Here is a 56,012-nt window from a genome sequence, read left to right as displayed (position 1 = left end):
CACGTAGCTGGGAACCCAGTTGCTCTGTGGGGTCGCAGGCAGTGGAAGCGGCTGCGTGAGGTCTTTATTGATGAAGGCGACCAGGAGGTTGCCGTCGGGACGCTTGGCCGCGTAGGCTGTGGCGTTGACGGCGCCGGGGTTGAAGTCGACAGGGACGATGGTTGAGCCTGCGAAGAGGCCGGCGAACTTCATGCCGTAGGCGACGGGCTCCAGAAGATACTCATCTCCGATATGCGCAATCGGCGTGTAGTACGGATGAGGGTGCGTCGTGGGGTCACCATGCTCGGCGAGGACGAGTTCATCGCCGGGAAGTTTGCCGCCGAGAGAGTTTGCGACCATCTGGCCGTCGCCTCCGTGGAGATTGACGCCAGCGTAGCCGAGCGAGGCGAGCGTGAGCATGTAGTCGGCAGACCAGAGCGCAGCGGCGAAGACATCGGAGACGCCGGGCTTGCCGCCGCGGAAGCAGGTATTACCTTCGGTCATGCGGTATTGCGTATGGAGCTTGTCGGCAGACGCCATGACGAGAGCTGCGTCCTTGCGAACGCGCGGATCGGTGGTGAGGATCTTCTGGATCGTCATCGCGGGGTTCGAAGGCGGTCCACCGATGTAGTAGTGATGCGAGATGCCCGCAACATGCGAACGGATGGGATTGTCCTTGAGGCGATCGCCGACGGCGGTAATCCATTCCGCGTTGCTGGCGACATCCGGCAGACCGAACTTCGCGTTGGGCACGCGAGCGATGATGGCGTTGGCAAAGGTAAGCCACTCGGCGAGAAAGGCATCGGCGTTCCACGGATGGCCGGTGAGCTTTGGGTCGCGGATGGTCGTGGCGAAGCGGTCAGCCTCGTTGCCGACCTGCAGATACTCGAGCTTGCCTCCTTCAGACGTGCCTCCGAGAGTCTTGTAAACGAAGGCGGCTTCGTCGGCAGCGAGTGCAGGTGTGTTGGTACCGAGGTTGATGCCGTAGAGGCATGTCCAGCCGGTGGCATCGAGAAAGGCGCGCAGGTTTTTCACGGCTTCGGGCGTGACGCCGTAGTAGAGATCGGGTGGTGGGTCGCCGATCTTATAGTCGCGCTTGGGACGCGGCGGCGGGGTCGAGGTCGGGGTGGGTTTCCAGTAGCCATAATCGGAGGTGTTGCCACCGAGACGAAGAACGCCATGCGGAGCGAGTGCTTTGAATTGCGCCACGAGGCCGGTGTTCGCGGCGGAAAAGTATTCAGGCTCGGATAGCTGCTGCGTCTCGTAGGAGAGGCCGACGAAGTTGTTCGGCACGATGGCACCGGGTTTGTCGGTATGCAGAATAAGACCGGATGCCGAAGCCTGCGCGAAGGTGAAGCGCGGGAGGGTAGCGGCAGCTGCGGCAGTGAGCACGAATTGACGGCGATTCATCATGCGCTGAAGGGTACGTGGTTTGCGCTGTATGTTGCAACCGCCAACTAATGGTGAACGCTGTCGTAGAGCCAAGCGCAAACGAGTGCCGTTCATGCGCTGGTGCACCGCGCACGAACGGACACTTCGAGAATCAGCGAATCTGGGCTCGTCTACTGTTGCCAGGAGTCGAGGCCGAGAAGCTTGCGTCCCAGTGGGGTAAGTTCAGCCGACGGATACCTGGTGCGCTCCCATTCGCGAGGATCACCGGGAAAGGCAAATCCTTCCGGGGCGCGGCGTTCACGCCAGGAGCCGACGCGCAGGTCACGAAGCGATTGATTCGCCTCGGCAGCCGGCATCATGGAGATGTACTGCGCCATGCGCACCTTGTTTTCTGAGGTGTTGGGGCGGATGCCATGGGCGAGCAGGCTGTTGAAGAGCATCAGGTCGCCTGCCTTCATCGGGACAGGATAGACGTCATAGCCGGTAATGTCCGGCTTGAAGCCATCGCGATCCACAGGCTGGGCAGCCTTCCACTCCTCGAAGTGATGGAAGAGCTCTGGCACGCATTGGAAGCCGCCGGTTTCTCCGTCGACATCAACGAGCGAGAGGACTCCCTGCACGTTGATGGGTGGCGGCTCTAGCGTGGTGTCGACGTCGGTATGGATGAAACCGGCGAACGCTCGGCCACTGCGATTGGGCGTGTTGAGGTTGGCGCGGTCGATGGTGACCCACAGATCTTCGCGGTCCCAGATATCGACGAAGGCGTCGTAGACGCGCTGCGATTGACGATTGTCCCAGAGCGTCTGGTGGTTGTAGACCTCGACCATGCCGGAGTTGTTGAGTTCACGCATGGCATGGTCGCGCAGCTGCGGCTTGTACCAGCTTTCAACGTCGTTCGGATCCATCTCCTGGAACTCCCAGAGAAAGCTCTTGAGGCGCTCCACGTTTTCGGCAGGGACAGCCTGCTTCACAACGACGAACCCGTATGTCTGCCAGTGTTCAAAATCGGCAGCAGAAAGCACTCTGAGCGGAAGATGCTTTTTGATCTTACTGAGTTGGGTTCCGACGGCATTCGCGGTGAGACTGTTCTCGCCTGGCTTGGTGGATAACGGTTTGGTGACTTCAGCGGTGACGTTCATGATGGACCTCGAGGTGAGTTGCGCGACCCACCCACTTTAGAAGTCGCATACGACAAGATGTTGGCTTTGCATGGCAAAAACTGGTACTGGAATCCCATTCAGGCCGGCTTGACGGGTATGATTTGGTCGCTGGGAAGCAAGGATGAAACCCTATCTCGAACATATCGCTGCGCCGAAGGATTCCTCCTGGGTGCTCTTCGACCGGCAACTCGATTCGATCCCGTTCGAGTGGCACTACAACAGCGAGTATGAACTGACGCTTACCTTGAACAGCCGCGGCCAAAGGTTTGTGGGCGATAACCTTTCGTTCTATGACCACGGCGACCTGGTGCTGATCGGACCAAAGATCCCGCATACCTGGTGCTCGAGCGAAGATGTGCAGGAGGGTGCCCGGCATCAGGCCTTGGTGCTGTGGTTCAGCGATGAATTCGTCAAAGGGATGATTGAGCCGCACATTGAACTGAGGCCGGTCCTGAGATTGCTGGAGCGGTCCTCGCGCGCTTTGACGTTTGCTGAAACGACGAGGGCGCGTGTGCAAACGATAATCCGCGCCATGCCCACACAGCCGGCTGCGGAGCGGCTGGTAGCTCTGTTGCAGGTCTTGCTGGCTCTTGCGGCAGATGAGGAAAGCGCCTACCTGACCTCTGCTGCGAATCAAACGCAGAGCTTTCCGGGTGGAACCGAGGAACGGATCGGACGCGTGATTGGTCACCTCCACACGCATTACCGGGATGAGACCCCTATCGAGACACTGAGCAAGTTGGCAGCGTTGAGCCGCAGTTCCCTGCACCGCTTGTTCAAGCTACAGACGGGCATGACCATCAGCGCATATGTGACGCAGCTGCGAGTGGGACACGCTTGTGCGCTATTGCTGAATTCGGCGAAGCCCATAGCGCTGATTGCGGAGGAGACCGGATACAACAATCTTGCCAACTTCAACCGGCAGTTCAAGGCTTTGAAGAGACAGACGCCGCGTTCGTTTCGAAACGCGTTTCAAGCGTGAGGTCTAGACACGTTGCATGACCTGTTTGGCGAAGCGGGCCATCTCGGTGTGCTGCGGCGAGGATTGCAGCAGGACGAGGGAGCAACCTGCGCCTTCGAAGTCCGCGAGGCGCTGCTTCACCTGCTCGGGTGTGCCGACGAGGCCGGAGTGTAGACCTCGGTTGGAGACAGAGTAGTCGCGCAGGCTGAGCTTCTTTTCAAGCTGCGAGCCGGTCGTCCACTGCTGAAAGTTAGCGTAACCGGCGGGGGATTGCGAGGGTTCGGGCTGCTGGCAGATGCGGTCGACTTCCTTGTTCGCTTCCGACTCGCTATCGCGCACGATGCAATAGCCGGTGACGCCGAAGAGCAGAGGAGCGAGATGTGGATGCGTCGCGCGGCGGGCCTGCATGTCAGCAATTTTGGCGGCGATGGTGTTGGGGTCATCGCCGTGCATGAGATAGGCATCGCATTTGGCGGCGATGAGGTTCTTCGCGGTCTCGGATTCACCACCGGCGTAGAGGGTGGGGAGGCCTGAGAAAGTCTGCGAACCCACCTCAGCCTGCGATGAAGCTGCAGGCAAAGATGGGGCACCCAGCGTTTCGTAGCCGGAGTAGGTGCGGTGTGGCAGAGGTTTGGGGCTAAGGATGTTGTCATCTACGTTGTAGAAGCGACCGCTATGCGAGGTGTGCTGCTGACGCCAGCAGCTCTGCAGCACATCGAGCCATTCTTCGGTGCGGGCGTAGCGGTCGTCGTGCTCATCGAAGGGGATGCCGTACTTGGTAGCCTCGTCCCGCCACCAGCTACTGACGACGTTAAGCGTGAGTCGGCCTCCGCTGATGCGGTCGAGGCAGGCAGCCTGCTTAGCGAGCAGCGCAGGATTATGGAAAGTGGGACGCACCGCGATCATCAGCTCGAGCTTTCTGGTGACAGCAGCGAGCGCGGCGGTGGTCGTCCAGGCATCGAGTGAGTCGGCTTCGACTCCCTTGATGTCGTTGAGATTCAGCTCAGCGATGAGAGTGAGGTCATAGCCGAGGTCTTCGGCCTGGAGCGTGAGCTCCCGCACATAGTCCCAGGTGGCGGGCATCTGTTCGTCGTCGATGTTGCGAAGCCAGCCGCCGAAGACGGGTAGCCAGAAACCGTAGCGCATAGCTCTAAGGGTACAAGGCTCCTCCACTATTTGGCATCCAGATCAACATTGTTCTGATACGATTTTGACCATAATGACACCGAGATTATTACTTGCCCTCGCGCTTGGAATTGCGCCAGTTTTACTTATAGCCCGGCGTGCCGACTGCATTCCGATTCGTTCTGCACCGCTGCAGAGTATGGATCTGCATGGCAGCACTTTTGCAGACCTCGATGAAGCGACAGCACGCAGCTTGGCAAAGGGATGCAAGATACCTCACGAACTAAAAGGAGTAGGGGCGCCGGGGAACCAGACTATCTTGCAATTTACGGTTTCCGAGAAAGGCAAGCTGCTCGGGGTTCACAGGGTGCAGGGTGTGCTCAATCACCAACTTTCCGCGGAGTTCGCGAATTGCTACCTCAAGCCGTATAAGGTCAATGGTGTACCAACGGCTTTCAGCGTCAACATGACAATGGACGAAAAGTAAGATGGCTGATGCGATCCTCGTGGGTTGAGGACTATAACGCTAGCTCTGTGGCGAGGATCTCTTGATCGTCGGGAGATCTGCCGGTGGAAGAAGATGTCTAGAGATCAGCTTCGGCTTCTAGCCAGTCGGCTAGTTTGACGAACGGGTCGAAGCCAATAACATTCGGCCCGTCGGCGACGAAGTTCGAGAGAGCATTGGTGTCGTAGTAGTAGCGCTGGCCGTCGCGGGAGTCGGTGATGTATTCGACGCCGCCGATGTCGATGCCGGAGTGCTGCATGATCGTTTCGACATCACGGATGGCTTCGGGTGGGGGCTGGTAGCCTTCGACGGTGATGCCGGTCTTGGGGGCGTCGATGGCGCAGGCCCCGCGAGCGAGGTCGGTGCCGGTGGTGGTGCGGCAGATGTCCGCTGGGCAGAGGTCAAAGGTTTCGCCGGTGATGTGCACCTTGATGGCGTAGAGGAACTTGCCGTTGAGGACTTCAACGCGGACGATGTGGGCGTCCTGTGCGGGGATGAACTCCTGCACCAGCGCCGTTGAATCAAGGCCGAACTGCAGCGCGTCGGCTGAGCCAGGGTCCTGTGCGATGGCCATCTGGAGTTGCGAGAGGCCGTCGAAGCGCTTGACGCCTGCGCCGGAGCCGCCGATGTTCGGCTTGACCACGACAGGCCAGCGGAGGCCGACGACGGCTTCTTCCGCCTGCGCGGGGCGATGGATGACGCGGGCCTTGGGGTAGGCGATGCCGAGTTTGTCCATCAGCACGAGCTGGCCTGCCTTGGAGAGTTCCGAGGAGAAAGCCTTGAAACCGTTGAGGACTTTGACGCCGCGCGATTCGAGATGCTCGAGGAAGCCGAGCGTGTAGAAGATCTGATCGCCGTGATTGCGATTCCAGGCGCTGGGGCTCATGCGGTTGAAGACGAGCGAATACTTCTCCTCCGGGTGATCCTCGGGCGAGTAGAAGTGGTCAGGCGCGTAGAGCTTGACGTAGGGGGTGCCGCGACGATCGAGCTCGGCGAAGAGGGGCTTGAACCAGTTCGGCTGCTCGTAATAGATGGCAATAGGGAGCGGGCTGTTCATCATCTTGAGGATACGACGAACAGAATGCTACTGAGGACTCAGGATTTTGCGAAGGAAACGGAGCCGAGAACCGGAGTCTAGTTCTGGCGGAGGCGGCGGAGCAGCTCGGTGGGGTGAATAGGCTTGGGTAGAAGCTCGAACTCGTGGCCGAGAGAGCGGATACGGTCGAGGATCTCCAGGGTGGCGGACTGACCGCTGAAGAGGACGATGCGGGCTGCAGGGCAAAACTCTCGGATCGCTACAGCGGCGGCGATACCGTCGATCTGCGGCATGGCGATGTCGGAAAGTACCACGGACGGCTGCAGGCGGCGGGCGGTATCGATAGCCTCGCGGCCGCCATAGCAGGCGTGGGCGCGGAAGCCGTTGCGGTTGAGGATCTGCGTGAGGGTGTCAGCGATGATCGTCTCGTCGTCGACGACAAGGATCGAAGGTAGGTCTTTACGCGGCTGCTCGCTGTTGAACCCTGCCGCGAGGCGCGGCGGGAGTTGGGGCGAAGAATCGGAAACGAACTGGCGAACGAACATGGCGTACCTCTCCTGAAATGTCCAAACGGCTGACCAAAGCTGTGGGGTGAGATAGGCGTTATGGGCCTTACCTAGGTATAGACCCCGATACAGCCAATAAGTTGTGTGTCCGGATGCTTTTTGGGAGGGTTGCAGTGAATGCGGCAATGAGTCGTGAAGACACGCAAAGAAGTCTTGACGGCCCGTATGTGTTGCAAACGAAAGACCAGGGATCAGCGATCGTCCGAAATCCTTGACCCACATTTCTGTTATAGAGCCAGTGTAGCCCCGGGCAAGGTAAGCACACATCGTTTTTGCGATTTTGAGTTTTGGCCGCTAGGCTGGGTTCATTTTGGGATCGGCGGGGCGTACCGGTAGAAAGACGCGAAAGATCGTTCCGGTAGGTTTCTCGGTGCAGGTGCGCAGGCGCACAGAGCCACCCTGTTTTTCTACGATACCGCGCGTGACCCAGAGACCAAGCCCGGTTCCGAGCGATTGCTTGGTCGTGACGAAGGGAGTGAAGAGCTGGCTACGGACGTGCTCGGGAACGCCTGCACCGTGGTCGGAGACGAGTACGGAAATCCCATCAACTCCACTATGACGGTGGCGGCGTGCGCGTATGTGGATGTTAGAGTTCGCCGAGGCATCGATCGCATTGACTATCAAGTTCGAGAACACCTGACGAATCTCACCTTGCAGACCTGTGATGATGAGGTCCGGACCAAGATCGAGGGTGCAGGTCACGGCCTTGCTACTCATCTTGCGCTGGAAAAGGTCGACAGTGCTAGCGAGCTGCTTGCCCAGATCGATGCTGACAGGCCGCGTGGTGTCGCGATAAAAGCCCAGGGTCTGCTGTGCGATCTGTGACACTCGGGCAAGCTCGGTATCGGCAGTGTCGAGTAGATGCTGCACGCTGGGGGAGACATCGGAGTCTGTACGCGCGAGATAGATGAGGTTGGTAATGGCCTCGAGCGGGTTATTGATCTCATGCGCGATGGTAGCGGCGAGGCGGCCGGTGGCGGCAAGCTTTTCACTGTCGCGCAGGGCCTGCTCCTGCATCTTGCGAGCCGTAATGTCTTGCACGTTGCCGACCATGCCCGTAACGACGGCCTGCGGTCCGGAGTTGAAGATAGGCACCGCGCTCGCAGCGACCCAGGTACGACGACCGTCGGCTAGGTCGATGCGATACTCTGCGAAGTAATTTTCGCCCAGATCGAGCGATCTCTCCAGGCTATCGAAGGTAGCCGCAAGATCTTCAGGCACCACGATGCGTTCGCGCAAGGCCGTTCGAGTAATGACGGTGCCTGCGGGAACCCCGAAAAGACGCGCTGCATGTTCGTCCAGATCGAGCAGGTCTGTGGCACGGTCCCAACTCCAGGTTCCCAGGTGTGCGGCTTCGAGCGCCTGATGAAGTCGACTCGCCGTTTCGCGCTGCAGCGAACGGGCCTGATCGGCTATTTCTATCTCCCGGGTAAGAGTGGCTCCAAGGCGAAAATTTTCAATGGCCCCACCGGCCTGCGAGGCAATTGTCGCGACGAGCTCTTCGCAATCCATGGCAAAGATGCCCGGTTCCGCGTGGCCATAGGCGAGCGCCCCAAATAATTCGCCAGTGCGGGAACGAACAGGCACAGCTAGATAGCTACGCAGAGCTGGAAGAGATCGAAAGGGTGTGACGAGCGCTGCTGAGGATCCATCAGAAGGCGGAGCTTGCATATCAACCACGCGGACAATGCCACGCGTGCGCATGGGAATATCGTCTGCCGAGGGATGTTCGCTTACGAGTTGGTCGAGTTGCAAAAACGGAAGCGTGGAGCGCATCTGCGCATTATCCAAGCCAGAGAACTTGCAGAGCTGATGAGTTTCGCCATCGGCGGTTGTTTCGAGGTACACAAAGAGGCCGAACTGTGCGCCACAGAGCTTCATACCGGCTTCGAGAGTACAGTGCGTGATGGCCTCAAGCGAACGCTCCGAGGCGAGCATGAGCCCAGTTTCAATGAGCAGCCGAAGCGCGCGCTCTCGATCCGGCATCCCGAGGGGAGGGTTGCTGGTGAAAGAGGCTGCGGATTGGGAGTCTGTCATCATCGCTTCTCTACCGTGTGATGCAGGCTGGCCGTCAACGGGTGTGTGTTCGACGGATTCACTAGTGACACCATGCAAAAAGCCGTCGCCCTGCTTTGAAAGGCAGTTGGCGACGGCTATGGACTGAGAAAAAGCGATGAACGGCAGACCGAGAAAGCAACCCTTATTTGAAAAGGTTGGCCGCGCGCAACGCAGTGAGGTAAATGCCCCATACGGCGGGGATGATGACGACGAGCCAGGAAAGAGCGATCGAGAGCGGAGTGCTGGTACTTGAGGTTGAGGACATGACGGGGCTCCGTGAAACAAGGATTGGAACAGCGGTTACGCAGCGTGAGAAAACGAACGCAGTGTTCGGCGAGTTGCCCACAAGGTGAACAAAGGTCTAGTGGGCTGCCGTTTGAACGGGAGTGGCAGGCACATCTTTCAACCAGAAGCGTTCGGCGACCGGGCGGACGAGCAGGTTAGCGACGAAGCCGACGGCTAGCAGCGCTGCCATAATGTGCAGGATGCCCGGATAAGCCTGGGCCAGGGGGAGGCCCTGCGCCTTGTAGTGATCGAGGATGGCATTGTCGATGAGAGGACCGACGATGCCGGCAGTAGACCAGGCGGTGAGGAGACGGCCATGGATCGCGCTGACGTTATAGCCGCCGAAGAGGTCCTTGAGGTAGGCGGGAATGGTCGCGAATCCACCGCCATACATGCTTATGAGCACGCCGAAGACAAGAACAAAAATGGGCAGCGAGTGCATGGAAGGGACGGAGAAGTACAGCACCGCACCCAGGGCAAAGAAGACCATGTACGTCTGCTTGCGGCCGATGAGGTCTGACGTTGAGGCCCAGAAGAAGCGGCCTGCCATGTTGAAGAGCGACAGCAGACCGACGAATCCTCCTGCAGCCACGGCGGTGACGTGACCGGCGAAGACATTCTGGATCATGGGCGAGGCGGATTCTAGGATGCCGATGCCGGCGGTGACGTTGAGGCAAAGGACAATCCACAGCAGCCAGAACTGCGGCGTCTTCATCGCGGTGCTGACGTCGACGTTGTGGTGGCTAATCATGGCCGACTGCTTCTCCGAGGGTACGTAGCCCTCAGGCTTCCAGTCAGGAGCAGGCACGCGGATCATGAAGACACCGAACATCATAAAGGCGAAGTAAAGTACACCCATGCAGAGGAAGGTGAGGGCGATGGGCTGATGGCCTGCTCCCTTGAAGTGTGCCAATAGATTATTGGCGAGCGGGGCGCCGATCATAGCGCCGCCGCCAAAGCCCATAATGGCCAGGCCAGTGGAGAGACCCGGGCGGTCGGGAAACCACTTGATGAGCGTGGAAACGGGCGAGATATAGCCCAGGCCGAGACCCACGCCGCCGATGAGGCCATATCCCAGATAGATGATAGGCAGCGAGTGCATCTCCACGCCCAGCGCCGAGACGATGAAACCGAAGCCGAAGCAGCAGGCGGCGACGAACATCGCCTTCCGTGGGCCGGCAGTCTCAAGCCATTTACCGAAGAGCGCCGCGGAGATGCCGAGGATGGCGATGGCGAAGGAGAAGATATAACCGATCTCCTTCTGGCTCCACGGGGTGCCGATACCCGTGCTGAAGTCAGAGAGCGGCTTGACGAAGACACTGAAGGCATAAGCCTGCCCGATGGAAAGATGGATGGCTAGCGCTGCGGGCGGCACGAGCCAGCGGCTGTAGCCAGGCTTTGCAACGGAACGCGTACGGTCAAGGAAGGAAAATAGGCCCATGGTGAAGTCTCCTGTGTGTGCGCGATCGTTGCGGAGTGACAAACCGACTCGATGCTGCAACACTGCGGTCTTAGGTTGTAACACTTTTGCGATACAACTCGCATGTAGCGCGGGCGGTGATGGCAAAATCTTTGGTCCGAACTCCCGCACTCTTCATTGGATGCGGCTACCGCAAGCGCGAATATCGACGTGTACTCTGCTGAAGAGAGTAACGGAGCGAGGAAGAGGATGAAGATGAGATGGAGACAGCTTCGGAAGGGACTGTGCATGGGAGCGATGGCCGCGGGTGTTTTAGGAACGACTCTGCCAATAGCGGCGCAGGAACGCGAGAACGCCGCGGCGATGGATAGCTTTCAAATCCCAAGCCACGGCTCGCCGATGAACGCGTTCGTCTACATAGCCGCCGGCGCGGGACCGCATCCGGTGGTCGTGCTGCTGCACGGCTTTCCTGGCAACGAAAAAAACCTCGACCTGGCGCAGGACATCCGCCGCGCAGGTTGGGATGTACTCTATTTCAACTATCGCGGCTCGTGGGGTACGCCGGGAGACTTTTCCTTTGGCCACAGCATTGAGGATGTAGCTTCTGCGCTGACCTACCTGCGGCAGCCGGAAAATGCGAAGCGCCTGCGGCTCGACCCAAATCACATCGTGCTGATCGGGCACAGCATGGGCGGATTTATGGCAGTCCAGGGCGCTGCAGCCGATCCCGCCATTGAGGCTGTCGGTCTGATCTCTGCCGCAGACATGGTGGGACGGATACCGCCGGGGCTGCCGAAGTCCGAACAACCGAAGGTGTTGCCGCATATCGCAAAGTCGCTGGCAGCCGAGGGGATGGCTCCGCTGGCAGGCTGCACCCCGGAGAGCCTGGCGCAGGAGACGCTCGACCACGCGAACGACTGGCGCTTTCCGACGAAGGCAGCAGCGTTGAAGTCGCGGTCGGTGCTCATTGTGACCTCCGACGACGGTCTGGCACCGAGCAACGAGGCATTCGCTGCTCTCTTGAAGAAGGATGGAGACACGCACGTGACGGCGCAGCACTATGCGACCGACCACTCATACTCGGACAAGCGGATTGAGCTGTCGAAGACCGTGCTGGCGTGGCTGGAGACAGTGCAGACGAAGGCTCCCTAGCTAGCACACCGGTTTCGTGCGGGAAGGGCGACGCGGATGCTATGCTTCGGGCAAACACATCATCAGAGGACTGAGCGAAGGAGAGCGAGATGGCCCAGGATTGGTATTCGACGCAGGCGGTTGCAGCGGTGTCTCCGCCGTCGGCACCGGCCATGCACACTCTGCGTCCGCTCTCGCTCGGTGAGATCCTGGATCGTACGTTTGCAATCTACCGCTCACGCTTCTGGCTTTTCTCGGGCATTGCCGCTATCTACGCTGTTTCCGCGTTAGTGCTGCAGTTGCTAAACCTGCTGGTGAAGCACGAGGTCATCAAGCACGTCGGCTTTCGAAGCGGTTCTGCGTCGGAACTGGCAGGCAGCGGTCTTCTGGGGTTTCTGCTGTTGATGCCCTACGCCGTAACGCAGGCGGCCACGGTATTTGCGCTGGGCGAAGTATATCTGGGCAAAGGAACGACAGCCGCTGACTCCGTGCGCGCGGTGGCGGGACATTGGTATCGCTATGTCGGGATCGCGGTATGGATCTCGTTCAGCGCCTTGTGGCTGCCGCTGTTGTTGTGGTTGCCTGCAGCAGTGCTGATCTTCGCGCTGAAAGGAAGTGGACTGCAATGGCTGGCAGGCCTTCTCTTCTTCCTTGGTTTCTGCGCGCTGCCGTTTAGTGTCTGGGCGGTTCTGCGTAACCTGCTGGGAGTGCAGGTGTCGGTGATCGAGATGGCTACAGTGCGCACAGCGATGAAGCGCAGCAAACTTCTGACCGTCGGTGCCAAATGGCGAATGGTCGTGGTGTTGCTGATTATGACGGCACTCGCTATGACGCTTGGCGTGATGCAGATACCGCTGGCCATGGTGGTGATGCGTGCTCCGCTACAGGAGCATACGGTCGCGCAAGCGATCAGTCTCGTTTTGAATGCATTGGGGCAGACTGTCGTGACGCCTGTGGGACTGATCGGCATGTCGCTGGTGTACTTCGATCAGCGCGTGCGACAAGAAGGATTTGATCTACTGCTGATGCTCGGACCCGAGATACCGTTGGCAACCGCGATGGAGACCGTAAGGACACCGATAGAGCAGGTGAGCGTAGAGCCTTTACCGATCGAAACAGAGGTTCGCGACGAGGGTGGCAGTGTCTAGACGGCTGCACAAGATACTGCGCAGCTTCTCCCTGATGGTGGTGCTGTCGGCAGGTATTGCCGCGCTTGCGCAGACGAACGCGCCTGCGGTGAAGAGCAGTGCCGACGCAACGACTCTGTCGAACGAGAGTGCTAACTTTGAACACGCGCGTCAAGTGGCTGATGCAGTCCTCAAGGGTCCGGAGTTTCGACACCAGCAGGAGGACACCTGGTGGGAAAAGAAGAAGCAGCAGCTGAGTAATGTGCTGACTCGCGCGATTGCGCGTGTGGCGAAGGCGGGCCGTACCGTTCCCTGGATGGCAAAGGCGCTGGAATGGGCGCTGTTCCTAGGAGCAGCGCTGGGGTTGCTGTTGTTTCTGCTGCGTGAGTTGCGTAGGCAACGGGCGCACGTTTCCCTTTCCGATGGAGCTGTAAAGGCAGAGGCCTGGACGCGCGAGGCAGACGACTGGTCGCAGCGCGCTGAAAGATATGCAGAGCAGGCTGAATGGCGCGAAGCTGTGCACTGTCTCTACTGGGCTGCCATCGTGCTGCTGGAATCGCGGAAGGCGTGGCGCCATAATCCCACGCGGACGCCGCGCGAGTACGTCCGGCTGCTGAAGGCAGGCTCCGCGCAGCAGGAGGGACTGCGCGGCTTGACGCAAGTCTTGGAACGCAGCTGGTATGGCCTGCGCGAGGTGGATAGCGAGCAGTATGCAAAGGCCCGCGTACTCTACGAAAGTCTGAAGACGGCGAGTGCCTCTGCGCAACAAACCACTGCGGAGGTGCGATGATGCGCGTCCGTGTGAATAGGGACCAGAAGTTGATTCTAGGGCTGATGGCCGTGATGGCACTGCTGATCGTCGGGGTGATGGTTCTATCTCCGCAACAGGAGGCGCAGGACGCGACGCCAAGCGCCACGAACACCGGGCCACTGGGCGTGAAGGCTGCATACCTCACGCTGCAGGGGTTGGGTCATAAAACCTCTCGCTGGGAGAAGCCGCTCGAAGAATTGAACGGCGCGCTAAGCGATGCGCAAGTGGCGAACGCAACGCTGGTGCTGGTAGAGCCGGTCTTCGATGCCACTCAAAAAGAAGCCCTGAAGACCGCGACGATGAAGTTTATGGAGCGCGGTGGGCAGGTGCTGACTACGGGCCACAACGGAGCTCTGCTGCTGGGTGGAAAGACGGATAGCCCGCAGCTGATGCAGATGGTCTGTGAGACGCAGCCTGCCAGGGAGAGCGGCCTTGCTCGGGCAGGCAAGGTGCAGATGTCCAACGAGGGTGGCTGGGACCTGCAAGGCGAGAACGCCACGGGTCCACACGCGAATGCGGAGTTGACCTGCGGGAAGAATGCCGTTGTTGTGAGCCTCCGCGTAGGCAATGGCGCAGCTGTCTGGTGGAGCACGACGACCCCAATGACCAACGCCGAGCTGAAGAAAGACCCCGCTCTAAAGCTGCTGCTGGCAAGCGTGGACGGAGCGCAGTATTCGCACAACAACGCGCCGCGCGACGTGATCTTTGTTGAATCGATGCACAAGGGCGGTCGCGACAAGTGGGCCACGACGAAAGGCCTGCCGATACTCTGGCTCAGCGCACAGACGGCGCTGCTGTTCGTGCTGTTGGTCTTGAGCTTCAGCCGCAGAAATGGGCCGGTGCGCATGCCCGTGGGCCTGCCTCGAAGCTCTCCGGTGGAGTTTGCGATCTCCATGGGGGATCTATACGAGAAGGGTGAGGCCTCGACTGCGGTCACGGAGGCAGCGAGGCGCAGGGTGCTCCGTTTGTTGACGCGCGAGGTTGGGCTCTCACCGGAGATCGTAAAGGAAGGTCCCGAAGCGATTGCGAAGGCGCTGGAGCTACGACTCGGTGCTGGGGCGAGGGATCTGGCGGTTGAAGTGGCAGAACATCTGCGCGAGGCAGCCGATGTGAGCCAGGTAAAGATCTCAGCGAAGAGTACGCTGAAGCTGGCACAGGCGCTTAGCATCGATGCGGAGAGACTACAGGCAGCTCTTGTGCCTGCTGGCAAAGAGTTTGATGGAATAGCTACGACCACTACGAAGGAGCAGCGATGAGCGAAGAGTTTGAGCAGCGAGGCCCGCAGGGAGTGGCCGCAGCCAGCGAGTTGTTTGTGCGAGGACAGCAGCAGATCGGACGCGTAATCGCAGGCCAGCAGGAGGCCGTTGCGCAGGCTCTGCTGACGATGCTATGCGGTGGACACGCGCTGATTGAGGGCGTTCCCGGTGTAGCGAAGACGCTTGCCGTGAAGACCCTCGCACGCTTCCTTGGGCTGGAGTTTCGGCGCGTGCAGGGTACCCCGGACATGATGCCTGCAGACATCCTCGGCACGAATGTGTTCTCGCCGAAGACTGGGGATTTCACCTTCCACAAGGGGCCGGTCTTCACGCAGTTTCTGCTGACGGATGAGATCAACCGCATGCCTCCGCGCACGCAGGCCGCGCTGCTGGAGTCGATGGAAGAGCGGCAGGTGACCTCGGATGGTGAGCGCCATGCGCTTGATGAATTGTTCACTGTGTTCGCGACACAAAACCCTGTGGAGTTCGAAGGGACGTACCCGTTGCCAGAGGCGCAGCTGGACCGCTTTCTGCTGAAGATCAAAGTGCCTTATCCCGATGTCGCGGACGAACGCACAGTGCTGGAGCGGCACCATGTCACGCATGGCGGCGTGGGACTGAACGAGACACCCATTGAGTCGATCCCGTTTGAGCTGCTGACCGCGGCACGGCGGGAGATTCGTGCCGTACGCATGGAACCCGCAATGTTCGATTACATCCTGGCTGTCGTGCGACGCACGCGCGACTGGCCTTCGATCGCGCTGGGTGCAAGTCCTCGCGCCAGCACCAGCCTGCTGCTTGTAGCGAAGGGACTCGCCGCACGCGAAGGTCGCGACTTCGTAATTCCTGATGATGTGAAGGAAGCAGCGCAGCCCGTGCTGCGGCACCGCATCGTGCTGAGACCCGAAGCAGAGCTGGAAGGTGTCGATGCTGACCGCGTGGTACGCGATGTTCTAGCCGCAACCCAGGTGCCAAAGTAGCACAACCATGCAGACGCTGATGCCACAGTCCTCGAGCGCCACAGCAACGCCACAGGGAAGGTTTGGGCGATGGCTTGGCTATGGTTTGACGCCGCTGGCGATGGCGCTGTTCTGCGTCGGCTTGCTGATGGCCATCCCCGCGTTCTTCCATCTTCGCGAGATCTATTTCATGTACGGGTGGGATCTGCTGCTGGCTGTCGTGATTGTGGCAGATATCGCACTTCTGCCTCAACCGGAGAAGTTCACCGTGACGCGCAGCTTTCTCGATTCTCCGCAGCTGGGTGAAGCCACTCGTATCGAGCTTGCGGTGCGAATGGATGCGAATACTGTGCTTGATATGCGGTTAGTGGACGACCTGCACGAGGCGCTGGCAGGAGCACCGGAGACGCAGCGGTTGCAGGTGTTTCCTCGGGAAGAAGCCGTGAGCGCGACGACAGTCTATCCGCGACGGCGCGGGGACTTTGCGATGGGCAAGGTGTACCTGCGCTATCGAGGCATCTTCAAGCTTGTAGAGCGATGGGCAGAGGCTTCTCCGCAGGTAGCCAAGGAAGAGTGGGCGACAGAAACAGACTCCTCCTCCGCGCCGCCGAACAGCAAACAGAGGGTCCGCGTTTATCCCGCACACGAAGATAGCCGCGATAAGACGGCGTTTTATCTGCTGCGCGCGCGCCAGATCGAGATGCAGCGGCGCAAGCTGCAGATGCGTGGCGTAGGGCGTGACTTCGAGAGCCTGCGCGACTATCAGCAGGGCGATGAGCTGCGCAACGTCAGCTGGACCGCGACGGCTCGCCGCGGCAGGCTTGTGACGCGTCAATTTACGGTGGAGCGCTCGCAACAGGTCTGGATCGTACTTGATGCCGGCCGACTCTCGCGCACAGCATTTGAGTTGCGGCTCAAGACCGGCGCCGACGGCATACAAAGCTATGCGGAAACTGCCTCCGAGCGCGAGAGCAGGCATCTGATGAACGTAACGCAATTGGACCAGGCCACCACGGCAGCGACGATGCTCGCGCAAGTCATCAATGGCTCTGGCGATAAGTTCGGCATGATGGCGTATGGCAGTGGGATTCAGCAGCTGCTGCCTCCAGGAAGTGGGGCGTCTCATCTCCGGCTGCTGATCGACATGCTAAGCCAGACGAAGAGCGAGGCGGCCGAGGCGAATGCACTTGGAGCGGTGGCGAGGCTGAAGAACCTGCAGCAGCGGCGTGGCCTCATCGTCTGGATCACGGAGCTCGTCGACAGCGCAGGGCGGCCAGAGATTGCAGTCGCCGCGGCGGAGCTGGTGCGTCGACACCTGGTGGTGCTCGTGGTGTTAAAGCATCCCGAGTTGGAATTGCTGGCCTCGCGAGTGGCCAGAAGCCGTGACGAAATGTACCACTCAGCAGCAGCTCAGGAGATGTTGGAGCGCCGCCGCGAGACCATAGCGCAGATGGAGCGGCAGGGCGTGCTGGTGGTGGAGACGACGGCCGAAGAAGTGGGCATGCGCGCGGTGAGCAAATATCTCGAGGTAAAGGCTGAAGGGCTGCTGTAAGCCGAGCAGCGATTCCTGCCTACTCGGTAACCACTGTTCTTCGCCCACCTTCGGTAAACCAGAACATCAGCGCGATGAACAGAAACGCCCCCACCGAAAACTTGAGTGCTGCGGGTTCATGCGTGGGTGAGAGGAACGCCTCCAGGGTTCCTGCAATGATGAGCAGCGGTATAGTACCCGCTACGAGCTGCACGGCCTCAGCACCCGCTACAGCGATCGACTCGCGACGGCGGAGCAGGCCGGGAAAGAGAATGCCTGCGCCAAGTCGCAGACCTGCAGCCCCCGCAAGCATGATGCTGGGGAGCTCGAGCGCTCCGTGCGAGGCGATGAAGCTCCATAGGCTCAGCGACATGTGGTGCTGTGCGCAGAGGGTGGCGATGACGCCAAGCATCATACCGTTGTTATAGAGCTCGAAGAGCGTGAACAGCCCTGCGGTGATGCCGCCAGCGAAGGTGAGGAAGCACACCATGATGTTGTTCGTCATGATGCCGGAGGCCGCAGCTGGCTTGACCGAAAGGATCGTGTCGGTCCACATCTTGTGCTGGTTGATCGTGTCCATCATGTCAGCACCTACGTAGAGCGCGCCAAAGTCGGGACGGATCAGTGTGATAAGCGCGCCGAGAATAGCGGTGACAAGCGTGATCGCCGTCGCAAGATAGATGTAGCCCGAAAGTCGACGCAAAAGGCGCGGATAGCCATGCGCCAGAAAGCTCCAGAGCGTGAGGGCTGAGATGCGTTTGCCAGAGTAGACAAAGTTGTGCGCACGGCCGACAAGGCGATTGAGATACTGCTCCAGCGTGCGCGAGGTGCGATCAGCCCGGACAGTGGACAGATCAGCGGCGGTCTGGCGATAGAGCAAGCCGAGTTCCCGCAGTTCGGCGGGCGAAAGCGTCCGGACGCCGGAAGCTTCGGATTGACGCAGCAGCGCGTCGAGCCGATTCCAGTTATCCTTGCGGTAATCCATCCACGAGTTAGTGATCATGTCGACCTTCGAGACACCGGGTTCTACCGAACAGCTTAGCAGCGACTTTGACGAACGGCACAGAGCCTCCCTTCAGGGCGATGTCGGCGAGCTGCTGGCAATCGACACGCCGGAGCAGATTGACCTCCACTTCAGCATCGCTGGCATCGGCAGCCGGTTCGTGGCGCTGCTGCTGGACTGGTTACTGATCGGGGTCGCAGCCACGGTGGTTGGCCTGCTGGCACTCTTCATCTTCGGCGTGCTGGGAGCATCGAACAAATTGCACAGCCTCGGACCCTGGTTCGCGGGCATCCTGCTGCTGATTGGATTCCTGTTCGTATGGGGTTACTTCGCGCTCTTCGAGGCCTATTGGACGGGACAGACCCCTGGCAAGCGAGCCATGAAGCTCCGCGTGATCAAGGACACGGGGCGGCAAATCACCTTGTTCGAGGCGCTGGCCCGCAACCTTCTTCGTTATGTGGATTACCTGCCATCGCTCTACCTGGCAGGCGTCATTACGATGCTGTGCAACAAGCGCCATAAGCGGCTCGGCGACTATGTGGCGGGCACGCTTGTAGTGCATGAGCGCACCGAAGAGCAGCCCTTGCTATTTCAGAGCAGTATGAACTTCAATCAGCCAGCCGAAGCATGGCGCGAGCAGACGCCCGTGATGTTTCCCGCCGATGCTATCGCAAAGCTGAGCGGGCAGGATCTGCTGGTGATCGAGACCTTCTTCAGTCGCATGCTCGACCTGCAGCTGGATACACGTGCAGCGATCGCATATCGCATCGCAGGACAGATGGGCGCGAAGATGGGCGTGGCGATGCCCGAGGGCAATCCGGAGCGGGCACTGGAGTCCATTGCTTACCAGATGCGAAGCAGCGGCAGAAACTAGCGCGACAGGAGCCATGTTTCGCCTTCGGCCAGCGGATGCATTTGGCCGCTGACACCTGCGCGCTCAGCTGCAGCAAGCAAGCGAGGTAACGGTTCGTCCATTGGTTCGCGCCCCAGCCTGAAGGTGTTGTAGTGCATGGGCACCATGGCGGTCGCACCGAGGTCGAGGAACGCCCGCAGAGCCTCTTCAGGCGAGGTGTGGACCGCGCGATAGGTGTCAGGAAAGTACGCCCCGATGGGAAGTAGCGCGATCTGCGGATGCAAGCGGTCCCGAATCTCAGTGAATCCCGGGAAGTAGGCCGTGTCTCCCGAATGATAGATGCTCGTCTTTCCATCGGAGAGCCCGTAGCCGCCGAAGCCACGATGCGTGTCCTTGAACATGCGGGCACCCCAGTGCTTCGCAGGCGTCAGAGTAATCTGCAGAGGAGCAAGAGCTTCGTTCCTCTGCCAGGTCTCAAGCGTGTCGACGCGTGCAAAGCCGAGATCGGCGACGAGGTCTTCGACACCCTTAGGAACGATGGCAATGGGCGCTGGGTGGCCGTTGCGACGCATCTGCTTCGTGATGGCTCGCAATGAAGGGCGGTTGAGGTGGTCCATGTGCGCGTGCGTCAGTAGAACGGCGTCGATGCGCGGCAGGTCCTTCACCCGAAGTCCCGGGTGGCGTTGACGACGCAGCAGGATGAGCCGCGTGGCGAAGACGGGGTCGATCAGCAGCATGCGACCACCCAGCTGAATCAGAAAAGACGAGTGGCCGATGAACGTGATGGCCATTTCGCCTACAGCTGCGAGCAGAGGCGTGCGGATGTCTCCGCGTATCGGTTCCGCGTGGCTCTCGCGCACGAGGCGGTAGAGCTGGCCGAGCTTCGTCATCCAGAAAGGAATGGGCATCTTGTAGGGCATTGCAACGACATACTCGCGATGTTCGCGAGATTGAATCCATCGTTCTCTTTCAGATGCTTAGATTCGACGCGCGATGCGGAAGCTGCATCTGACCGGAATGACGACATGATTACAGGGGCTTGAGAGATGCCAGGGCGCAAAGATTACACAGCGACGGACCCGATTGGTCAGCGCGTATGGGACACCGTTTCAGGGTCGCCGCTCGGCAACCTGTGGGACTTCCAGAAGGTCTCACCGTTGCTCGTGTTTAAGAAGACTCTCAATTCACTGATGGACGATAACCTCGTCTCGCGTGCAGCGGAACTGGGGTTCTATTTTCTCTTCGCGCTGTTCCCCACACTGGTGAGCGCAAGTGCCATTCTAGGTCTCGCAGCAAAGAAAGCTCCGCAGATTTACGAGCGGCTGCTCGCGTACTTGACACTGGTGGTGCCCGCAAGCGCCTACGATCTGGTCATCAAAACCTTCCAACAGACGACAGCAGCGAGTAGCGGAGGCAAACTGACGCTCGGCCTGGTAGCTGCATTGTGGTCCGCTTCGGTTGGGTTTTCCGCCATGCAGGACGGCATGAATGCCGTGTACAAGACACGAGAGACGCGGCCCTACTGGAAGGCTCGCGGGTCGGCAATTCTGGTTACCGTTCTATTGAGTGTGCTTGTCTCCCTAAACCTCGGAGTATTGCTTGGGGGAGACATACTCGCGCGCAAGGTATGGGACCATATGCAGCGGCACGATCTTGCGATGGCGATTGTTGTGTTGTTGCATATCGTTCAATGGATCGTCGCGAGCGCGCTGCTCCTCGTTCAGTTCAGTACCATCTACTATTACGCACCTGATTTGAAAGCTAAGTGCTGGCAGTGGCTTACGCCAGGTGCGATGCTCGGTCTGCTGGGATGGGTAGGCGCTTCGCTTGGACTCAAAGCGTATCTACATTTCTTCAATAGCTACTCTGTTACCTATGGCTCTCTCGGAGCTGTGATTGTGTTGCTGACCTGGTTCTACATCTCGGGCCTGATGTTGCTGGTAGGAGCAGAGATCAACAGCGAAATTCAGGCAGCTGTGGTGGAGCGGCAACTTCGCTTGAACGGCGAGCTTCTGCGTGGGGCAGAGACAACAGTGCCCGACCTGTAAGCAGGCCGGGCACTTCTTTCGATAAGCAGGAATTACTTCGTCATCGGCTGAAGGATGTCGTCGAGGCGCGCGGGCGTTCCTTCAACGCGCTCGAGTTGCGGATACTTCTCGCCACCGTGGTAGTCGAGTTTGATGATCTTGTAATAGCCGGTGTTGGCAACGATCAGCTCGATCGCCGGTCCACTGACTGCATCCTTGATCGCCTGGCGCAGAAGCCCTGGCGTAAAGGCACGGCCGTTCACCGCAACAATAGTGAAGCCTGGAGCCATACCAGCCTCATAGGCGACGCTGTCCATGATGACATCACCAATCTCGCCATTCGTGCCAGCAGAAAGACCTAACGACCAGCGAGCGTTGATGCCACCGTTCGATTCCTCCAGTTGCGACCAGTAGTTCGGCTTGTCGGTATAGGTCAGCTTGTAGCCGGAGAGCGCGTTGATGCCATCCATCTCAGGCGCATGCAGCTCGTTCGAATCGAGACGCTTATGCAGGAACGCTGCCCAGTCGTTCGGCACGACCTTGCTCAGACCGGCGACGACATCGTCGAAGGTGTACGGCACCACCTTGGGCTGCGTGTTACCGCCGAGCCCATGGAAGGCCGCAACGAAGTCGTTGAGGGTCTTCTTGCCATTCGTCTTCTGGCGGATCGTAGAGTCCACCTCAAGCCACAGTAGCTCGCCCTCGTCGTAGTAATCGACGTTGCGGCGCCAATTGTCATAAGGTCCGCCCGCCGCATAGAGCAGCTGCGCAGCAGAAGCCGTGTCCTGCAAGTCCCGCCAGGTGCGGCCCGGGCGCGCATCGTTCAGGTACGCAGCAATGGTGGCGAGGCGGTCGCGATACACAGGCGCGGACCAGATGCCGCAGCGGGCAGCCAGTACATCGCCGAGATACTCCGTGAGCCCCTCGTAGACCCACAGCAGGTCACCCTTCATCGGCTCCTGATAGTTGGGCGTAGCAAGTCCAGCAGGACGCCGATACTTACCGTTCCAGCTATGCGTGAACTCATGCGGCAACAGCAGACCTTCTTCGATGAACGCATTGTCGTCGACGAAGGTCTTCTCCGGCACACGATCATCGGAGGACTGGTGATGCTCCAGTCCGAAGTGAGCCACCTGATCCGAAAGCGTCACAAGGAAGTGATAGGCGTTGTAATGGCGAGAGCGATACAGATAGCCACTCTGGCGAATGAGGTTGTTGAAGTTCTCGATGTGCTCCGGCGAAAGCAGAATGTCTTCCGGACCATCGCCAGCGAGATCGAGGTAGTGCTTCGGCGTGATCTCTGGAGCAAGCGCGATCTCACGGAACCAGCGGCCAGCGAGCACCGGCGAATCGATCAGCTGTTCCAAGGACACCGTCTTGAAGGAAGTAGGAGATGAGGCAGGCTCAAGCGCTGTGCCAAACTTCCATCCACCGGGGATCGTGATCGAAGGCGAAATCATCACATCCGCCGCGTTGGTCTTCGCCGGATAGACGAGCACGGTGTTCCAGCTGAGCAGCGCGAGACTAGCGCTGGTGCTGCCGCCTGCAGTGAACTGGCCGTTGCTTGTGGCGAGGAAGTCCATCTTGATGTGCAGCGAAGTGACGCCAGCAGGTACCGTGATGTGGAAGCTATACATGTCCACGAGGTCGCGCTCCCACTTGACCGGCTCTCCCGCAGGCGTGGTGATGATGAACCCAGCTTGATTGACAATCGGACCGGTGGGACCATGCTCGCCTGGAATCCATTCGGGATAGACGAGGGTCATGGGTCCCGGCTGCACAGGCAGTGTCTCCGCAGCATGCAGGATCTTACGAGGAGCATCGGTGAGATCGACAGCAAGCGTGATCGGCGCGGATTGAGCAAAAGCGGGAAGCACCGCGGCGCAGAGTGCGGCCAACGGAAGGATTCGGGAGAAATGCATGGGGTAAGAAACTCCTCGGAACAATCGTATTGAGATTTATTGTATGGGCTTGGATGAAGCGTTACGAGCGGCAAGCTGCTCTGCCTCCGCCGCTTTTGCAGCCCATGCTTCGTAGATCAGCTGGTCTTTCAGCCGGCTGAAATCGGTATCGGGAAGCACAGTCAGGTCGTTGCGAACGATACCGGGAAAGCCTGTGCCGACAGCTTCAATTCCGCCCTCTCGATCCTCGCGAAAGTAATTGGGCGAGATGTCGACATGGTTCGCCGTGAGCCAGGCGCTGATATGCGTGGTTCCCTGCGCGTCTATTCTCTCGTCGGTCTTCCAGAACGCAAAGTGCAGCTGCGCGTTCAGCCAGTGCACCCCGTCGCGGTCGACCCACGAAGGTCTGTGGCTGATGCCGGGATAGACAATGTAACTGAAGACATTGGCTGGAATAACCCGGCTGTTGAAGCTCGCAGCATGGGCCTGCGTCTGAGAAAACCACGCAGCGTCGTAGCGCGGAATGTTCATCACTGTGTCCTGCGCTCCGTTCATCACCAAGGTCGGTCCTCGCTGATTGTTGAGGAAGTACAGGATGCTACCGCGCGCAGCCTTGCCGTCGACTGTAAGCAGTGGAGCGAGCGCGTGCCACGGCGAACTCTGGCAGATGCTTTTGTTGGTGTCGAAGTAGCCGCCGGTGCCATCGTCGATCACGCCTCCACCGGAGAGCAGCACGGCATGGACACGCGTGTCGTACGCCCCTTCGATCCCCGCAATGTATGACCCCATGCTGTAGCCGACAACGCCGACACGCTTCGCATCCACCTGCGGTAGCGCATCAAGATAGCTGACCGCCTGCAGCAGATCGACCTGCATCAGTCCCGCCACACGCCGACCCCAATCGTCATGTGGCAGCGGTGCAGGCGGCGTCACATCGGCATCATGCGGCGAGGGCGATTGACGGCTGAGGCGCTGCGCGTTGCGCTCCCCTTCACCGATCGGATCGTACGTGATGGCGACCGCACCCGCCTTCGCGAAGAGAATGCCCGAATAAAAGGCGTACCAGCCAAACTTGTCCGAACCGTGGCCATTGACCACGACAATGCCAGGCAGCTTAGCGCCATGCGGAATCAGCTTCGGCTCGGGGCGATAGACGATCGCAGGGACAAGCATGCCGTCCGCAGTGGCATAGGTGATGCGATCGGCGATCACGCCCGGCGTCGGGGAAAACGAAGACCACACCTTACCATGAAGTGCTGGCAGTCTCTCTGGCACGTAGTAGGTGCGACGAATTGCAGAGCGCCATGCTGCGATGTCAGCCTGCGCGCGGGCCACGAAGACAGGGGCAACAAACGTGAATGCGAACAGAGCGGCCATCAGCCGACAGAGAGACATGCATGGAAGGATAGCGCGACCGCAACAGCCTCGTCTCCGTTTGCACACCACCCAACAAGCCATGGATACTAGCGCCATGCAGGAGATCGAAAGAATCGCGGAGCTTGGCGACGAAGCCCGACGCATCGTGGAGTTTTTGCGCGAGATTGGATTAACGGTTAGCTTCGATACGCTGGAAACCGAGACATTTCTGCCCGGCTTGTGCCTGCAACCCGGTGGGCTGGTCGTCGATCCGAAGCGGCTGATGTTTCCTGGAGACCTGCTGCATGAAGCGGGACACCTTGCGGTCATCACCGCAGCGGAGCGAGCAGCCTCTGCAGCTAACGCCGGCAGCGATATGGGCATGGAGATCGGCGCGCAGTGCTGGAGCTACGCGGCGGCTATCCATCTCGGGCTGCCGCCGGAGGTCGTGTTTCATCCCCACGGCTATCGCGGCTCCGCCAGCAACTTGATTCAGAACTATCGAAGCGATGGGGTGGGCGTGCCGCTATTGCAGTGGATGAGGCTGACTCTGGATGCGAAAAACGCAGCCGAGCAAGGCACCAATCCCTACCCTGCCATGCAGCGCTGGCTTCGCGCGTGAAGACGCCTACATAAACCCCGTGTAAAAAGGTAGAATTGGCCCACTCATGGTGCTTTATGCGGTAGTTCTAGGGATCATCGTTGTGACGCTGCTGGGAGTTTCACTGGCGCGTCTGGGCAGTGTTAAAACCAAGGCAGATTATCTCGTCGCAGGCCGCAGTCTGCCTGCCTTCGTACTTGTCTTTACGCTGCTTTCGAGCTGGATCGGTTCCGGCTCTCTGCTGGGTGGCGCAGAAAACGCCTACAAACATGGCTTCGCTGCCTTATGGCAGGGAGGAGGCGGCTGGGCCGGCCTGGCGCTGATCTACTTCATCGCGCCCCGTGCGCGGAAGTTCGCTCAGTTCACTATCCCTGACCTGTTGGAGAGCCGCTACAACCAGACAGCGCGATTGCTGGGCGTAGTCGCCGTGCTCTTCACCTACACCGCGATTACCAGCTACCAGTTCATCGGCGGGGGAGACATCATTCACCTGATCTTCCCACAGGTAACAGCTGTACACGGCGCCTACATCCTCGCGGGCTTCGTCATTGTGTTCACGGCGATCGCCGGCATGGGCTCCGTCGCCTATATGGACGTGGTCATCGGTCTACTCGCGACTGTAACCATGATCGCCGCCCTGCCCGTGCTGATTCACGTCGCCGGTGGCTGGCAGAACGTAAAAGCTACTCTCCCCGCGACACACTTTCAGGTCTTCGGCGATCTGACCCCAATCCAGGCGCTGGAACTCTTTCTTCCGACCTGCCTCCTGATGCTGGGCAACCAGTCGATGTACCAGAAGTTCTTCTCCGCCAAGAGTGAGAAGGACGCCACACACGCAACGGTCGGTTGGATCATCGGCACCGTCATTCTGGAGACAGTGATCGTCGCCATCGCAGTCGTAGGATCGGCGATCTTCCGTACCGGCGAGGTCGCTCAAAGACCCCGTGAGATTCTCGCCTACTCGGCGACACATGCGTTCGGTGGTTCGCCGCTACTCGCCGTCCTTGGAGCATTGCTCGTCGGAGCCATCTTCGCCAAGGTGGTCTCGACCGCAAACAACTACCTCTTCTCCCCGGCCACCAACCTTGTGAACGATGTCTTCGTCCGCTACATCAAGCCCGAGGCGTCCAACGGCCAGGTGCTGCTCGTCTCTCGCCTGATGGTGGTGGCGCTCGGCTGCTGGGCGCTGCTGCAGGCCCTGCGCATCACCTCCGTGCTGAAGATGTCCTTATACGCGTACACCATCTACTCCGCCGCCCTTACCCCGGTGATTCTTGCTGCGTTCTTTTGGCGCAGAGCCACCGCTGCCGGTGCGGTATCCAGCATTGCTGCCGGAACAGCCGTGACAATTGGCTGGGACACGGTCAAGGTATATCTGCCCAAGGTGGTGAGTGACCGCGACGCGATTCTGCCCGCTTTGCTGGCATCGCTGCTCGGCCTCTTCGTCGTGAGTCTATTAACCAAGCCACCCACAGAGGCCCAATTGCGGCCTTTCGAAGGATAGAGCTTCACATGGACCATTTCTCGCATCCAACGGGGCTGGTGATGCTTCACCAGGGAGTTCTCATGGCTGCGATCAAGGAACCTATTGCAACGGACAGTGCTACAGAGCTTCATAAGGTAATCGGAGACGACGCGACCGCTACCTTCGAGAACGACCCAACGTTCATCGAATCCAACCCCACCGGTGGCGCTTCCAGCGAAAACGTCGAAGTACAGCGCAGCGAGGACGACTCCTCTGAAAGCGACGAAGAGCTGGAGGAACTCGACGACGAAGAGGCTGAGGAAGAGGAAGACGACGAAGAGGACGAAGACGAAGAGGTAGACGAAGAGGCTGAGGCAAACTTCGAACGCACCTAGGGGAATTCGCGGATATACGTCTACGTACGGGAGGTAAATGTGAGTGAGTTGACGGTGGCAAGAAAGAAGTCCCTCTGGAAGGGTCTGCTGGCGGGGGCTGTAGCTGGTCTGGTCGCGACAGCAGCAAAATCGGTGGCAGAAAAGTTTTATCCGCCTCGGACGCACGGAGAGCCGGAGCCGCCCGAAGTTTTGGCCGAGAAGGTAGCAGGCCATCCCCTTGACGCCGGTACGAAGGCAGTTGCAGCCGAAGCTATCCACTGGGGGTTCGGCATAGCCGCCGGTGCAGCCTATGGCGCGGCAGCTGAGTTCTTCCCCATTGTGGCGGATAAAGAAGGTGCGACCTTCGGCCTGACGCTGATGGCCCTGACGCACGATTCCGCCTTGCCTGCGATGGGTCTAGCCGCTGAACCGGCAGACCAGACGCCGCGTGAGCACAGCAGCGAAGCAGCCTCACATGTGGTCTTCGGCGTCGTAGCAGAGCGTGTGCGCAGCCTTACACGTGGGTTGATGGACTAGTCAGCTAAAACCTGGAGCAGGACCATTTCGGTCTTGCCAAGCAGAATGCTTCAATCGTTCAACCAGATGAGAGGCCTGCGCATTTTGATGGCGGTTGCGAAGGATGCCGGGAGTAGACTCATCCCAGTCGTACTTCAAATCGGTTGAGAGACCTCCCTAAGGACGAGCCACACCCCTTGAGTATCGGTGGATTGAAAGTAACTTCGGATTCGAAGCGCGCGTCCGACGCCCGGCGCGTCATCATCGTAGGAGCAGGTCCCGGCGGTCTTGCTACCGCCATGCTGCTGGCAAAGGCTGGCGTGCAGGTCACTGTCGTTGAAAAGCATGGTCGCGTCGGTGGTCGCACCGCCACGATGGAGCAGGACGGCTACAAGTTCGACATCGGCCCCACATTCTTCCTCTATCCCCGCGTCCTCAAAGAGATCTTCGCCGAATGTGGCTATGATCTCGACCGCGAGGTGCCGATGAAGCGGCTTGATCCGCAATATCGCCTGGTCTTCGGCGAAGGCGGCCAGATCGATGCAACTGCCGACGTCGCTCGCATGGAGCAGGAGATCGCAGCCATCTCGCCCGACGATGCAAAAGAGTTTCGCAACTTCCTCAATCGCAATCGCAAGAAGCTGGCAGGCTTTCTGCCGGTACTTGAATCACCCTTTGAAAAGTGGACCGACCTGCTGCGTCCCGAGCTTCTGAAGCTGCTCCCGCTGATGAAGCCGTGGCTTTCTCTGAACGACGACCTGCGCACCCACTTCAAGGACGAGCGTATCCGGCTCGGCTTCAGCTTCCAATCGAAGTATCTGGGCATGAGCCCTTTCCGCTGCCCCTCGCTGTTTTCCATCCTCTCCTTCCTCGAATATGAGCACGGTGTCTTCCATCCCATCGGCGGCTGCGGCGCTGTGACGAAGACGATGGCGCGCCTCTGCGAAGAGATGGGCGTCGAGATCCGCTTGAACGAGCCCGTGGAAGAAGTGCTGATGGACCGTGTAAATGGTCGCAGCAGCGCCGTTGGCGTTCGCACAGCGAAGGGCAATTTACTGGCGGACGCGGTGGTGATGAACGCCGACTTCGCCGAAGCCGCGCGAAACCTCATCCCGGAGCAACATCGTAGTAAGTGGACAGACAAAAAGATTGCGGGCAAGCAGTACTCCTGCTCCACCTTCATGATGTATCTCGGCATCGAAGGCCGCTACGACGATGTGGCTCACCACACAATCTATCTGGAGAAGGGTTACAAGCAGAACCTCTCCGACATCGAAGAGCTGCATCGTCTCAGTGAGCAACCATCCTTCTATGTCCAGAACGCCTCGATCACCGATCCGACACTCGCGCCGGAAGGTCACTCCACGCTGTACGTATTGCTGCCAGTGACCCACGAAAGTCCGAATGTAGACTGGTCGAAAGAGATGCCACGCTTCCGTGAACTTGCCTTTCGCCAGATGGAGAAGATCGGCCTCCACGATGTGCGGCAGCGCGTCCGCACGGAGAAGATCATCACCCCGAGCGGCTGGGCGACGGAGTTCGGCCTGCATAAGGGCGCTACTTTCTCGATGAAGCATTCGCTTGACCAGATGCTGCACCTGCGGCCGCACAATCGATTTGAGGATGTGAGCAACATGTACCTCACGGGCGGCGGCACGCATCCCGGCTCAGGTCTGCCCGTTATCTTCCAGTCAGCCCGCATTAGCAGCACGCTTTTGCTTCAGGACCTCGGCATTGAGCCGCAAAGTTTCAGCGAGACCAGACTCGCGGCCGCAGAAGACGGCAGCGTGATGCAGGTCGCTTCGTGAAAACGGCCTCCAGCCCGATAGCAGCGCAAGCGCAAGCATCGGCGAAGGTAGCCAATGAGCGATGCGGGTTGATGTCCTGCACGATTGCCTCATCGACCAAAGCGCCCGTTGACTGGGGGATGCGAACCGTAGCCGAGCGACTGACCGTCCTCAGCCGAGCGCGTCATCTTCTGGCCCAGCGCGCAGTGCAGATCGCAGACGCCATCTCCCCCGAGCTGGCGCGAACGAAAGCCGACACGCTGACCACAGAACTGCTACCGCTGCTCGATGCCTGCCGTTTCCTCGAACGCAACGCGGCAAAGATCCTCAAGCCCCGCAAGCTCGGAAGCGCCGGTCGTCCGATGTGGCTAAGCGGCATTCAAGCCGAGGTACATCGCGAACCCCTCGGGCACATCCTCATCGTTGGTCCCTCGAACTTCCCTCTCTTTTTGCCGGGCACGCAGACGCTGCAGGCCCTCGCCGCAGGCAACACGGTCACCTGGAAGCCGGGCAGCGGCGGAGGCCCCGTCGCCGAACTCCTCGCGCAAACACTGATGGAAGCCGGTCTACCGGTGGGTGCGCTGACAATCACCGATGAAAGCGTTGCTGCCGCGCAGCAGGCACTGGCCGAATCGCCCGACAAAGTCGTCTTCACCGGCTCCTCGCACACCGGCCAGACAGTGTTATCCACCCTCGCGGAAACAGCGACCCCCGCCGTAGTGGAGCTCTCTGGAGCGGACGCCATTCTCGTCACGCCAGACGCCGATCTGAGGCTGGTCGCGCGCGCTGTTGCCTTCGGGCTGCGACTGAATGGCGGTGCCGTCTGCATGTCGCCTCGCAGGCTCTTCGCCTCCACCGCGACGATGGCACTTTTGCGGCCGCTGCTGATCGAGGCGTTGCGGGACGTCCCGCCTGTTCAGCTCAACGCCACCACAAGCGAGCGCCTGCGTTTAATGATTGCTTCCTCCATCGACGAAGGCGCTCAGTTGTTGGGAGACCTCACCCCCGACGCACAACGCCCCGTGCTGATCGACAGTGCAAAGCCATCGATGGAAATCGCTCGCAGTGACATCTTCGCTCCCGTACTCTCGCTGCTTGCAGCCGATACGATGATGCATATCCCGGCGATGTACGCGCAGTGCAGCTACGCGCTCACACTCAGCATCTTCTGCGCAAAACAAGAGATGCCCAAGGCGCGCATGATCGCTCGCAAGCTGAAGGCCGGCACCGTGCTCGTGAACGACATCATCGCTCCCACCGCCGATCCGCGCGTCCCCTTCGGTGGTCGCGGTGCCAGCGGCTATGGCGTAACGCGTGGCTCGGAAGGGCTGCTGGAGATGACTGCCGTAAAGACGCTGATCCTGCGTCGCAACGGAGCGATGCGGCATCTGGACGCAACCACCGATGCCGACTTGCCCCTGTTTACAGCCTTGATCGGCACGCTGCACGGCGGGACGCTGTCGCAGCGATGGACTTGTCTGCGCGCGCTGATCTCAAGCGCACGCAATCGATAAATAATTAGAACGGAACGGCGGAGAACGTATGCGCGTTGGTGTAATCGGATCAGGATTAGCAGGATTGGCCGCGGCTTGTACGCTGGCGGCGCGTGGGCACGAAGTAACGGTCTTCGAGAAAAACCCGTGGCTCGGCGGCAAGGCTGCACAGCTGCGCGAAAAAGGCTTTCGCTTCGATATGGGACCGACGATCCTGATTCAGCCGTCGGTGCTGCGCAAGATCTTCGCAGAGTCCGGACGCAAGCTTGAAGACTACCTCGACATGGTGCGGCTCGATCCCCAGTGGCGCTGCTTCTTCGACGACGGCGCGCGCATCGACCTCGTCGACGACATCCAGGCGATGTCGCACGATCTCGAAGGCCGTTTCCCCGGCATGGGAGCTAAGTATCAGCAGTTGATGGCGCTCTCGAAAGAGCTGCACACCATCAGCGACAAGTTCTTCTTCTGGAAATCCGTCGGCTCGATCAAAGACACCTTCGATATCGGCGGAGCGTTCGACCTGAACGTGCTCCGCGACGTGCTGAAGATGCGTATGGGACAGACCGTCGCGGGTGCCGTTCGTGAGTTCATCTCCGAACCGAACACAGCGCAGATGCTCGACCACATGGTGCAGTACGTCGGCTCCAATCCAGACGCCTCACCCGCGATCCTCACCGCCATCGGCTCCATGCAGATGGAGGAGGGCATCTGGTATCCGATGGGCGGCACGCGCGCTGTGCCGGAAGCGATGGTCAAACTCGCAACCGAACTCGGCGTTACCTTCCACACCGACACCGAAGTCGCGCAGATCACCACGAAGGGCGAGCACGGCCCCGTGACCGGTCTCGTCACATCCGCTGGCGACACCTACCGCTTCGACGCAATCGTCAGCAACGAAGATGCTGTGCGAACGCATCGCGAACTTCTGCAGGGCACCCCCGCCGCGCGCGAGTTTGAACACAAGCGCAGCTACGAGCCGGCCTGCAGTGGCGTCGTCCTCTACCTCGGTTTGAACAAGCGTTACGACCATCTCGCGCACCACGACTTCGTCTTCTCGCGCGATCCGGATGAAGAGTTCCACGCCATCTACAATCTCGGCGAACCTGCCCCGGATCCGACCTGTTATCTAGCCTGCACCGCACGCAGCGATCCTGATAGCGCGCCCGAAGGCGGCGAGGCCATGTACATCCTCGTACATACGCCTTATCTACGCCCGCACCACGACTGGAAGAAGATGTTCCCCGCGTATCGCCAGGTGATCCTCGACAAGCTTAAGCGCACCGCGGGCTGCGAGGACATCGAAGAACGGATCGTCTTTGAAAGTGCTCTGACGCCGCTGGACATCCATGAACGCTACAAAGTTCTGAACGGCGCAATCTACGGCCTCTCCTCGCACGGACGCTTCATGGGTGCCTTCAAGCCCGCGAACCGCAGCCGAGAACTCGGCGGTCTCTATCTCGCCGGTGGCGCCGCTCATCCCGGCCCAGGCATGCCGATGGTGATGATGTCGGGCTGGATCGCTGCAGACTCTCTCGATGCGGATGCAAAGGCGCAGACCACACTCGCATGAGACAGTAAGAGACACCATGGCACGTGAGCTTCCAGCTGTTCCGCCGATCTCGGCTGCGATCCTGCGGCTGTTTCGCAGGATCGTGCGTGGCTACTTCCGGCGACACTTTCGCGCAGTGCTGATGCAGAACCGCAGCTATCTCTCCGCCACGGAGGGCCCGCTAATTATTTACGCGAACCACTCTTCTTGGTGGGACCCGATGGTTTGTATCCTGCTAGGCGAGTTGCTCCTGCCTTCACATAATCACTACGCACCGATGGATGCCGCCGCACTAGCGAAGTATCCGATCCTGAAAAGGCTCGGCATCTTCCCCGTTGAGATGCAGTCTCCGCGCGGAGCCGCACAGTTCCTCCGGACCTCAGAGGCTGTTCTTGCCAGCGGTGGCGTCCTCTGGATCACACCACAGGGACGCTTCGCCGATCCGCGCGCAGCACTCGAGTTCAAGCCCGGCCTCGGCGCTCTCGCAACCCGGGTGCCAGGTCTGCAACTACAGCCCCTCGCAATCGAATATGTCTTCTGGGACGAGCGCCTGCCAGAGACGCTGCTGCGCTTCGGAAACCCACTGCAGGTCGCGGACGGTGCCACCCTGGAGCAGGCGACAAAACAGCTTGAAGACTCACTGGCTGCGACCATGGAAGACCTCAAGGCTTCTGCTGTCGCCAGAGATCCGAGAGCCTTCGCCACGCTACTCCAAGGCGGCCGTGGTACCGGCGGCATCTATGCCCTGGGGCGGAGACTGCGCGCGCTCTTCACGCGCAAGCCCATCGAACTTGACCATACCGCGCGCGAAGATCGGTCTCCGCGATGATCGAGACCCTCATACTCTCCATCATCTTCGCCAGCTTCGTCTGCGCATCAATTCCGGCTGTCCTCTTCCTCTTCAACCTGCTGCGCTTTCGAGCACCCTTGCTTGCGCCAATAGGCATCCCGAACGATCTGCGCGTCGCCGTGCTGATTCCAGCGCGCGATGAAGAGCGCAATATCGCTGCCTGCGTCGAGAGCGTGCTTGCGAATTCCGGCGTTGATTTGGAAGTTCTCGTCCTTGATGACGGCTCCGCCGACCGCACCGGCGAGATCGTTCAAGCCATCGCCGCCCGCGACGCTCGTGCACGGCTGTTGCACGGCCAGCCCCTCCCCGCAGGATGGAACGGCAAGCAGCACGCCTGCTGGCTGCTCGCGCAGGCGACGTCCGCACCACTCCTTCTGTTTCTCGACGCCGATGTTCGTCTCGCACCGGACGCGCTGCAACGCTGCGCCAGCCAACTGCAAGCATCGCAAATCGCACTGCTCTCCGGCTTCCCACGCCAGATCACCCTCGGCTGGCTGGAAAAATTGCTGCTCCCTCTGATCCACTTCATCCTGCTCAGCTTCCTCCCCATGGGCCGCATGAGAAAGACCACCAAGTCCGCCTACGCCGCTGGCTGCGGGCAGTTCTTCCTCGCGGAGCGCTCAGCCTATTTCTCTAGCGGAGGACACAGCAGCATCCGCGAGACCCGCCACGACGGTCTGCGCCTTCCAGAACTCTTCCGTCAGCATGGGTTTCGCACCGACATCTTCGATCTCACCGCGCTAGCCAGTGTCCGCATGTACGACTCACCCGGCGCCGTCTGGATGGGTCTCGCAAAGAACGCAACCGAAGGCATAGCCACACCAGCGCGCATCCTGCCGTTTACGTTGCTGATCATTCTTGGACAAATCCTACCCGCACTGCTTCTGGCAATGTGGCTCACGATCTGCACGATGAATCTCATCGTCGGCGCGACCTTTGACGAACCCATACTTGCACATGCCGTCGGCGCGGCCATCACACTGGGCTACCTCGCGAGCGTCCTGCCGCGATTGCTGGCCGCATGGCGATTCAAGCAGCCGATCATCTCCGCTCTGCTGCATCCATTCGGCACTGCACTGCTGCTGATCATCCAGTGGTATGCCCTGCTGCGACAAATCTTCGGTCGCCCTGTAGCGTGGCGCTCCCGCACATACTCCAGCGCCACCGGCGAAGAACTCAGCTAAAGCTGTTCGAAATAACGTGCGAAGCTCGTGTCCGTCTCGAATACCGTGCAGTCTTTCACACGGACCCGCCCGGAAGTCATCTCATCCAACTGCGTCGCGGTGTTATCGAAGAAGTACTTCGCCAGGTTCTCCGCTGAGGGGTTCAGCGTGATGAAGGGCTCAAGGTCATTGATCATCTGGTGATCGAGATAATCCACTGTCGGTCGCAGCACGTGTTTCAGCAGCTTGAAGTCCAGCAGCAACCCCGTCTCATCAAGCTCAGCGCCCACCAGCGTTACCAGCACACGATAGTTGTGGCCATGCGGATTCTCGCACTTGCCGTTGTAGTTGCGCAGATAGTGACCGGAAGAAAATCCAGCCTGGACCGTGACCTCAAACATTGCGTGTACAGCTCCGATCAGCGGCGCGAGTAGCGCCCGTTCTTATTCTACTGGCGGCGAGCCTCGCGCACCTTGCGACGCTCCTCTTCGTGGCGTCGTTCAGCCTGCTCAAACAACGAAGACATCACTCCACCCAGGGTGCATAGCAGCGCAACGAACAACAGGCCTATTCCAGTGACGCGCCACAGCGAGGCATCACCCGGCGAACTCGCACTGAAACGCGAGATCGACAGCACGAAGGCGACGATCGCAAGAAGGCCAAAGGTACCGGCGAGGATATATAGATTGCGTCCCATAACTCTTTCCGTGCAGTTCTTCCCTGCTTCTCTCTAGGATACTTCGAAGAAGCGCTCGACATCCGTAATGTCATCCGTCCGCGTGTACGGCGGCAACGATTCGAGGAAGATTTTGCCGTAGCGCGTGGTGCGAATGCGAGGGTCCAGCAGCATCAGTACGCCCCGGTCGCTCAGCGAGCGGATCAACCGGCCAAAACCTTGCTTCAGCGCGATCACCGCCTGCGGTATCTGCAGGTCGTTGAAAGCGTTCCCCCCCGCAGCCGCAATGGCATCTGTCCGCGCCTTCATAATCGGATCGCTCGGCACCGCGAACGGCAGCTTGTCGATAATCACGCAGCTTAGCTGCTCGCCCTGCACATCGATACCCTGCCAGAACGACGACGTCCCAAACAAGACAGCATTCGGCGTCTCGCGAAACTGTTGCAGCAGTACATGCCGTGGCGCGCTCCCTTGCATCAGCAGCGGAAACGGTACCTGCGCGAGCAGACGATCGTGCAGCTCCCTCATCTGCGCATGAGAGGTAAACAAACAGAAGGCACGACCGCGCGTGATCTCCAGCACCCGCCGAATCTTCTCCGTCGCCTGCGCCAGAAACTCGGGGTGACGCGGCTCCGGCATCGTAGCAGGCAAATAAAGCAGCGCCTGCTTCGCATAATCGAAGTGCGAAGGCACAACGAGCGTCTTCGCAAACGGCACGCCCAGTCGCTTCTCAATATGCGCAAATCCTGGCTCGCCACCAGAGTTCGCCACCGTCAGCGTAGCCGATGTCAGAATCACACTCGGATAATTCGCGAACAGCGCCTCCGTCATCAGTGCCGACACATCGATCGGCGTCGCCTGCAGATGCGTCGAGAACTGCTGCATGTCCGCAGCTCGCGCCAGGTCCTTCGGATCAATCAAAGCGGATCCACGGTTGTTGCGCGCAGCGTTCCTCACACCACCCGTCGCTCGACGCTCGATCCAGAAGACCGTGTTTGGATCCGTCGACTCCAGCAGAAACTTCAGGTGATTGCGAATATCCGCCGCACGCTTGCGCAGGCCCGGAGCCTCTTCCACCTCGCGCAGGTTATCCAGCTCGCTCTCCAGCCGCTGCAGCGCATTCGAGGCCGCAATGTACGCATCGCCGCGCGCCTCGAGAAAGTCCTGTCGATCGATAAACTCCAGCCGCCCCAGGTGCGACGGCCCCACCGGCAGCGAGCCAAAGAACATCTTCGATCGTTCCCGCAGCGTGTTCGTCGCCGACTCAATCCCCGACGTGCTGACCTTCTTCGCTCGCAGCAGCATCTCCGTATCGCGCGCCAGCTCATCGAATCGCGCATTCGACAGCGCAATGCCGAAGTACTGGCTCGCCACATCTTCAAGCTCGTGCGCCTCGTCGAAGATCACCGCGGCAGCCTCCGGCAGGATGCCCGCATCGGGCGCTCCACCGGACTGCTGCTTGATGTTGAGGTCCGCGAAGAACAAATGGTGATTCACGATCACGATCTCGCTCTCCATCGCCTTACGCCGCATCGCCGTCACATAGCACTGCTCAAAGTCCGGACACGTGGAGCCGAGGCAGACCTCGCTGCGAGCATCCAGCTTGTGCCACAGAGCAGAGTTCTCAGGCAGCTCCGATACCTCCGCACGATCGCCCGTCACCGTGGTCCGCTCCCAGTTTAGGATCGCGTGAAACTGCGCAATCTCATCCAGCCCATGCAGTAGCGGAGTATCGCGCAGAGCATACAGCTTGTGCTTGCAAATGTAATTCGCCCGGCCCTTCATATAGCAGACGCGCAGCGGACCCAGGATCGACTCGAGGAACGGAATATCCTTGAAGTACAGCTGCTCCTGCAGATTCTTCGTGCCTGTCGAGATGATGATGCGCTGATTGTTCTCCCGCGCCCGCCGCAATGCCGGCAGCAGGTACGCCATCGTCTTGCCCGTACCCGTCCCCGCCTCCACGATCAGGTGCCGCCGGTCGGCAAACGCCTGCTCAATGGTCTTCGCCATCAGATACTGCCCTGAGCGATGCTCAAAGTTCAGCGACGACTTCGCCAGCAACCCGCCAGGATGAAAAAAGTCATGCAGCGAAGGCAGCCGCGACGCTACCGCCGCGACATCGGCAGCATCGTCTTGCATCGGCGGCAGTGGCGTAGTCGAAGGCATTCCCTGCCTCTAATGATAGTCGCCGTTTCTTCGCCGTGCCGAGCCTGCCCCTCAGGGCCTGTAAAGTCGCTTATGCTCTCGCCATTCCTCAACCGTCATCTCCCATATCTCAGCTTGCAGGCGGCCGGAGACAAACTCATGCTCCTCGAAAGAGACAAGGCGCATCCCAGTTTTTGCAGAGATGCGACTTGAGGAAACGTTCGCGACAGCTTTAGGTACTCGCAACTTCGAAAAACCGAGTACCTCGAACCAGAAGTCATTCGCAGCAAAGACAGCCTCCGACATCAATCCCTGTCCCTGCCACGGTAGTCCGATCCAGAAACCGCGATTGTTGTCTTCGCGGCATCCCAGGCTGATCGCACCGATGATCTGATGAGGAGCTTCGCGCAGCCGAAGCGTCCATGTCCACTCTTCCCCACGTTCCATCGCTGGTAGAGCGACATCGCGGTAATAGTGAAAGACACCGTCATCGGGATAGGGCCACGGGACGATGGCATTGAGGTATTTGACGATCTCCCACTGCGCAAAGAGGGGTTGAACCTGCTCGGCATCGGCAAGTTCAAGGGGGCGTAATAGCAGCCTTTGCGTTTGAAGTTCAGGAATCATGCTCATTTGAAGGTGTTTGCGAATAGGTTAAGCGGGCCGTACTTCTTATAATGGTAAAGGCGCCTCGTTGCGCAGATAGGCGAAACGACATGGCTCCGAAAAAAGAGAAAAAGCGGTTAGGCAAGAAGCACCGGCAGGCGAGCACGCGGCCGAAGATGGGCAAGAACGCCCCACGGTCGACAGCGACCACCGGCGCCGTTGCGCCCAAGAAGCGTAAAGAGCTCGCGACCAAGAAGATCGCCGAGATCAAGGCCTCCAAGACCCCCACCAAAAGTCCCGATCGCGAGCGCAAGGTTACTCTCCGCGGCGAGCCCGGCACCCGCGGCATGGGCGGCGAAGTCGAAAAGCGTCCCGCCGTTCGCACGCCCCGCGCACGCTTCAGTGCCGCGAAGAACGAAGCCGACGACAGCCATGCCGAAGAGCAGGCCTGGCGCGAAGCCGAAAAGATCGCCGAGCGCCTCACCCTCGCTGAATCGAAGCCAGAGACCCACGAGACCACGCGCCTGCCGCTGGTCGCCATCTGCGGTCGCCCCAACGTCGGCAAGTCCACCCTCTTTAATCGCCTTACCGAGACGCGCCGCTCCATCGTCGGCGACGAGCCCGGCATCACTCGCGACCGCATCTACGGCGAGGTCGAGTGGGCTGGACGCGACGTCCGCATCGTCGACACCGGCGGCGTCATCCCCGACGACGAAGCCCTCATCCCCGCCGAAATCTTCCGCCAGGCCAAGGTCGGCCTCAGCGAAGCCGACGTCATCATCATGGTCGTCGACGGCCGCACCGAGCTCGCCGCACCCGACGTCGAACTGGCACGCCTGCTGCTCCGCGGCGGTAAACCCATCTTCCTCGCCGTCAACAAAATGGACTCCCCGGAGCTCATCGCTGGCGCGGAGAACTTCCGCCGCCTCGGCTTCAAGAACGTCTGCCCCATCTCCGCCGAGCACGGCGTCGGCATCGGCGACCTGCTCGACGAAGTCTGGGCGGCTCTGCCACCTGAGTTCGTTGCTGAAGAGCCGACCGAAAACCTTGAAGGCATTGAAGAAGAGTTTGAAGAAGACATGGACGGCGGCGGCGACCCCCTGCCCGGCCCACAGGACGATGAAGACGACTCTGAGGGCACCGAAGCCAAGCCCGGCCGTCGTCTCCGTTCGCACGGCGAGCACGTTCTCAAAGAGACGAAGGTCGCCATCATCGGCCGCCCCAATGTGGGCAAGTCCACACTGTTGAACGCCCTCACCGGCACCGATCGCGCCATCGTCTCGCCCATCGCAGGCACCACGCGCGATGCAGTGGATGAGGTCGTCGAGCGCGACGGTCACAGCTTCCGCTTCATCGACACCGCCGGTATCCGCCGCAAGGGCAAGACTAAGCTGATGGCCGAGAAGCTCTCCGTCATCATGAGCCGCAAGCACCTCGAAGCCGCCGACGTCTCGCTCCTCGTCATCGACGCAGCCGAAGGCGTGGCCGCAGCCGACGCTAACATTGGCGGCTACGCGCACGAAAGCGGCCGCAGCGTCATCATCGTCATCAACAAATGGGACCTGATGACCACGCCCAACGCCGAGGGCCGCCGCGCCTTCGATGGCGGCCTCATCGCCGACAAAAAAATCTATGAACAACAAGTCCGCGACTCGCTGAAGTACCTCGACTACGCGCCAATGGTCTTCATCAGCGCCTCGGAAGGACACAACATCTCCGAGGTCTTCAAGAAGGTCGAACTCGTCTCCCGCGAGCGCCGCAAGCGCGTCACCACCGGCCAGATGAACCGCTTCCTCGACAACATCGACTTCCAGCGCGCCAGCGTGCCGATGAAGAAGCGCGTCAAGATCTACTACATGACGCAGGCAGCCGTAGCCCCGCCAACCTTCGTGCTCTTCACCGACCGCGACGTCAAGCTGCACTTCAGCTACGAACGCTTCCTCGCCAACGAAATCCGCGACACCTTCAAATTCATCGGCTCGCCAATCTGGTTCAAGGTGAAGTCACGCAACAAGAAGAAAAAGGAAGAATAGCTTCTAGCAAATGAAAGCGGCGCGTGAGGAAGCTACCTCGCGCGCCGCTTCTTTCATTAAGAGCTACCGTCAGCTCACTAGGCTTGAGGAGGCGGCGGCACATACGCCGGATACGGATCGGGATACAGCGGCCCACGCGCTGCAACCACGGGCGTCGAAGCCGCCAGCAACTCGCCCAGCATCGGATAACGCCCGCTCAGAAAGTACAGTGAATAAGCCTCGAGAAACACGAAAACCACACCCATGCCAAAGACGATCACCCATAGCGCGAAAAGATAGAACGCTAGCAGCACCAGCACGCCGAGCACCGTCAGCACCGCAATCGACACCCCCGCCAGGTGCAGTAGAAACCCAATCAGCGCACAGATCAGCCCGACGACGATGCCAACGATGACAATGCCAATCTCAAGCCCAAGGATGATGGCCATATACCCAGCGACCGCCAGCACGAGCTTCGTGACAGCATAGATCGTGAACTGAGCAGGCTCCGTGCGAATAAGCACACCGACTCTCCGAAACGCCTCCGCTAGTGTAGTGTCTTCGAGTGCAAGCGACGGCACCACGAAATCCGAGAGCAGCGAACTCGCCCAGAGAAATAACCAGAAGAGTCCATAGATCAGGAAATACCCCGACATCAGGCTGAACACAAAATCCGGCGGAGGCTGCTCCCCCGGCTTCAGCACCGACACCGTCGCAACAAAATGCCGAACGAAAGCCGCCGTCGGCACAGCGACCAGCGAGAGCGCCGCCGTACCCAGCACCACCTTGAACACACTCCAGCGAAACGCCTGCGAACCATACTTCCGCCATGCAGGCGCAACGAACTGCCCACGGTTTAGCACGATATCGAAGAACGCAAACCGCAGTCGCGTAAGCAGATGAAAGAGCCCTAGCGAGAGCAGCGTCGCAATCAACGCGCCCACAGAAACAAGCGTCACGGCCATCGATCCTCCCGCCTGCCGTATCGGCGAGAGGAAGAAAAACGCCAGCAGAAAAACCGGCATGTACACGCCGCTTGCAACCGTAAGGTACGCGGTCAACGAAAGTTTCCACGTACGTCCTGCACGGAACGGCGAGAACAACACAAGCTTCGTGCGACCAAAGGCGGGCGAGATGCAATCCAGAGCGCTGAGTATAGGCATGGCGGTTACTCGGGAGAGTAGCACGGCGCATTACACGTGGCGCAAGAAAAGGGATGCGGCTTAGGAACGTTCGCTCTGGCGCTAACTCGGATGTGTACTGTGCGCCTTCAGCCATGCGTTGATCTGCGCGGTTTCCTGCGGCGACAACGACGGCGCAGCCATCTGCAACATATGCATGAACCACGCGATCTCGTTCGGAGCATCCGGGTAGCCGATACCATCTTCCGGCTTGCCATCAGGTTCCGAGGTCACAATCGGCTTCCCCTTCGCCGAGGTCATCACCAGATAAGGAACACCTGTCCGCTTCGACCCACCCAGCTCCTGAAACACAGCATCTGCGCCCGGCGTGTCATGATGCTTTGCGTCATGCTCCTGGATGTCGAGCGTAACGCGATCAAAGACTCTCGTCAGAATCGGATGCATCCACGGATCGTCCCAAAAGCGATCGAACAACTTGCAATTCCCACACCATGACGCACTGAAGTCAACCAGCAACATCTTGTGTTCGCTTGAAGCCTTCAACTCCGCAGCGGACATCAACTGCTGAGCCGTAGCTGAAGTTTCATCCACTGACGGTTTGGCAGCCCGCATCATGGCTGAGCAAGTGAGCAGCAAAGTGAACGCAGCGAGCTGGAAACGAAAGGGTGTTTTCATGTGATCGACAGACTACCACGCAGAGATTCGCTCAGCCAGCCGAAACCATCCACGCATCCCACGCCGCCAGCGCCCGCTCGCATTGAATGCGGTGCCGCTCCTTCTTGTCCCGAATCTTCTTCCGCAGCTCTTCTTCCAACGGCACCAGCAGGTCGAACGTAATATTCGCCGGCTGGAACTTCTTCGCCTCCGCGTGAGTAATGTAGTGCGTCAGAGATCCGTTGCCCGTCTCGCGCGGAGCAGGCGTCGGCTTTTCGCCGCGAGCCAGCGCCGCCGCATACCTTCCCGCCAACAGCCCGCTTGCAATCGACTCCGTATACCCTTCGACTCCCGATAGCTGCCCCGCGATCATCACGTTCGGATGCGCTTTCAACTGCAGCGTCTCGGTCAGCAAACTCGGCGCATGAATGTACGTGTTGCGGTGGATCTGCCCATAGCGCAGGAACGTCGCGTTCTCCAGCCCCGGAATCATGCGCAGCACCCGCGCCTGCTCGCCATACTTCAGCGAGTTCTGAAAACCCACCAGGTTATAGCTGTCCGCGCGCAGGTTCTCCTGCCGTAGCTGTACCGCCGCATACGGCCAGCGACCCGTCTTCGGATTCGTCAAGCCCGCAGGCTTCATCGGCCCGAAGCGCAGAGTGTCCTTGCCGCGCCGCGCCGTCTCTTCAATCGGCAGGCAGCCCTCGAAGTACTGCAACCCCGCCTGCGCCGTTGTCACAGCACCATCCTGCGGCAACTGTTCCCACGACTTCTGCTCAATCTTCTCCGCCGTCGCCAGCGCCTCGATAAACGCGTCGTACTCTTCCTTCGTGAACGGGCAGTTGATATAGTCCGCCGTACCCTTGTCCCACCGAGCCGCAAAGTACACGCGGTCCATATCGATCGTGCTCGCATCCACAATCGGCGAGATGCTGTCATAAAACGCAAGATGCTCTGCGCCCGTCAGCCGCTGCAACTCAGCAGCCAGCGCGCCGCTGGTCAAAGGTCCGCTCGCCAGCACCGTAATCGTATCCTCGGAGTTCTCATCGATCCGCGTCACCTCTTCGCGACGCACCTCGATTCGCGGCTGCTGCGCGATCATCTCCGCCACCTGCTGCGAGAACACCTCGCGGTCCACGGCCAGCGCATGACCAGCAGGCACCGCTGCAACCGCTGCAGCCTTCAGCAGGAACGACCCCGCCCGCCGCATCTCTTCCTTCAACAGCCAAGGTGCTGAGTTCTCGCTCTCGCTCTTCAGCGAATTCGAACACACCAGCTCCGCGAAGTCGCTCGTCTGGTGCGCCTCGGTCGACCGCACCGGACGCATCTCGCTCAACACAACATCGCAGCCCAGGCTCGCAGCCTGCAGCGCAGCTTCGGGGCCCGCAAGGCCACCGCCAATTACGTGAATCTTCTTCATCACTTATCAGGATACGTGCTTCAGCTAGTTGCCGCTGCGAGCGACGATAGCGCATCTCCACTCAGCCGCATCATGAACCACTCGCTCTTCTTCCGCGCGCCAATCCGCTGATAGAACTCGATCGAAGGCGTATTCCAGTCGAGCACGCTCCACTCCAGCCTCGGACAGCCCTCTTCCACTGCAATCGCCGCCACCCGCCCCAGCAACGCCTTGCCCAGCCCCAGCCCGCGATGCTCCGGCATCACAAACAGGTCTTCGAGATAGATCCCATGATGCCCCTCCCACGTGCTGTAGCTCGTGAAGTACAGCGCAAACCCCACAGGCGCACTCTCAAGCTCCGCAATCACACACCGAAAGCGTGGCGTCGGTCCCCAGCCATCCCGCAGAATGTCCGCTTCCGTCGCATGAACTGCATCCGGCTCTTTTTCGTAGAGCGCCAGCGCCTGAATAAAGCGCAGAATCGTTGCGGCATCTTCAGCCACGGCATTGCGAATCGAAATCTTGCTCATAATTGGGAGACCTTTCACGTCCATGTCCTCTTGAGAAGGCATCTCTCGCTTTGAAGGGGCGGGGCTTTAGCCCCGCCATAAAGACCTGGCAAAATCCGGGCTTTAGCCCCGGAAGGTGCAAACGTTGAAACCGGAACTCCGCCAATCCCGACCCTCTCACTTCGTTTCATCGTCCTTCGTGCGAGCTTCCCCGGCACCGCGCAGAGGAATCTCAAAACTCTCCAGATACTCGCCGCCCGCAAACTTCACCTTGCGCAGCTCCAGCGTCGCATGGGCCAGCACCGGCGTGTCCAGATCATTCACGTCGTAGTACAAATACCCCGCCACCGTCTGATGAGGCTGCACCGTCGTCGTCTGAAAGCCAAAATCGTTATCGTCATCGGTGATCTTCTTGTCAACGTTCTGCTTGCCCACCGTAATCGGCACTGGAATCGGCAGCGGCAGCGGAATCTTCCTGCCCGTCGCCCCCTTCAGCGTAAACATCCGCCGCTGAATGTCCTCAGGTGTAGCCGCCGGAATATTGTCATTGTTCCCGGAGATGAAATGAATCCGCGCGTCGTCTAAAACCACCGGCTTGTCCGACTCATTCGTCACAATCACCCGGATCGGCATTAGCCCATGTCCGTAGTAATCGAGCCGCGTATTCGGCCGCGTCTCTTTCACATCGCCCGGTTCTGCAGCGATCGTCACATGCTCGTTTGCGTGATGATCGTGGAAGGCATACGTCTCCGCAGGCTGAGGCGGCACCGGCTTGCGCGCCTTTTCAGCCGAGCTCACTCCCACAGCAAACACGGCCATCAACAAACCAGCAGCAAGACGCGGCATCATGATTCCATTATCCTCTGAAGGACATCCTCTTGGCACAGCGGTGATGCCACCTGGATCACAGTGTTTTGAAGGGGCGGGACTTCAGTCCCGCCATCCAGAAGCAAAATCGATCGGGGCTTCAGCCCCTGAGGTAGGCAATCCTTTCGTGACGATGATGATCTATAGCACGGCCCTGGCCCTCGGCCTGCTACTCGCCTCGCCCTGGTGGCTGCTGCGCATGGCCACGACGGAGCGGTATCGCGAAGGACTTCGGCAACGCCTCGGCGGTGTCCCCGAACCCCTGCGAGCGATCATCCATGGTCGTCGTGTCATCTGGGTGCATGCCGTCAGTGTCGGCGAGGTCCTTGCCGCCTCCCGCCTCATCGCCGAGCTCGAAACCGCCCTCGGCGCCGACTTCGTTATTGTCATCTCCACCACCACCCGGACCGGCCAGGCTCTCGCTCGCGAACGCTTCGGAGCCGCCCGCGTCTTCTACATGCCGCTCGACTTCGCCTGGACCATCCGCCGCTACCTGCGCGCGCTGCGCCCGGCGACGCTTATTCTGATGGAAAGCGAACTCTGGCCGCGCCTGCTCCACGAATGCCGCCGCACCAATATCCCCACCGCCATCGTCAACGCCCGCCTCAGCGACCGCTCCTTCGCCCGGGGCATGAAGTTCCGCAGCCTTTGGAAGCACGCCATCCGCCTGCCCCGCCTCTGGCTGGCCCAGAGCGATGAAGACGCCGGCCGACTCGTCGCCTTGGGAGCAAGACCAACCGCAGTGATTGCCGCCGGCAATCTCAAGTACGACATCCGCGCTCCGAAACAAAGCCGAATCGCAGAACTCATCAAGCTAATGGCTGGGTCTAGACCGATCGTTATTGCAGGTAGCACCGTAGCAGTGGATTCCACCAACGAAGAAGAGAGCGTTCTGAGTGCTTGGCAGGAGTTGCCACAACGCGAAGCCGACGGAGTGCTACTGGTACTTGCACCACGCCATCCAGAACGCTTTACCCCTGTAGCCGCGTTAATTGACACGTTCTATGAACGCGGAAGTGAACTCGAATCCAGACTTGGCTTAAACGGATTCCCCGTTGAGGCCGACGTCATTCTCCTCGACACCATCGGCGACCTGGCCGCCGTCTACTCCATCGCCACCGTCGCCTTCGTCGGCGGCAGCCTCGTCCCCCGCGGAGGCCACAATCCCCTCGAGCCAGCCCAGTTCGGTGTGCCCGTCATCATGGGCCCGTCCTATGAAAACTTCCGCGACATCGTAGGGAAGATGATCGCCGCCGACGGCATCCGCATTGTTCAGGATGAGGCCGAGCTCAAAACCGCACTCGAATATCTCCTTACCCAGCCCGCCGAAGCCGCCGCTCTCGGCGCCCGCGGTCGTTCTGTCTTCGAGCAGCAGCAGGGAGCCACCGCCCGCACCCTCGCCGCTCTCCTCGGTCTTCTCTAGCCGCACCCGTCTAGCCCGATTCTTCGGCCCCGCAAACCATAAACTGCCTCCGTACTCGATAATGGTTTCAACGACACAAAGGAGCACAGAGCACTTGAGCGCACGCCGACCCTGGGCCTGGCCACTCGTCCCCCTCTACGCCACTATCATCGGGGCGAAGTCGTGGATGCGTCGCGTCGGTCTGCTCAGCACGAAGCGCCTTCGATGGCCCGTCATCAGCGTCGGAGCCATCTCCTCCGGCGGAGCAGGTAAAACTCCCGTCGTCATCGCGCTCGCCAAGCTCCTCAAAGACCGCGGCTGGGAGGTCAACGTGCTCACCCGCGGCTATCGTCGCCAAGGGACTGAAACCGAACGCGTCGACCCCAACCTCCCCGCCGCCGCCGCTCGCTACGGCGATGAGCCCGTCGTCATCGCCCGCGAAGCCGACGTCGCCGTCTGGGTCGGTACCAACCGCTATGATTGCGGGCAGATGGCCCAGGCCGGCGCTGCCACCGGCTGGCACGGCATCCACCTGCTCGACGACGGCTTCCAGCACCGCCAGCTCGCCCGCACCCTCGACCTCGTCCTCGTCACCAGCGACGACCTCAAAGACCACATGCTTCCCGCCGGTGATCTCCGCGAGGGCATCAAGGCGCTCTCCCGTGCCGACGCCGTCATCGTCCGCGAAGATGAGTTCGAGGTCGCCGGAAAGACCGTCTGGGAGCTCGTCTGGGCCGGAACCCCGGTCTGGACCGTACGCCGCAAGCTCGTCTTCCCCGCCCCGCTCAAGGCCCTCAGCGCAGGCCTGCGCCCCATTGCCTTCTGCGGCATCGCGCGCCCTGAAAGCTTCACCAACATGCTCGCCGACGGTGGCTGCGGCGTCATCGAAGCCGTCGCCTTCGACGACCATCACCCCTACACCTTCGAAGACATGGAGCTTCTGGTCGCGAAGGCCACCGAGCTGAAGGCCAGCGGCTTCGTCACCACCGACAAAGACGCCGTAAAGCTGGGCCAGGATATGCTCAACCGCCTCGTCAGCATCGGGCCGCTCATGGTCGTCACCCTCGAGGTCGAGTTCATCAACACCTACGAGGTCATGCGAGCCATCGAAGCTCGCATCACGTAGCGAAGCTTTGACCTGGTCCGCTTTGAAGGGTACGGGCTTCAGCCCGGACAGGAATGCCCTTGAATATCGCGAGCTTTAGCCCCGGAGGGAGCAGACGTTTGATCCTGAATGGACGTCTGGGAAATTCGAAATCTTTCTAGCGCGATGCTCGCCCTTCCTGCCATAAGGTCTGGAACCGAACAATTTCTCTCACCGTATGATCTTCCACAAGGAGTTCTCATGCTCATCCCTGCCCGGCGATGTATCGGTTGGCTCACGGCCCTTCTCCTTTCCACACCGCTCTTCTGCGCTCACGCACAGGCCCCGATCCTCGAAGAGCCCGGCTACACGCCCACGCTTACCTTTGACATCGCTGTCGTCCGGCTCGCCCCGCCGCCCGACGCCAACTTCCACGTCTCTGTATCCAGCCCACCGCGCTCCAGCCGCTTCGAAGCCACGAACCTCCCCATCAAGACGCTTCTTCAGATCGCCTACGGCTACGGTGCGCCGATCGTCGGCGCTCCGGACTGGACCGCCAACACCTTCTACAACATCCTCGCGCACTCGGACGAAGCCGCTGACGCGAAGCTCGCCAAACTCACCGATAACGAAGTCCGACTCGAAAAACGCAACGCCATCCGCGTTCTCTTGACCGAGCGCCTCGGTCTCAAAACCCACTTCGAAACACGCAACAGCGCCATTTACAACCTCGTCGTCGCCAAAGGCGGAGTAAAAATGCAGGCAGTTCCCCTGCCGCCCGATGGTGAGACCCCGACCACACCGCCACCCGCGAACACCGAGGCCCACGGGTCGCCCCATGGCCTCGAGCTCATCGGGTCGAATGCCCAGATACGCGCTATCGTTGCTCCCCTCAGCTCGATGGTGGAAGCTCCCGTCATCGATAAGACCGGCCTCACCGGCACCTACAACTACAAGCTTCAGTTCGGTCGCGAGTGGTCCGAGCGCGATCCCGATACCTGGCCCTCGATCTTTACCGCAGTGCAGGAACAGCTCGGCCTCAAGCTTGAATCTGTCCACGAACCCGTGCCGAACCTGGTGATCGACCAGATCACGAAGCCAACGGAAAACTGATACGCCTCCGGAACCGCAACCCCCTCTGCGAACCTACGGCTGCGATGCAAATCCCGAAGGCAGCGCCGCCTCCAACTCGATGGGCTCTCCCGTAATCGGATGGTGGAACTTCAAATACTGCGCGTGCAGCAGATAGCCTCCCTCCCCTGGCAGTCCCGGTAGATCTTCCAGCGGTAACCCTGTAGCCCCATACAGAGGATCGCCCACCAGCGGATGCCCAATCGACGCCAGATGAATCCTGATCTGATGCGGCCTCCCCGAATACAGACTCACCACAAACGTCGTCGTGCCCGCATCGCGCGAGACCACCTTCGCCACCGACTTCGAAGCCTTTCCCCTCACATGCGCCGCCCACACGGACCCAAGTCGCGGATGCGGCACTAGCCCGATCGGCGTCATGATCTCGTACTCGTCCCGCTCCGCAACCCCCTGCGCCAGCGCCCGATAGATCTTCTGCACTCTCGGCGTGTTCCAGCCCGTGACCAGCTTCGACGCCGCTTCCGCTGTCTTCGCAAAAAGCACGATGCCACTCGTCGCTCGGCCTAAACGATGAACTGGATTTGCGCTCGGGCTCTGTCTCTGCACTAGGCGCAGCAACGTGTTCTCCAAAAATCCCCCACCCGGTAGAGTCGGCAGCCCGCTGGGCTTGCTGACGGCTAACAGATGTGCGTCCTCAAACAGCACCTCAAACTGCTGAGGGACGTCTGGCTCCATCCACGGCGGCCGGTTCCAGACGAGGGCCTGCCCTGAACAAAGCGATTCGCCTCCTTGGGCAATCACACCATTCACCATGACTTCGCCATGGCTCAGATTGTGCTGCCACTCCTCCCTGCTGGAGTGCGGATACGCGCTCGCCAGGTGATCGAGTACGCTTCGCCCTTGATCTTTACGGCCGATGATCGTCGTGTAGGCATAACCCTGGTTGAGCATGTGCTTCGAGTCTATGCGATGGTCTATGCGGCAGAAGCTCTAGAGAATCGCTTCCCATAAACCAACATCTCAGGACGAATGAAAAGAGCGACTAGGGTGCATCCTCGACCGGGTTAACAGTGAATCCGGTCTGTCCCGAACTGAAGTAGCGTCCTCGCATCCAGAAGGCAACGTTGACCAATCCAATGAGGGCTGGCACCTCGATCAAAGGCCCGACGACGCCGACGAACGCCTCACCCGAGTTGAGGCCAAACACCGCCACGGCTACCGCAATCGCCAGCTCAAAGTTGTTTCCTGCTGCCGTAAAGGAGAGAGTTGCCGATTGTGCGTAGTTGGCACCGAGTTTCTTGCCCATCCAGAAGCTCACCAGGAACATGACGAGGAAGTACACCACCAGGGGGACCGCGATGCGAACCACGTCCAGTGGAAGCCTCACGATCAGGTCCCCCTTGAGTGAGAACATGACCAGGATTGTGAACAGCAAGGCGATTAGCGTGAACGGCCTGATGCGCGGCACGAACTCACCGCGGTACCACTGCTCACCCTTGGTGCGGACCAGGATGTAGCGGGTCAGGAACCCGGCCACGAAGGGAACTCCCAGGTAGAGTCCAACGCTTTTCGCGATACTGGCAATTCCAATTGGGACGACGCTTCCCTGAAGGCCAAACCACCTCGGCAATACCGTGAGGAACACCCAGGCATAAAGACTGTAGAACAAGACCTGAAAGACACTGTTGATGGCGACCAATCCGGCAACATAGTCCGTATCCCCTTCGGCCAACTCATTCCAGACCAGCACCATTGCGATACATCGGGCGATGCCGATCAGTATCAGCCCCCGCATGTAAGCCGGTTCGCCACGCAGGAAGACGATAGCCAGCAGAAACATCAGAACCGGGCCTATGAGCCAGTTCTGCACGAGAGAAAGTCCCAGAACACGTTTGTTGCGGAAGACCTCTCCCAGCTTTTCGTAACGTACTTTCGCGAGCGGCGGGAACATCATCACGATGAGTCCGATAGCGATAGGGATGTTGGTGGTGCCACTCTGGAATCGGTTCACCAGTCCAGCCGTTGCAGGGATGAAGTGCCCAACGGCCACGCCAACGGCCATGGCAAGGAATATCCAGAGCGTAAGAAAGCGATCCAGGAAGGAGAGCTTTTTGCGGGCCGCTGGCGCGCAGTTTCGTCCTTCGGTACTGAATGCGGTAGACATCAGCAGACCTCGCAGGAAGCAGCGACCGGCGCTGGTAAGGGAGCACCATCCAGCGAAGCGTATTTCGCGGATGCACAACAGGCTTTGGTCAGACGGACGCGGTCTGCCTGCATTTGCTTTTCTTTTCGGAGCCATTCCAATGTTTGCCGTAGAACCTGCGTTGCTCCGATATGCGGAGGCATCACGATGCGGTAGTGCATCCATTTGCCTTCCCTCCGCGCCTGCACAATCCCGGCGCTACGGAGATAAGCTAGATGCCTTGAAATCTTGGGCTGCGGGCCGCCCAGAATCTCCACGAAATAGCAGACGCAGACCTCTTGGTCGCCGATGAGGTTCAAGAGCCGAAGGCGGGTGTTGTCTCCCAATGCCTGAAAGAACCGCTCCACGTTGTATGTTCGCTTTCCAGCCATAACCTATGTATACGCGTTGACGTATACGAAAGCAACACATATAGTCGCTTTAGCGTATGTAAGGAGGCTTTATGTCGGAGCTGCTGCTGGAGTCTGTCAAATCGAAGTATGGTGCCGTTGCGGAGAGCACCCTTTCCACCGATCACGCGGGCGTCAAAGCCGTGGCGGAAGCGTTCGGCTACAGCCCTGAAGAACTGACTTCGATTCCCGCCGAGGCCAACATGGGGCTGTCCTGCGGCAACCCTACAGCTACGGCTAACCTTCGCCTGGGCGAGATTGTCATCGATCTTGGGTCCGGCGGCGGTCTCGACGTGTTCCTGTCTTCCAAGCAGGTCGGGCCGACCGGTAAGGCCATTGGCATCGACATGACCCCTTCCATGATCGAGCGGGCCAAAGCCAATGCCGAGAAGGGCGGCTACAGCAACGTGGAGTTCCACCTCGCTCAGATCGACAGCCTCCCGCTTCCCGATGAATCCGTGGATTGCGTGATCTCCAATTGCGTCATCAATCTCGCCCCGGACAAGCCCGCTGTGTTCCGCGAGATTGCCCGAGTTCTGAAGCCCGGTGGACGGCTCGCGGTGAGCGATATCGCGCTCAAGGCCGAGTTGCCCGAGGCGATTGCATCGAGCCTCGCCGCGTATGTCGGCTGCATCGCCGGAGCCGTGCGGATCGAGATATACCGGGAGGAGCTGCTGAAGGCCGGGTTCGAGTATGTGGAGATCCTCGATACTGGAGCGGACCTGAACGCCTACAAGAAGGTGGAGAATCAGGCCGGATGCTGCTCACCTGCAATGGACGAAGCCAGCCCATTTGCAGTCGTTCAGGAGGCTTGCTGCACACCAGCCACTTCCTCCCTGCATGAAGATCTGTCCTACTTGCTGGACACCTACGATGTAAATCAGGTAGCGGCCAGCGTGAAGGTGTTTGCCATCAAGCCGGGAGCGCGGTCCTGATGCAGACCTACATCTTCGCTTGCGTACACAATGCCGGACGTTCCCAAATGGCAGCGGCTTTCTTCAAACAGCTTGCCAACCCTCAGAAAGCGCAGGCTGTTTCGGCCGGAACTGAACCCGGCCCGCGTGTCCATCCTGTAGTTCTTGGAGTGATGCACGAGGTTGGGCTCGATCTCTCCCACGCCCAGCCACAGCTCCTCACGGAGGAGTTGTCACGAAACGCCACGCTCCTCGTGACAATGGGTTGCGGAGAGAAGTGCCCTTATGTTCCTGGACTTCGCCGTGATGACTGGCCGTTGCGTGATCCGAAAGAACTGCCCATTGAAGAAGTGCGAAAGGTGCGGGATGAGATAAAACAGCGCATCGAGGACCTCATCAGCCGGGAGCAGCTAAGTTGAAGCAGACATAGGTATCCATAAACACCCTTCGCATCAGTAAGCACACGCAAGGCAGGGTCACCCTATAGCCCCTGCACCATCCCCACCCACGCAGTACTCTATTCAGGATGTCCCGAATCCTCATCGTCCGCGTCGGCGCCATGGGAGACGTCCTGCACGCGCTCCCCGCAGTCGCCGCCCTGCGACGCGCCCGCCCCGACTGGCCCATCGACTGGGTCATCGACGAGCGCTGGCAGCCGCTCCTCACCGCGGACACCCCCGCCGAAGTCCGCACCTCCATCCCCGTCCCCATCAAGGCATGGAAGCAGCACCCATTCTCCCGAACCACACTTCAATCTTTGCTTAGCTTCAAACAAGTCCGCGGCCAGTACGATCTCGTCGTCGACATGCAAGGCACCCTGCGCTCCGCCGCCATCGGTCGCCTTGCCGGAGGTAAGCTTCTTACCGGCTACGCCGACCCGCGCGAGTCCTTCGCCGCGCAGTTCTATGCCACCAGGATCCAGCGCGAAGGCACGCACGTCGTTCAGCAAGGCGCAAACCTCCTCAGCGCGGCCTGCAACCTCGAACTCTCTCCCACAAATCCACAACTTCCCCACAGCGAGTTGGCGGACACCTGGGCCGCCGAACGTATCGCCAACCGCCGCGTCGCGATCCTCAGCCCCCGCGCCGGATGGGGTGCGAAGCAATGGCCTGCCTACCGCTTCGGCCATCTCGCTCAGCAGCTTCGCGCACGCGGCTACACCTGTCTGGTGAACGCCACCTCTCAGGACGACGCCACCGCCCACGCCGTCGTCGCCGCCAGCAACGGATCCGCCGAGACCGTCGTCTGCAATGTCGCCGGTCTCATCGCGCTCGTTCGCCTCTCCTCCCTGCTCGTCGGTGGAGATTCAGGCCCCACGCACCTCGCCGCCGCGCTCGGCATCCCCACCATCGCCCTCTTCGGCCCGACCAACCCCGCCCGCAACGGGCCTTGGGGTTCCGGCCCCATCGCCATCCTCCGCGACCCCGCCTCCCCCGACACCTACAAGCGCTCCAGCACCCTCGACCCTGGCCTCGCCAACATCACCGTCGACCAGGTCCTCACTGCTATTGACGGCCTGCACCCTACTCCCCACTGCCTACTCCCTAATCCCTGCTTCTGAGACAATACCCAGATGGGTTCCGCAGCAGGCACGGCCACGCAAGGCAAGACACGCTACCAGAAGATCGCTCGCCGTATCCGCGTGCCCCTTGGCTTCGTTGTCGCTGCCATCTTCCTCGTCTTTGCGCGACCCACCTGGCTCACCCTCGCCTGCAGCCTCGTCCCCGTTCTCCTCGGCCTCTGGCTCCGAGGCTATGCCGCTGGCTACGTCAAGAAGAACGCCGAGCTCACCCGCACCGGCCCCTACGCCTACACCCGCAATCCCCTCTATCTGGGCTCGGTACTCATCGCCGCAGGCTTCGCCGTCGCTGCCGGGCGCTGGTGGCTGGTCGTCCTGCTGGTCGCCATGTTCCTGGCCATCTATATTCCCACCATCCTCTCCGAAGAAACATTCCTTCGCTCCGCCTTCCCCGGCTTCGATGCCTACGCCGCCAAGGTCCCTCGCCTGCTCCCGCGCTTCACTCCAGCCCGTTTCCCGGACGTCGACCCCTCCGGTGGCCGATTCCAATCAACGCAATACAAGCATCACCGCGAGTACAATGCTGCTATGGGCGCTGCCGCCATCTACGCTGCGCTTTTGCTTCGCATGCTGTTCTTTCCGCACCTCTAAGTGCCTTTAAATCTGCAACCTATCGCCAGAAACGCAGTTCTCGGCGGCAAATCGGCAGGCTGATACGTCCAAATCTTAGCAACCCTATCGCAGAGCAGCTTCCACTGCTCCGCCGTCGCCACGGGAGATGTCTTTTGAAGGCTGGGATCCACTCAAGTAAATTAGCCTTCGCTCTCGCCGCGCTTGCACTCACGGCTGCCCCTGTCTGCGCCCAGCTGCTGCGCAACCCCCTCGCCGCCAAACCCGCCGCCCCGCCGCGACCCATCCCGCAGCTGCAGCCACCCATGGCAGGCTTCGACTTCCCCCAGCACCAGACCCTCACCTATACCGTCGATTGGCGCGTCTTCCAGGGCGGTCTCGCGGTCTTCCATCTCGATCAGGCCAACGGCATCCTCAAGATCTCCGCCACCGCCGACACCATCGGCGCCGTCAACATGCTCTTCCCTATCGTCGACCGCTTCCAGTCCGGTATCGACGTCAAGACCGGCTGCTCCACCGGCTTCAACAAGCAGATCCAGGAAGGCCGCCGCAAGATCGCCTCCGAGCTCGCCTTCGACTACGCCCGCGGCAAGCAGAACGAGTACGCCCGCAACCTCGTCAAAGGCACCGCCACCCGCAAAGAGGCCAACATTCCGGCCTGCGTCTCCGATTCCCTCTCCGCACTGTTCTACACCCAGGCCGAGCCCATCACCGTCGGCCAGACCTTCTACTTCCCCCTCGCCGACTCCATGCGCACCGTCACCGTCGGCATGAAAGCCGAATCCCGCGAAGAGATCAAGACACCCGCTGGCACCTTTCAGACCATCAAAGTACAAGCCACCGCCGACGAAGGCGTGGTGAAGAACCGCGGCAGCATCTGGATCTGGTACACCGACGACGCCCGCCACCTGCCCGTTCAAATGCAGGCAAGGGCCTTCTTCTGGGGCACCATCACCTTCCACTTGCAATCGATCGACTTCAAATAAGTACCAGGAAGAGGCACCATGCCCGACGCTAGCCCGATCGAACTGAAACATGTCACCATCGCTACCTTCCCCGAGCCGATGGAGGCCAACATGGCCCGCAGCGCTCTGGAATCCGCCGGAATCGAATGCTGGATCAACGGAGAGACCGCCAATTCAATGGTTCCCGTCGCCTTCACCGCACAGCTGCAGGTCTCCGTCAGCGATGAAGCCGCAGCCCGTGAAATCCTGCAGGAGATGGAAGACTCCCCCGAATCCCTGGAGAGCGTCACTGAAGCTGAAATCGCAGCCCAAACCAAACCTCAATAGCCCCGATCCCCCGCCATCGCAACAATCCAGCCGCCTCGGAGTTGATACAGGCAGTTGATTGCATGTAACTTTGACCTTGCTGAAGCGATGGAGCTCGATCTCCGCCAGGACTTGAAAGGAAGAATACGATGTTGAAGCGCACACTTACCGCAGCGGTCGCCATGCTGGCGATCGTCTTCACTGCCCCGGTCAAGGCCCAGGGTCCCGCCCCGGCCAGCGTCCACGGCCACGTCAACGATGCCGCTGGTGCCGTCCTCGCCGGCGTCCAGGTCAAGTTCACTACCGATAAGACCTCCGAAGCCAAGGACCGCAAGTTCCCCATCTCCGTCGATACCGACAGCAATGGTGATTACAAAGCCTCCGTTCCTCCGGGCGACTACCTCATCGTCGTCTTCAAGGGCACTGTCCAGGCTGACTATCAGACCGTCACCCTCAAGGCTGGCGACGACAAGACCATCAACTTCGACATGACCCGCGAAGAGTACATGAAGTCACTCACGCCCGAGCAGCGTCAGCAGATCGAGGACTTCAAGAAGAAGAACGCCGCCGCAAGCTCTGCGAACGCCGTCATCGGCAAGCTCAACGCAACCCTGAAGCAGGTCCGCGCCGACCTCGCAGCTGCCGCGCCCACCAAGGGCGATGTCAGCTCCGACATCACGCAGATGAAGCAGGCCGTCGACGCCAAGCCCGACACTGGCCTCCTCTGGGTCACCTACGGCGACACGCTGCTCGCACAGGGCGACCACCTCGCTGCAGCCGATAAGGCCGCTGGCAAGCCGTCGCTCACCGACGAGGAAGTCGTCAAGGAGTACACCGACTCCGCTGCAGCCTACAAGAAGGCCATCGAGCTTGACTCGGCAGCCTCCAAGCCGAACACCGCCGAGATCGCAGCCGCCAACAACCAGATGGGCACCGCTCTCGCTCGGAGTGGCAAGATCGACGACGCCACCGCAGCCTTCGAAGGTGCAGCCAAGGCTGACCCGACCAAGGCTGGCATGTACTACAAGAACGAAGCCGTCGTCGCCTTCAACAGCAACCAGAACGATGCTGCTCTGGCCGCAGCCGACAAGGCCATCGCTGCTGACCCCAATGGTCCCGACCCTTACTGGATCAAGGGCCAGGTGCTGATCGCCAAGTCCACCTTCGACCAGAAGACACAGAAGCTCACCGCGCCTCCGGGATGCGTCGAGGCCTACCAGAAGTTCCTCGAGCTGGCACCGAATGACCCCAAGGC

At 60.1% G+C, this 56,012-nt stretch carries 54 protein-coding genes (2 of these 54 cut by a window edge); 30 read left to right on the top strand and 24 right to left on the bottom strand.

Going from position 1 to position 56,012, the window contains the following annotated elements; all coding sequences use genetic code 11:
* Window positions 1–1,392: the 5' portion of a hypothetical protein gene (locus OHL14_RS03685; RefSeq protein ID WP_263377966.1), read on the bottom strand. 111 nt of this gene lie to the left of the window's left edge; 1,392 of the gene's 1,503 nt are visible here — the first part of the coding sequence; the start codon lies at window positions 1,390–1,392; its stop codon lies beyond the left edge, outside the window.
* A 149-nt stretch (window positions 1,393–1,541) separates the two neighbouring features.
* Window positions 1,542–2,510, bottom strand: a complete 969-nt coding sequence (locus tag OHL14_RS03680; RefSeq protein ID WP_263377965.1) for a phytanoyl-CoA dioxygenase family protein — start codon at window positions 2,508–2,510, stop codon at window positions 1,542–1,544.
* Window positions 2,511–2,652: 142 nt separating this feature from the next.
* Here OHL14_RS03680 and OHL14_RS03675 point away from each other — a divergent pair, with 142 nt between their 5' ends.
* The gene (locus OHL14_RS03675; protein WP_263377964.1) at window positions 2,653–3,513 is read left to right on the top strand and encodes a helix-turn-helix domain-containing protein; all 861 of its coding nucleotides are present in this window, start codon (window positions 2,653–2,655) and stop codon (window positions 3,511–3,513) included.
* A 3-nt stretch (window positions 3,514–3,516) separates the two neighbouring features.
* Here OHL14_RS03675 and OHL14_RS03670 read toward each other — a convergent pair whose 3' ends face one another.
* On the bottom strand, window positions 3,517–4,638 hold the full coding sequence (locus tag OHL14_RS03670) for an LLM class flavin-dependent oxidoreductase (protein ID WP_263377963.1): 1,122 nt from the start codon (window positions 4,636–4,638) through the stop codon (window positions 3,517–3,519).
* A gap of 73 nt (window positions 4,639–4,711) precedes the next feature.
* Here OHL14_RS03670 and OHL14_RS03665 point away from each other — a divergent pair, with 73 nt between their 5' ends.
* Window positions 4,712–5,104, top strand: coding sequence for a hypothetical protein (locus OHL14_RS03665; protein WP_263377962.1), 393 nt, complete (start codon window positions 4,712–4,714; stop codon window positions 5,102–5,104).
* 97 nt (window positions 5,105–5,201) lie between these two features.
* Here OHL14_RS03665 and OHL14_RS03660 read toward each other — a convergent pair whose 3' ends face one another.
* The 5 genes from OHL14_RS03660 to OHL14_RS03640 all read right to left on the bottom strand — a co-directional run bounded on the left by OHL14_RS03660 (window position 5,202) and on the right by OHL14_RS03640 (window position 10,508).
* Window positions 5,202–6,182 (bottom strand): RimK family alpha-L-glutamate ligase, encoded by a 981-nt coding sequence (locus OHL14_RS03660; protein ID WP_396270829.1) that lies wholly within the window; start codon window positions 6,180–6,182, stop codon window positions 5,202–5,204.
* 74 nt (window positions 6,183–6,256) lie between these two features.
* On the bottom strand, window positions 6,257–6,703 hold the full coding sequence (locus tag OHL14_RS03655) for a response regulator (RefSeq protein ID WP_263377961.1): 447 nt from the start codon (window positions 6,701–6,703) through the stop codon (window positions 6,257–6,259).
* Window positions 6,704–7,018: 315 nt separating this feature from the next.
* Window positions 7,019–8,764: a GAF domain-containing sensor histidine kinase gene (locus OHL14_RS03650; protein WP_263377960.1), complete on the bottom strand. Its 1,746-nt coding sequence runs from the start codon at window positions 8,762–8,764 to the stop codon at window positions 7,019–7,021.
* A gap of 160 nt (window positions 8,765–8,924) precedes the next feature.
* Window positions 8,925–9,047, bottom strand: coding sequence for an MFS transporter small subunit (locus OHL14_RS03645; RefSeq protein WP_263377959.1), 123 nt, complete (start codon window positions 9,045–9,047; stop codon window positions 8,925–8,927).
* A gap of 96 nt (window positions 9,048–9,143) precedes the next feature.
* Window positions 9,144–10,508, bottom strand: a complete 1,365-nt coding sequence (locus OHL14_RS03640; protein WP_263377958.1) for an L-lactate MFS transporter — start codon at window positions 10,506–10,508, stop codon at window positions 9,144–9,146.
* 234 nt (window positions 10,509–10,742) lie between these two features.
* Between OHL14_RS03640 and OHL14_RS03635 the strand changes: the two genes are divergently transcribed.
* The 6 genes from OHL14_RS03635 to OHL14_RS03610 all read left to right on the top strand — a co-directional run bounded on the left by OHL14_RS03635 (window position 10,743) and on the right by OHL14_RS03610 (window position 17,323).
* Window positions 10,743–11,639: an alpha/beta hydrolase family protein gene (locus OHL14_RS03635; protein ID WP_263377957.1), complete on the top strand. Its 897-nt coding sequence runs from the start codon at window positions 10,743–10,745 to the stop codon at window positions 11,637–11,639.
* Between the two features lie 89 nt (window positions 11,640–11,728).
* The gene (locus tag OHL14_RS03630) at window positions 11,729–12,766 is read left to right on the top strand and encodes a hypothetical protein (protein ID WP_263377956.1); all 1,038 of its coding nucleotides are present in this window, start codon (window positions 11,729–11,731) and stop codon (window positions 12,764–12,766) included.
* Window positions 12,753–13,535 carry a DUF4129 domain-containing protein gene (locus tag OHL14_RS03625; protein ID WP_263377955.1) on the top strand — a complete coding sequence of 261 codons (783 nt, stop codon included), beginning with the start codon at window positions 12,753–12,755 and terminating at the stop codon, window positions 13,533–13,535. The genes OHL14_RS03630 and OHL14_RS03625 overlap by 14 nt, the downstream gene beginning before the upstream one ends.
* Window positions 13,532–14,812, top strand: a complete 1,281-nt coding sequence (locus OHL14_RS03620) for a DUF4350 domain-containing protein (protein WP_263377954.1) — start codon at window positions 13,532–13,534, stop codon at window positions 14,810–14,812. Before OHL14_RS03625 ends, OHL14_RS03620 begins: the two co-directional genes overlap by 4 nt.
* Window positions 14,809–15,792 (top strand): AAA family ATPase, encoded by a 984-nt coding sequence (locus OHL14_RS03615; RefSeq protein ID WP_263377953.1) that lies wholly within the window; start codon window positions 14,809–14,811, stop codon window positions 15,790–15,792. Before OHL14_RS03620 ends, OHL14_RS03615 begins: the two co-directional genes overlap by 4 nt.
* Before the next feature lie 7 nt (window positions 15,793–15,799).
* Window positions 15,800–17,323, top strand: a complete 1,524-nt coding sequence (locus OHL14_RS03610; protein ID WP_263377952.1) for a DUF58 domain-containing protein — start codon at window positions 15,800–15,802, stop codon at window positions 17,321–17,323.
* 19 nt (window positions 17,324–17,342) lie between these two features.
* Here OHL14_RS03610 and OHL14_RS03605 read toward each other — a convergent pair whose 3' ends face one another.
* Complete coding sequence (locus OHL14_RS03605) at window positions 17,343–18,305, bottom strand: stage II sporulation protein M (RefSeq protein ID WP_263377951.1); 963 nt, start codon at window positions 18,303–18,305, stop codon at window positions 17,343–17,345.
* Here OHL14_RS03605 and OHL14_RS03600 point away from each other — a divergent pair.
* Window positions 18,304–19,179 carry an RDD family protein gene (locus tag OHL14_RS03600; protein WP_263377950.1) on the top strand — a complete coding sequence of 292 codons (876 nt, stop codon included), beginning with the start codon at window positions 18,304–18,306 and terminating at the stop codon, window positions 19,177–19,179. The genes OHL14_RS03605 and OHL14_RS03600 overlap by 2 nt on opposite strands.
* Here OHL14_RS03600 and OHL14_RS03595 read toward each other — a convergent pair.
* Window positions 19,176–20,066, bottom strand: coding sequence for an MBL fold metallo-hydrolase (locus tag OHL14_RS03595; protein ID WP_263377949.1), 891 nt, complete (start codon window positions 20,064–20,066; stop codon window positions 19,176–19,178). The genes OHL14_RS03600 and OHL14_RS03595 overlap by 4 nt on opposite strands.
* A gap of 138 nt (window positions 20,067–20,204) precedes the next feature.
* On the opposite strand from OHL14_RS03595, the gene OHL14_RS03590 reads away from it, so the two are divergent.
* A complete protein-coding gene (locus OHL14_RS03590) occupies window positions 20,205–21,206 on the top strand; it encodes a YihY/virulence factor BrkB family protein (protein ID WP_263377948.1) in 1,002 nt (333 codons plus the stop codon).
* Window positions 21,207–21,238: 32 nt separating this feature from the next.
* Here OHL14_RS03590 and OHL14_RS03585 read toward each other — a convergent pair whose 3' ends face one another.
* The gene (locus OHL14_RS03585; RefSeq protein WP_263377947.1) at window positions 21,239–23,107 is read right to left on the bottom strand and encodes a M61 family metallopeptidase; all 1,869 of its coding nucleotides are present in this window, start codon (window positions 23,105–23,107) and stop codon (window positions 21,239–21,241) included.
* Between the two features lie 36 nt (window positions 23,108–23,143).
* On the bottom strand, window positions 23,144–24,481 hold the full coding sequence (locus OHL14_RS03580) for an alpha/beta hydrolase family protein (protein ID WP_263377946.1): 1,338 nt from the start codon (window positions 24,479–24,481) through the stop codon (window positions 23,144–23,146).
* Window positions 24,482–24,542: 61 nt separating this feature from the next.
* Here OHL14_RS03580 and OHL14_RS03575 point away from each other — a divergent pair, with 61 nt between their 5' ends.
* The 9 genes from OHL14_RS03575 to OHL14_RS03535 all read left to right on the top strand — a co-directional run bounded on the left by OHL14_RS03575 (window position 24,543) and on the right by OHL14_RS03535 (window position 34,261).
* On the top strand, window positions 24,543–25,064 hold the full coding sequence (locus OHL14_RS03575) for a hypothetical protein (protein ID WP_263377945.1): 522 nt from the start codon (window positions 24,543–24,545) through the stop codon (window positions 25,062–25,064).
* 46 nt (window positions 25,065–25,110) lie between these two features.
* Window positions 25,111–26,547, top strand: coding sequence for a sodium:solute symporter family protein (locus OHL14_RS03570; RefSeq protein ID WP_263377944.1), 1,437 nt, complete (start codon window positions 25,111–25,113; stop codon window positions 26,545–26,547).
* Window positions 26,548–26,555: 8 nt separating this feature from the next.
* Window positions 26,556–26,903: a hypothetical protein gene (locus OHL14_RS03565; RefSeq protein WP_263377943.1), complete on the top strand. Its 348-nt coding sequence runs from the start codon at window positions 26,556–26,558 to the stop codon at window positions 26,901–26,903.
* Between the two features lie 39 nt (window positions 26,904–26,942).
* Complete coding sequence (locus tag OHL14_RS03560) at window positions 26,943–27,419, top strand: DUF1440 domain-containing protein (RefSeq protein ID WP_263377942.1); 477 nt, start codon at window positions 26,943–26,945, stop codon at window positions 27,417–27,419.
* A gap of 191 nt (window positions 27,420–27,610) precedes the next feature.
* Complete coding sequence (gene crtI / locus OHL14_RS03555; RefSeq protein ID WP_263377941.1) at window positions 27,611–29,206, top strand: phytoene desaturase family protein; 1,596 nt, start codon at window positions 27,611–27,613, stop codon at window positions 29,204–29,206.
* A 71-nt stretch (window positions 29,207–29,277) separates the two neighbouring features.
* Window positions 29,278–30,699: an aldehyde dehydrogenase family protein gene (locus OHL14_RS03550; RefSeq protein WP_263377940.1), complete on the top strand. Its 1,422-nt coding sequence runs from the start codon at window positions 29,278–29,280 to the stop codon at window positions 30,697–30,699.
* 28 nt (window positions 30,700–30,727) lie between these two features.
* Window positions 30,728–32,248 (top strand): phytoene desaturase family protein, encoded by a 1,521-nt coding sequence (locus OHL14_RS03545; RefSeq protein WP_263377939.1) that lies wholly within the window; start codon window positions 30,728–30,730, stop codon window positions 32,246–32,248.
* A 16-nt stretch (window positions 32,249–32,264) separates the two neighbouring features.
* Window positions 32,265–33,056 carry a lysophospholipid acyltransferase family protein gene (locus tag OHL14_RS03540; protein ID WP_263377938.1) on the top strand — a complete coding sequence of 264 codons (792 nt, stop codon included), beginning with the start codon at window positions 32,265–32,267 and terminating at the stop codon, window positions 33,054–33,056.
* Window positions 33,053–34,261, top strand: coding sequence for a glycosyltransferase (locus OHL14_RS03535; protein ID WP_263377937.1), 1,209 nt, complete (start codon window positions 33,053–33,055; stop codon window positions 34,259–34,261). Before OHL14_RS03540 ends, OHL14_RS03535 begins: the two co-directional genes overlap by 4 nt.
* Here the strand turns inward: OHL14_RS03535 and queD are convergent.
* Genes queD through OHL14_RS03515 form a run of 4 tightly spaced genes read right to left on the bottom strand, consistent with a single transcriptional unit; the run spans window position 34,258 to window position 37,697 of the window.
* Window positions 34,258–34,641, bottom strand: a complete 384-nt coding sequence (gene queD, locus OHL14_RS03530; RefSeq protein WP_263377936.1) for a 6-carboxytetrahydropterin synthase QueD — start codon at window positions 34,639–34,641, stop codon at window positions 34,258–34,260. The two genes, OHL14_RS03535 and queD, sit on opposite strands and share 4 nt — an antisense overlap.
* Window positions 34,642–34,688: 47 nt before the next feature.
* The gene (locus tag OHL14_RS03525) at window positions 34,689–34,937 is read right to left on the bottom strand and encodes a hypothetical protein (RefSeq protein WP_263377935.1); all 249 of its coding nucleotides are present in this window, start codon (window positions 34,935–34,937) and stop codon (window positions 34,689–34,691) included.
* Window positions 34,938–34,970: 33 nt separating this feature from the next.
* Window positions 34,971–37,085 carry an ATP-dependent DNA helicase gene (locus OHL14_RS03520; RefSeq protein WP_263377934.1) on the bottom strand — a complete coding sequence of 705 codons (2,115 nt, stop codon included), beginning with the start codon at window positions 37,083–37,085 and terminating at the stop codon, window positions 34,971–34,973.
* Between the two features lie 51 nt (window positions 37,086–37,136).
* Window positions 37,137–37,697, bottom strand: coding sequence for a GNAT family N-acetyltransferase (locus tag OHL14_RS03515; RefSeq protein WP_263377933.1), 561 nt, complete (start codon window positions 37,695–37,697; stop codon window positions 37,137–37,139).
* Between the two features lie 83 nt (window positions 37,698–37,780).
* Here OHL14_RS03515 and der point away from each other — a divergent pair, with 83 nt between their 5' ends.
* Window positions 37,781–39,703, top strand: a complete 1,923-nt coding sequence (der, locus tag OHL14_RS03510; protein WP_263377932.1) for a ribosome biogenesis GTPase Der — start codon at window positions 37,781–37,783, stop codon at window positions 39,701–39,703.
* 77 nt (window positions 39,704–39,780) lie between these two features.
* On the opposite strand, the gene OHL14_RS03505 is transcribed toward der, so the two are convergent.
* The 5 genes from OHL14_RS03505 to OHL14_RS03485 form a co-directional block, all read right to left on the bottom strand.
* The gene (locus OHL14_RS03505; RefSeq protein WP_263377931.1) at window positions 39,781–40,845 is read right to left on the bottom strand and encodes a DUF7544 domain-containing protein; all 1,065 of its coding nucleotides are present in this window, start codon (window positions 40,843–40,845) and stop codon (window positions 39,781–39,783) included.
* 81 nt (window positions 40,846–40,926) lie between these two features.
* Entirely contained in the window at window positions 40,927–41,499 is a 573-nt protein-coding gene (locus tag OHL14_RS03500) for a thioredoxin family protein (protein ID WP_263377930.1), read from the bottom strand.
* Between the two features lie 31 nt (window positions 41,500–41,530).
* Window positions 41,531–42,898, bottom strand: a complete 1,368-nt coding sequence (gene trmFO, locus OHL14_RS03495) for a methylenetetrahydrofolate--tRNA-(uracil(54)-C(5))-methyltransferase (FADH(2)-oxidizing) TrmFO (protein WP_263377929.1) — start codon at window positions 42,896–42,898, stop codon at window positions 41,531–41,533.
* A gap of 20 nt (window positions 42,899–42,918) precedes the next feature.
* A complete protein-coding gene (locus tag OHL14_RS03490; protein ID WP_263377928.1) occupies window positions 42,919–43,407 on the bottom strand; it encodes a GNAT family N-acetyltransferase in 489 nt (162 codons plus the stop codon).
* Window positions 43,408–43,563: 156 nt separating this feature from the next.
* Entirely contained in the window at window positions 43,564–44,235 is a 672-nt protein-coding gene (locus OHL14_RS03485; protein WP_263377927.1) for a hypothetical protein, read from the bottom strand.
* A 151-nt stretch (window positions 44,236–44,386) separates the two neighbouring features.
* Here OHL14_RS03485 and OHL14_RS03480 point away from each other — a divergent pair, with 151 nt between their 5' ends.
* From OHL14_RS03480 to OHL14_RS03470, 3 genes are all read left to right on the top strand, one after another.
* Complete coding sequence (locus OHL14_RS03480) at window positions 44,387–45,676, top strand: 3-deoxy-D-manno-octulosonic acid transferase (protein WP_263377926.1); 1,290 nt, start codon at window positions 44,387–44,389, stop codon at window positions 45,674–45,676.
* Between the two features lie 94 nt (window positions 45,677–45,770).
* Entirely contained in the window at window positions 45,771–46,781 is a 1,011-nt protein-coding gene (gene lpxK, locus OHL14_RS03475; protein ID WP_263377925.1) for a tetraacyldisaccharide 4'-kinase, read from the top strand.
* Between the two features lie 219 nt (window positions 46,782–47,000).
* The gene (locus OHL14_RS03470; protein WP_263377924.1) at window positions 47,001–47,852 is read left to right on the top strand and encodes a TIGR03435 family protein; all 852 of its coding nucleotides are present in this window, start codon (window positions 47,001–47,003) and stop codon (window positions 47,850–47,852) included.
* A 33-nt stretch (window positions 47,853–47,885) separates the two neighbouring features.
* Here the strand turns inward: OHL14_RS03470 and OHL14_RS03465 are convergent, their stop codons facing one another.
* The 3 genes from OHL14_RS03465 to OHL14_RS03455 all read right to left on the bottom strand — a co-directional run bounded on the left by OHL14_RS03465 (window position 47,886) and on the right by OHL14_RS03455 (window position 50,405).
* Window positions 47,886–48,782: an RluA family pseudouridine synthase gene (locus OHL14_RS03465; RefSeq protein ID WP_263377923.1), complete on the bottom strand. Its 897-nt coding sequence runs from the start codon at window positions 48,780–48,782 to the stop codon at window positions 47,886–47,888.
* Window positions 48,783–48,873: 91 nt separating this feature from the next.
* The gene (gene arsB, locus OHL14_RS03460) at window positions 48,874–49,995 is read right to left on the bottom strand and encodes an ACR3 family arsenite efflux transporter (RefSeq protein WP_263377922.1); all 1,122 of its coding nucleotides are present in this window, start codon (window positions 49,993–49,995) and stop codon (window positions 48,874–48,876) included.
* Window positions 49,995–50,405 carry an ArsR/SmtB family transcription factor gene (locus tag OHL14_RS03455; RefSeq protein WP_263377921.1) on the bottom strand — a complete coding sequence of 137 codons (411 nt, stop codon included), beginning with the start codon at window positions 50,403–50,405 and terminating at the stop codon, window positions 49,995–49,997. The genes arsB and OHL14_RS03455 overlap by 1 nt, the downstream gene beginning before the upstream one ends.
* Window positions 50,406–50,476: 71 nt before the next feature.
* Between OHL14_RS03455 and arsM the strand changes: the two genes are divergently transcribed.
* From arsM to OHL14_RS03420, 7 genes are all read left to right on the top strand, one after another.
* Entirely contained in the window at window positions 50,477–51,358 is an 882-nt protein-coding gene (gene arsM, locus OHL14_RS03450; RefSeq protein WP_263377920.1) for an arsenite methyltransferase, read from the top strand.
* Window positions 51,358–51,756 (top strand): arsenate reductase ArsC, encoded by a 399-nt coding sequence (locus OHL14_RS03445; RefSeq protein ID WP_263377919.1) that lies wholly within the window; start codon window positions 51,358–51,360, stop codon window positions 51,754–51,756. The genes arsM and OHL14_RS03445 overlap by 1 nt, the downstream gene beginning before the upstream one ends.
* A gap of 107 nt (window positions 51,757–51,863) precedes the next feature.
* Window positions 51,864–52,898, top strand: coding sequence for a glycosyltransferase family 9 protein (locus tag OHL14_RS03440; RefSeq protein ID WP_263377917.1), 1,035 nt, complete (start codon window positions 51,864–51,866; stop codon window positions 52,896–52,898).
* Window positions 52,899–52,910: 12 nt separating this feature from the next.
* Complete coding sequence (locus OHL14_RS03435; protein ID WP_263377916.1) at window positions 52,911–53,507, top strand: methyltransferase family protein; 597 nt, start codon at window positions 52,911–52,913, stop codon at window positions 53,505–53,507.
* Window positions 53,508–53,641: 134 nt separating this feature from the next.
* On the top strand, window positions 53,642–54,472 hold the full coding sequence (locus tag OHL14_RS03430; protein WP_263377915.1) for a DUF3108 domain-containing protein: 831 nt from the start codon (window positions 53,642–53,644) through the stop codon (window positions 54,470–54,472).
* Window positions 54,473–54,490: 18 nt separating this feature from the next.
* Window positions 54,491–54,778 carry a DUF2007 domain-containing protein gene (locus OHL14_RS03425; RefSeq protein WP_263377914.1) on the top strand — a complete coding sequence of 96 codons (288 nt, stop codon included), beginning with the start codon at window positions 54,491–54,493 and terminating at the stop codon, window positions 54,776–54,778.
* A gap of 128 nt (window positions 54,779–54,906) precedes the next feature.
* On the top strand, window positions 54,907–56,012 hold the 5' portion of the coding sequence (locus OHL14_RS03420; RefSeq protein WP_263377913.1) for a carboxypeptidase regulatory-like domain-containing protein. The gene runs 73 nt beyond the window's last position; the window shows 1,106 of its 1,179 coding nt (coding positions 1–1,106); its start codon is at window positions 54,907–54,909; its stop codon lies beyond the right edge, outside the window.

This window comes from Granulicella paludicola (assembly GCF_025685545.1).
GTDB lineage: Bacteria > Acidobacteriota > Terriglobia > Terriglobales > Acidobacteriaceae > Granulicella > Granulicella paludicola.
Note: the sequence above shows the minus strand (reverse complement) of the source record. Positions and strands in the feature narration are given on the sequence as shown.

What these genes read in the sequence shown, in the direction of transcription:
- OHL14_RS03620 (WP_263377954.1), top strand. Translation starts at nt 13,532, where the DNA reads ATGATGCGCGTCCGTGTGAATAGGGACCAGAAGTTGATTCTAGGGCTG.
- trmFO (WP_263377929.1), bottom strand. Translation starts at nt 42,898, where the DNA reads ATGAAGAAGATTCACGTAATTGGCGGTGGCCTTGCGGGCCCCGAAGCT.
- OHL14_RS03480 (WP_263377926.1), top strand. Translation starts at nt 44,387, where the DNA reads ATGATGATCTATAGCACGGCCCTGGCCCTCGGCCTGCTACTCGCCTCG.
- OHL14_RS03665 (WP_263377962.1), top strand. Translation starts at nt 4,712, where the DNA reads ATGACACCGAGATTATTACTTGCCCTCGCGCTTGGAATTGCGCCAGTT.
- OHL14_RS03655 (WP_263377961.1), bottom strand. Translation starts at nt 6,703, where the DNA reads ATGTTCGTTCGCCAGTTCGTTTCCGATTCTTCGCCCCAACTCCCGCCG.
- OHL14_RS03535 (WP_263377937.1), top strand. Translation starts at nt 33,053, where the DNA reads ATGATCGAGACCCTCATACTCTCCATCATCTTCGCCAGCTTCGTCTGC.
- OHL14_RS03645 (WP_263377959.1), bottom strand. Translation starts at nt 9,047, where the DNA reads ATGTCCTCAACCTCAAGTACCAGCACTCCGCTCTCGATCGCTCTTTCC.
- OHL14_RS03635 (WP_263377957.1), top strand. Translation starts at nt 10,743, where the DNA reads ATGAGATGGAGACAGCTTCGGAAGGGACTGTGCATGGGAGCGATGGCC.
- OHL14_RS03605 (WP_263377951.1), bottom strand. Translation starts at nt 18,305, where the DNA reads ATGATCACTAACTCGTGGATGGATTACCGCAAGGATAACTGGAATCGG.
- arsM (WP_263377920.1), top strand. Translation starts at nt 50,477, where the DNA reads ATGTCGGAGCTGCTGCTGGAGTCTGTCAAATCGAAGTATGGTGCCGTT.
- OHL14_RS03595 (WP_263377949.1), bottom strand. Translation starts at nt 20,066, where the DNA reads ATGCCCATTCCTTTCTGGATGACGAAGCTCGGCCAGCTCTACCGCCTC.
- arsB (WP_263377922.1), bottom strand. Translation starts at nt 49,995, where the DNA reads ATGTCTACCGCATTCAGTACCGAAGGACGAAACTGCGCGCCAGCGGCC.
- OHL14_RS03675 (WP_263377964.1), top strand. Translation starts at nt 2,653, where the DNA reads ATGAAACCCTATCTCGAACATATCGCTGCGCCGAAGGATTCCTCCTGG.
- OHL14_RS03600 (WP_263377950.1), top strand. Translation starts at nt 18,304, where the DNA reads ATGTCGACCTTCGAGACACCGGGTTCTACCGAACAGCTTAGCAGCGAC.
- der (WP_263377932.1), top strand. Translation starts at nt 37,781, where the DNA reads ATGGCTCCGAAAAAAGAGAAAAAGCGGTTAGGCAAGAAGCACCGGCAG.
- OHL14_RS03455 (WP_263377921.1), bottom strand. Translation starts at nt 50,405, where the DNA reads ATGGCTGGAAAGCGAACATACAACGTGGAGCGGTTCTTTCAGGCATTG.
- OHL14_RS03610 (WP_263377952.1), top strand. Translation starts at nt 15,800, where the DNA reads ATGCAGACGCTGATGCCACAGTCCTCGAGCGCCACAGCAACGCCACAG.
- OHL14_RS03465 (WP_263377923.1), bottom strand. Translation starts at nt 48,782, where the DNA reads ATGCTCAACCAGGGTTATGCCTACACGACGATCATCGGCCGTAAAGAT.
- OHL14_RS03515 (WP_263377933.1), bottom strand. Translation starts at nt 37,697, where the DNA reads ATGAGCATGATTCCTGAACTTCAAACGCAAAGGCTGCTATTACGCCCC.
- OHL14_RS03640 (WP_263377958.1), bottom strand. Translation starts at nt 10,508, where the DNA reads ATGGGCCTATTTTCCTTCCTTGACCGTACGCGTTCCGTTGCAAAGCCT.
- OHL14_RS03500 (WP_263377930.1), bottom strand. Translation starts at nt 41,499, where the DNA reads ATGAAAACACCCTTTCGTTTCCAGCTCGCTGCGTTCACTTTGCTGCTC.
- OHL14_RS03585 (WP_263377947.1), bottom strand. Translation starts at nt 23,107, where the DNA reads ATGCATTTCTCCCGAATCCTTCCGTTGGCCGCACTCTGCGCCGCGGTG.
- OHL14_RS03525 (WP_263377935.1), bottom strand. Translation starts at nt 34,937, where the DNA reads ATGGGACGCAATCTATATATCCTCGCCGGTACCTTTGGCCTTCTTGCG.
- OHL14_RS03565 (WP_263377943.1), top strand. Translation starts at nt 26,556, where the DNA reads ATGGACCATTTCTCGCATCCAACGGGGCTGGTGATGCTTCACCAGGGA.
- OHL14_RS03575 (WP_263377945.1), top strand. Translation starts at nt 24,543, where the DNA reads ATGGATACTAGCGCCATGCAGGAGATCGAAAGAATCGCGGAGCTTGGC.
- OHL14_RS03445 (WP_263377919.1), top strand. Translation starts at nt 51,358, where the DNA reads ATGCAGACCTACATCTTCGCTTGCGTACACAATGCCGGACGTTCCCAA.
- OHL14_RS03540 (WP_263377938.1), top strand. Translation starts at nt 32,265, where the DNA reads ATGGCACGTGAGCTTCCAGCTGTTCCGCCGATCTCGGCTGCGATCCTG.
- OHL14_RS03485 (WP_263377927.1), bottom strand. Translation starts at nt 44,235, where the DNA reads ATGATGCCGCGTCTTGCTGCTGGTTTGTTGATGGCCGTGTTTGCTGTG.
- OHL14_RS03650 (WP_263377960.1), bottom strand. Translation starts at nt 8,764, where the DNA reads ATGATGACAGACTCCCAATCCGCAGCCTCTTTCACCAGCAACCCTCCC.
- OHL14_RS03550 (WP_263377940.1), top strand. Translation starts at nt 29,278, where the DNA reads ATGTCCTGCACGATTGCCTCATCGACCAAAGCGCCCGTTGACTGGGGG.
- OHL14_RS03680 (WP_263377965.1), bottom strand. Translation starts at nt 2,510, where the DNA reads ATGAACGTCACCGCTGAAGTCACCAAACCGTTATCCACCAAGCCAGGC.
- OHL14_RS03660 (WP_396270829.1), bottom strand. Translation starts at nt 6,182, where the DNA reads ATGATGAACAGCCCGCTCCCTATTGCCATCTATTACGAGCAGCCGAAC.
- OHL14_RS03545 (WP_263377939.1), top strand. Translation starts at nt 30,728, where the DNA reads ATGCGCGTTGGTGTAATCGGATCAGGATTAGCAGGATTGGCCGCGGCT.
- OHL14_RS03520 (WP_263377934.1), bottom strand. Translation starts at nt 37,085, where the DNA reads ATGCCTTCGACTACGCCACTGCCGCCGATGCAAGACGATGCTGCCGAT.
- OHL14_RS03580 (WP_263377946.1), bottom strand. Translation starts at nt 24,481, where the DNA reads ATGTCTCTCTGTCGGCTGATGGCCGCTCTGTTCGCATTCACGTTTGTT.
- OHL14_RS03425 (WP_263377914.1), top strand. Translation starts at nt 54,491, where the DNA reads ATGCCCGACGCTAGCCCGATCGAACTGAAACATGTCACCATCGCTACC.
- OHL14_RS03670 (WP_263377963.1), bottom strand. Translation starts at nt 4,638, where the DNA reads ATGCGCTACGGTTTCTGGCTACCCGTCTTCGGCGGCTGGCTTCGCAAC.
- queD (WP_263377936.1), bottom strand. Translation starts at nt 34,641, where the DNA reads ATGTTTGAGGTCACGGTCCAGGCTGGATTTTCTTCCGGTCACTATCTG.
- OHL14_RS03440 (WP_263377917.1), top strand. Translation starts at nt 51,864, where the DNA reads ATGTCCCGAATCCTCATCGTCCGCGTCGGCGCCATGGGAGACGTCCTG.
- OHL14_RS03435 (WP_263377916.1), top strand. Translation starts at nt 52,911, where the DNA reads ATGGGTTCCGCAGCAGGCACGGCCACGCAAGGCAAGACACGCTACCAG.
- OHL14_RS03505 (WP_263377931.1), bottom strand. Translation starts at nt 40,845, where the DNA reads ATGCCTATACTCAGCGCTCTGGATTGCATCTCGCCCGCCTTTGGTCGC.
- OHL14_RS03630 (WP_263377956.1), top strand. Translation starts at nt 11,729, where the DNA reads ATGGCCCAGGATTGGTATTCGACGCAGGCGGTTGCAGCGGTGTCTCCG.
- OHL14_RS03615 (WP_263377953.1), top strand. Translation starts at nt 14,809, where the DNA reads ATGAGCGAAGAGTTTGAGCAGCGAGGCCCGCAGGGAGTGGCCGCAGCC.
- OHL14_RS03490 (WP_263377928.1), bottom strand. Translation starts at nt 43,407, where the DNA reads ATGAGCAAGATTTCGATTCGCAATGCCGTGGCTGAAGATGCCGCAACG.
- OHL14_RS03590 (WP_263377948.1), top strand. Translation starts at nt 20,205, where the DNA reads ATGCCAGGGCGCAAAGATTACACAGCGACGGACCCGATTGGTCAGCGC.
- OHL14_RS03470 (WP_263377924.1), top strand. Translation starts at nt 47,001, where the DNA reads ATGCTCATCCCTGCCCGGCGATGTATCGGTTGGCTCACGGCCCTTCTC.
- OHL14_RS03570 (WP_263377944.1), top strand. Translation starts at nt 25,111, where the DNA reads ATGGTGCTTTATGCGGTAGTTCTAGGGATCATCGTTGTGACGCTGCTG.